The organism is Streptomyces sp. NPDC046985 (assembly GCF_040644415.1).
In the GTDB taxonomy this organism is placed as follows: Bacteria; Actinomycetota; Actinomycetes; order Streptomycetales; family Streptomycetaceae; genus Streptomyces.
Genome location: NZ_JBEYWK010000007.1, coordinates 274,055 through 321,426, shown reverse-complemented (window position 1 = coordinate 321,426; position 47,372 = coordinate 274,055). Strand labels below are relative to the sequence as shown.

The 47,372-nt window shown below is 72.6% G+C and carries 41 protein-coding genes and 3 pseudogenes (1 of these 44 cut by a window edge); 25 read left to right on the top strand and 19 right to left on the bottom strand.

Annotated elements, in window-relative coordinates; all coding sequences use genetic code 11:
* Positions 1–126: 126 nt before the first annotated feature.
* Positions 127–963 (bottom strand): undecaprenyl-diphosphate phosphatase, encoded by an 837-nt coding sequence (locus ABZ861_RS12195; protein ID WP_361627858.1) that lies wholly within the window; start codon positions 961–963, stop codon positions 127–129.
* A gap of 275 nt (positions 964–1,238) precedes the next feature.
* Here ABZ861_RS12195 and ABZ861_RS12190 point away from each other — a divergent pair.
* Together ABZ861_RS12190 and ABZ861_RS12185 are read left to right on the top strand one after the other, a co-directional pair.
* A pseudogene (locus tag ABZ861_RS12190) lies at positions 1,239–1,391 on the top strand (MarR family transcriptional regulator); the annotation flags it as partial.
* Between the two features lie 219 nt (positions 1,392–1,610).
* Positions 1,611–1,865, top strand: a pseudogene (locus ABZ861_RS12185) (MarR family transcriptional regulator); the annotation flags it as partial.
* Between the two features lie 43 nt (positions 1,866–1,908).
* On the opposite strand, the gene ABZ861_RS12180 reads toward ABZ861_RS12185, so the two are convergent.
* From ABZ861_RS12180 to ABZ861_RS12165, 4 genes are all read right to left on the bottom strand, one after another.
* The gene (locus ABZ861_RS12180; RefSeq protein ID WP_361627855.1) at positions 1,909–2,316 is read right to left on the bottom strand and encodes an SseB family protein; all 408 of its coding nucleotides are present in this window, start codon (positions 2,314–2,316) and stop codon (positions 1,909–1,911) included.
* Between the two features lie 134 nt (positions 2,317–2,450).
* Positions 2,451–3,551, bottom strand: a complete 1,101-nt coding sequence (locus ABZ861_RS12175) for a PP2C family protein-serine/threonine phosphatase (RefSeq protein WP_361627852.1) — start codon at positions 3,549–3,551, stop codon at positions 2,451–2,453.
* Between the two features lie 177 nt (positions 3,552–3,728).
* A complete protein-coding gene (gene glpK / locus ABZ861_RS12170) occupies positions 3,729–5,246 on the bottom strand; it encodes a glycerol kinase GlpK (RefSeq protein WP_361627849.1) in 1,518 nt (505 codons plus the stop codon).
* A gap of 66 nt (positions 5,247–5,312) precedes the next feature.
* Complete coding sequence (locus ABZ861_RS12165) at positions 5,313–6,080, bottom strand: IclR family transcriptional regulator (RefSeq protein ID WP_361627846.1); 768 nt, start codon at positions 6,078–6,080, stop codon at positions 5,313–5,315.
* Between the two features lie 162 nt (positions 6,081–6,242).
* Between ABZ861_RS12165 and ABZ861_RS12160 the strand changes: the two genes are divergently transcribed.
* Both ABZ861_RS12160 and ABZ861_RS12155 read left to right on the top strand, forming a co-directional pair.
* Positions 6,243–6,668: an ATP-binding protein gene (locus ABZ861_RS12160; protein WP_361627843.1), complete on the top strand. Its 426-nt coding sequence runs from the start codon at positions 6,243–6,245 to the stop codon at positions 6,666–6,668.
* A gap of 384 nt (positions 6,669–7,052) precedes the next feature.
* Positions 7,053–8,207: a Gfo/Idh/MocA family oxidoreductase gene (locus ABZ861_RS12155; RefSeq protein WP_361627840.1), complete on the top strand. Its 1,155-nt coding sequence runs from the start codon at positions 7,053–7,055 to the stop codon at positions 8,205–8,207.
* Positions 8,208–8,321: 114 nt separating this feature from the next.
* Here ABZ861_RS12155 and ABZ861_RS12150 read toward each other — a convergent pair whose 3' ends face one another.
* Positions 8,322–9,215, bottom strand: a complete 894-nt coding sequence (locus ABZ861_RS12150) for a TIGR03943 family protein (RefSeq protein ID WP_361627837.1) — start codon at positions 9,213–9,215, stop codon at positions 8,322–8,324.
* Entirely contained in the window at positions 9,212–10,258 is a 1,047-nt protein-coding gene (locus ABZ861_RS12145; RefSeq protein ID WP_361627834.1) for a permease, read from the bottom strand. The genes ABZ861_RS12150 and ABZ861_RS12145 overlap by 4 nt, the downstream gene beginning before the upstream one ends.
* A 277-nt stretch (positions 10,259–10,535) precedes the next feature.
* Between ABZ861_RS12145 and ABZ861_RS12140 the strand changes: the two genes are divergently transcribed.
* Entirely contained in the window at positions 10,536–11,561 is a 1,026-nt protein-coding gene (locus tag ABZ861_RS12140; RefSeq protein ID WP_361627831.1) for an alcohol dehydrogenase, read from the top strand.
* Between the two features lie 565 nt (positions 11,562–12,126).
* On the top strand, positions 12,127–13,551 hold the full coding sequence (locus ABZ861_RS12135) for a M1 family metallopeptidase (RefSeq protein ID WP_361627828.1): 1,425 nt from the start codon (positions 12,127–12,129) through the stop codon (positions 13,549–13,551).
* A gap of 124 nt (positions 13,552–13,675) precedes the next feature.
* On the opposite strand, the gene ABZ861_RS12130 is transcribed toward ABZ861_RS12135, so the two are convergent.
* Positions 13,676–14,623: an MIP family channel protein gene (locus ABZ861_RS12130; protein ID WP_361627825.1), complete on the bottom strand. Its 948-nt coding sequence runs from the start codon at positions 14,621–14,623 to the stop codon at positions 13,676–13,678.
* A gap of 461 nt (positions 14,624–15,084) precedes the next feature.
* Between ABZ861_RS12130 and ABZ861_RS12125 the strand changes: the two genes are divergently transcribed.
* The 7 genes from ABZ861_RS12125 to ABZ861_RS12095 all read left to right on the top strand — a co-directional run bounded on the left by ABZ861_RS12125 (position 15,085) and on the right by ABZ861_RS12095 (position 26,704).
* A complete protein-coding gene (locus ABZ861_RS12125) occupies positions 15,085–17,619 on the top strand; it encodes a Pls/PosA family non-ribosomal peptide synthetase (RefSeq protein ID WP_361627822.1) in 2,535 nt (844 codons plus the stop codon).
* Between the two features lie 14 nt (positions 17,620–17,633).
* Positions 17,634–20,939, top strand: a complete 3,306-nt coding sequence (locus ABZ861_RS12120; protein WP_361627819.1) for an amino acid adenylation domain-containing protein — start codon at positions 17,634–17,636, stop codon at positions 20,937–20,939.
* A 32-nt stretch (positions 20,940–20,971) separates the two neighbouring features.
* Entirely contained in the window at positions 20,972–21,976 is a 1,005-nt protein-coding gene (locus tag ABZ861_RS12115; protein WP_361627816.1) for a TauD/TfdA family dioxygenase, read from the top strand.
* A 5-nt stretch (positions 21,977–21,981) separates the two neighbouring features.
* Complete coding sequence (gene sbnB / locus ABZ861_RS12110; RefSeq protein WP_361627902.1) at positions 21,982–23,055, top strand: 2,3-diaminopropionate biosynthesis protein SbnB; 1,074 nt, start codon at positions 21,982–21,984, stop codon at positions 23,053–23,055.
* A gap of 54 nt (positions 23,056–23,109) precedes the next feature.
* A complete protein-coding gene (gene sbnA / locus ABZ861_RS12105; protein WP_361627813.1) occupies positions 23,110–24,153 on the top strand; it encodes a 2,3-diaminopropionate biosynthesis protein SbnA in 1,044 nt (347 codons plus the stop codon).
* 295 nt (positions 24,154–24,448) lie between these two features.
* Positions 24,449–25,483, top strand: coding sequence for a phosphotransferase family protein (locus ABZ861_RS12100; RefSeq protein WP_361627810.1), 1,035 nt, complete (start codon positions 24,449–24,451; stop codon positions 25,481–25,483).
* Positions 25,484–25,489: 6 nt separating this feature from the next.
* On the top strand, positions 25,490–26,704 hold the full coding sequence (locus ABZ861_RS12095; RefSeq protein WP_361627807.1) for an acyl-CoA dehydrogenase family protein: 1,215 nt from the start codon (positions 25,490–25,492) through the stop codon (positions 26,702–26,704).
* A 171-nt stretch (positions 26,705–26,875) separates the two neighbouring features.
* Here ABZ861_RS12095 and crcB (ABZ861_RS12090) read toward each other — a convergent pair whose 3' ends face one another.
* Genes crcB (ABZ861_RS12090) through crcB (ABZ861_RS12080) form a run of 3 tightly spaced genes read right to left on the bottom strand, consistent with a single transcriptional unit; the run spans position 26,876 to position 28,103 of the window.
* Positions 26,876–27,250: a fluoride efflux transporter CrcB gene (crcB, locus tag ABZ861_RS12090; protein WP_361627804.1), complete on the bottom strand. Its 375-nt coding sequence runs from the start codon at positions 27,248–27,250 to the stop codon at positions 26,876–26,878.
* A complete protein-coding gene (locus ABZ861_RS12085; RefSeq protein ID WP_361627801.1) occupies positions 27,247–27,621 on the bottom strand; it encodes a DUF190 domain-containing protein in 375 nt (124 codons plus the stop codon). Before ABZ861_RS12085 ends, crcB (ABZ861_RS12090) begins: the two co-directional genes overlap by 4 nt.
* A complete protein-coding gene (gene crcB / locus ABZ861_RS12080) occupies positions 27,618–28,103 on the bottom strand; it encodes a fluoride efflux transporter CrcB (protein ID WP_361627798.1) in 486 nt (161 codons plus the stop codon). The genes ABZ861_RS12085 and crcB (ABZ861_RS12080) overlap by 4 nt, the downstream gene beginning before the upstream one ends.
* 277 nt (positions 28,104–28,380) lie before the next feature.
* Here crcB (ABZ861_RS12080) and ABZ861_RS12075 point away from each other — a divergent pair, with 277 nt between their 5' ends.
* Together ABZ861_RS12075 and ABZ861_RS12070 are read left to right on the top strand one after the other, a co-directional pair.
* Complete coding sequence (locus tag ABZ861_RS12075; protein WP_361627795.1) at positions 28,381–29,148, top strand: hypothetical protein; 768 nt, start codon at positions 28,381–28,383, stop codon at positions 29,146–29,148.
* A 283-nt stretch (positions 29,149–29,431) separates the two neighbouring features.
* Positions 29,432–29,935, top strand: coding sequence for an inorganic diphosphatase (locus ABZ861_RS12070; protein WP_361627792.1), 504 nt, complete (start codon positions 29,432–29,434; stop codon positions 29,933–29,935).
* A 71-nt stretch (positions 29,936–30,006) separates the two neighbouring features.
* Here the strand turns inward: ABZ861_RS12070 and sufC are convergent, their stop codons facing one another.
* The 3 genes from sufC to ABZ861_RS12055 all read right to left on the bottom strand — a co-directional run bounded on the left by sufC (position 30,007) and on the right by ABZ861_RS12055 (position 32,939).
* A complete protein-coding gene (gene sufC, locus ABZ861_RS12065) occupies positions 30,007–30,768 on the bottom strand; it encodes a Fe-S cluster assembly ATPase SufC (RefSeq protein WP_361627789.1) in 762 nt (253 codons plus the stop codon).
* 92 nt (positions 30,769–30,860) lie between these two features.
* Positions 30,861–32,018: a HoxN/HupN/NixA family nickel/cobalt transporter gene (locus ABZ861_RS12060; protein WP_361627786.1), complete on the bottom strand. Its 1,158-nt coding sequence runs from the start codon at positions 32,016–32,018 to the stop codon at positions 30,861–30,863.
* A gap of 108 nt (positions 32,019–32,126) precedes the next feature.
* Positions 32,127–32,939, bottom strand: coding sequence for a TetR/AcrR family transcriptional regulator (locus tag ABZ861_RS12055; RefSeq protein ID WP_361627783.1), 813 nt, complete (start codon positions 32,937–32,939; stop codon positions 32,127–32,129).
* Between the two features lie 304 nt (positions 32,940–33,243).
* On the opposite strand from ABZ861_RS12055, the gene ABZ861_RS12050 reads away from it, so the two are divergent.
* Together ABZ861_RS12050 and ABZ861_RS12045 are read left to right on the top strand one after the other, a co-directional pair.
* Positions 33,244–34,959: an MFS transporter gene (locus ABZ861_RS12050; protein ID WP_361627780.1), complete on the top strand. Its 1,716-nt coding sequence runs from the start codon at positions 33,244–33,246 to the stop codon at positions 34,957–34,959.
* A 253-nt stretch (positions 34,960–35,212) separates the two neighbouring features.
* Positions 35,213–36,466: a hypothetical protein gene (locus ABZ861_RS12045; RefSeq protein ID WP_361627777.1), complete on the top strand. Its 1,254-nt coding sequence runs from the start codon at positions 35,213–35,215 to the stop codon at positions 36,464–36,466.
* A gap of 235 nt (positions 36,467–36,701) precedes the next feature.
* Here the strand turns inward: ABZ861_RS12045 and ABZ861_RS12040 are convergent, their stop codons facing one another.
* Positions 36,702–37,199: a hypothetical protein gene (locus ABZ861_RS12040; protein ID WP_361627774.1), complete on the bottom strand. Its 498-nt coding sequence runs from the start codon at positions 37,197–37,199 to the stop codon at positions 36,702–36,704.
* Positions 37,200–37,688: 489 nt separating this feature from the next.
* On the opposite strand from ABZ861_RS12040, the gene ABZ861_RS12035 reads away from it, so the two are divergent.
* Together ABZ861_RS12035 and ABZ861_RS12030 are read left to right on the top strand one after the other, a co-directional pair.
* Positions 37,689–37,958, top strand: a complete 270-nt coding sequence (locus tag ABZ861_RS12035) for a DUF3761 domain-containing protein (RefSeq protein WP_361627771.1) — start codon at positions 37,689–37,691, stop codon at positions 37,956–37,958.
* Between the two features lie 207 nt (positions 37,959–38,165).
* Complete coding sequence (locus ABZ861_RS12030) at positions 38,166–38,939, top strand: hypothetical protein (RefSeq protein ID WP_361627768.1); 774 nt, start codon at positions 38,166–38,168, stop codon at positions 38,937–38,939.
* Between the two features lie 64 nt (positions 38,940–39,003).
* Here ABZ861_RS12030 and ABZ861_RS12025 read toward each other — a convergent pair whose 3' ends face one another.
* On the bottom strand, positions 39,004–39,600 hold the full coding sequence (locus ABZ861_RS12025) for a TetR/AcrR family transcriptional regulator (protein WP_361627765.1): 597 nt from the start codon (positions 39,598–39,600) through the stop codon (positions 39,004–39,006).
* A 199-nt stretch (positions 39,601–39,799) separates the two neighbouring features.
* On the opposite strand from ABZ861_RS12025, the gene ABZ861_RS12020 reads away from it, so the two are divergent.
* The 4 genes from ABZ861_RS12020 (at position 39,800) to ABZ861_RS12005 (ending at position 43,379) form a co-directional block, all read left to right on the top strand.
* Positions 39,800–40,576, top strand: a complete 777-nt coding sequence (locus ABZ861_RS12020) for an SDR family oxidoreductase (protein WP_361627762.1) — start codon at positions 39,800–39,802, stop codon at positions 40,574–40,576.
* A 295-nt stretch (positions 40,577–40,871) separates the two neighbouring features.
* Positions 40,872–41,273, top strand: coding sequence for a BatC protein (locus tag ABZ861_RS12015; protein WP_361627759.1), 402 nt, complete (start codon positions 40,872–40,874; stop codon positions 41,271–41,273).
* Positions 41,270–42,475 (top strand): cupin domain-containing protein, encoded by a 1,206-nt coding sequence (locus ABZ861_RS12010; protein WP_361627756.1) that lies wholly within the window; start codon positions 41,270–41,272, stop codon positions 42,473–42,475. Before ABZ861_RS12015 ends, ABZ861_RS12010 begins: the two co-directional genes overlap by 4 nt.
* Before the next feature lie 7 nt (positions 42,476–42,482).
* Positions 42,483–43,379, top strand: a complete 897-nt coding sequence (locus ABZ861_RS12005) for a sucrase ferredoxin (RefSeq protein WP_361627753.1) — start codon at positions 42,483–42,485, stop codon at positions 43,377–43,379.
* A 308-nt stretch (positions 43,380–43,687) separates the two neighbouring features.
* On the opposite strand, the gene ABZ861_RS12000 is transcribed toward ABZ861_RS12005, so the two are convergent.
* A complete protein-coding gene (locus tag ABZ861_RS12000; RefSeq protein ID WP_361627750.1) occupies positions 43,688–44,698 on the bottom strand; it encodes an NADP-dependent oxidoreductase in 1,011 nt (336 codons plus the stop codon).
* A gap of 67 nt (positions 44,699–44,765) precedes the next feature.
* On the bottom strand, positions 44,766–45,350 hold the full coding sequence (locus ABZ861_RS11995; protein WP_361627747.1) for a hypothetical protein: 585 nt from the start codon (positions 45,348–45,350) through the stop codon (positions 44,766–44,768).
* A gap of 119 nt (positions 45,351–45,469) precedes the next feature.
* On the opposite strand from ABZ861_RS11995, the pseudogene ABZ861_RS11990 reads away from it, so the two are divergent.
* Positions 45,470–45,670: pseudogene (locus ABZ861_RS11990) on the top strand (MFS transporter); the annotation flags it as partial.
* Between the two features lie 22 nt (positions 45,671–45,692).
* Here ABZ861_RS11990 and ABZ861_RS11985 read toward each other — a convergent pair.
* On the bottom strand, positions 45,693–46,520 hold the full coding sequence (locus ABZ861_RS11985) for an SAM-dependent methyltransferase (protein ID WP_361627744.1): 828 nt from the start codon (positions 46,518–46,520) through the stop codon (positions 45,693–45,695).
* Between the two features lie 441 nt (positions 46,521–46,961).
* Between ABZ861_RS11985 and ABZ861_RS11980 the strand changes: the two genes are divergently transcribed.
* Positions 46,962–47,372 carry the 5' portion of a sigma factor-like helix-turn-helix DNA-binding protein gene (locus ABZ861_RS11980; protein ID WP_361627741.1) on the top strand. It continues 132 nt past the right edge of the window, so the window shows 411 of its 543 coding nt (coding positions 1–411); its start codon is at positions 46,962–46,964; its stop codon lies beyond the right edge, outside the window.

The following is a 47,372-nucleotide window of genomic DNA, read 5'->3' as shown; positions in this document are numbered from 1 at the left end:
GGCCGGATCTGGAAGCACCGTGAGGTGTGGAGGTGACCGGTACTAATAGGCCGAGGGCTTGTCCTCAGTTGGCCGGAGGTCCGGCCGCGCGCCCCGTGCTCGGGTCCGATCCCCGTGCGGCGGCTCTCAGGCCTGGAGCACGCCCGTGCCGAGCAGGCCGAACAGCAGCACGCCGATGACGATGCGGTAGAGCACGAAGGCGTTGAAGGAGTGCTTGGCGACGAACTTCAGCAGCCACGCGATGGAGGCGTAGGCGACGATGAAGGAGACGAGCGTGCCGACGGCGAGCGGGGCGGCGCCCACGCCCGCGCCGAGGGCGTCCTTCAGCTCGTACAGGCCGGCGCCGGTCAGGGCCGGGATGCCGAGGAAGAAGGACAGGCGGGTGGCCGCGACGCGGTCCAGGTCCAGGATGAGGGCGGTGGACATGGTGGCCCCGGAGCGGGAGAAGCCGGGGAAGAGCAGGGCGAGGATCTGCGAGCTGCCGACCAGCATCGCGTCCTTGAAGGACGTGTCGTCCTCTCCGCGCTTGTGCCGGCCCATCTGGTCCGCGCACCACATCACGACACTGCCGGCGATCAGCGAGCCCGCCACCACCCACAGCGAGCCGAGCGGCCCGTCGATCAGGCGCTTGGCGGCCAGGCCCACCACGACGATCGGGATCGTCGCGTAGATCACCCACCACGCGAACTTGTAGTCGTGGTGGTAGCGCTCCTCGCGGTGGGTCAGACCGCGGAACCAGGCGGACACGATCCGCACGATGTCCTTGAAGAAGTACACGAAGACGGCCGCGATGGCCCCGACCTGGATGACCGCGGAGAAGCCGACGACGCTGTTGTCGTTGACGGGGATGTCCATGAGCCCCTCAGCGATCTTGAGATGGCCGGTGGAGGAGACGGGGAGGAATTCGGTCACCCCCTCGACGACTCCGAGGACGACGGCCTGACCGACGGAGATGGCGCTCATGGGATCCAGTTCTGGGAGGGATTCGGGGCTGGGCTCGACGAGGGTCGACAGGACAGTCGACGGTTTTCCTTGCGGACACTACTTACTACGCCGGGGCGTCGTCGGGGCACCCCCCGCGGAGCGGGCGGCCGACTCGCGACGATTCCACAACGTACTCTTACCGCGCAGGCCGTTACCGGCCGTTCGGTCTGGCGCGGTCACCAGTGCCGCACCCGGCGCCGGACGCCGCTCTCCGGCGGGCGAACGTCTCCCGCCGCGGCACTAGCATGCGCGCTATGGAGGAGAACGCGACCGGCGCCCCGCTCGAGGAGCGGTGGCGGGCCATTCTGCGAGTGCACGCGCAGACGATGTGGGCGATCGACCGCGCGCTCCACCCCTACGGTCTGGGCGCGAGCGACTTCGAGGTGCTCGACGTCCTGGCGAGCGGGGCGTACGGGGCCGCGGGGGCGGTGGACGTGTGCGAGACGCCTGGGGCGGCGGGAGCGCCGGAGTTCTTCGGGGCGCGGAAGTCGGCGAGCTCGGCCGAGTACGCGCAGACGTCAGAGGGTGTGAGCCCGGATGTGTCGGCGCAGGCGCAGGCGCCCGAGACGCCGCATCCGGCCCCGTCTGCCGGGTCGCCGGAATCAGCCGGGGAGTGTGATCCGCGCCGGGTGCAGAGCCTCGTCGGCCGGCTGCACTTGAGTCAGAGCGCGTTGTCGCGCCTCATCGGCCGGCTGGAGAGGGAGGGGCTGGTCCGGCGGTCGGTGTGCGCCGAGGACCGGCGCGGAGTGCAGGTCGCGTTGACCCCGAAGGGCCGCGACCTGCACGCGCGCGTGCTCCCGCTGCAACGCGCCGTGCTGGCGCGGACGCTCGACGGTCGGCTCGCGCCGTGCGGGCCGCCGGGGCGGGTCACGGAGGCGTGACCCGCGGATCGGGTCAGCTCTGGGGACGGGCCAGCGGATCGGGTCAGCCCTGGGGGCGGGCCAGCAGCGTGCGCACGCCCTCCGAGGTGAGGGTCAGGCCGTGCGGCGAGCTGGCGTCTATGGTGAGCGACAGGTCCTCGGCGGGCCATTGGGAGGCCAGGGCGCCGAGGGGCACCAGCCGGTAGCGGGAGACGTAGGGCAGCAGCTCCGACATCTCCCCCTCGGAGGTGAAGACGGGCACCACCGGCACTCCGCCCGGTTGCTCCAGGACCGGCAGCGCGACAGCCGCCGGGTTGGTGGCGTCCTCCTCGCTCACGTCGTCGGGTACGGGGATCAGCACGTCGCTGCCGGCGAGCGTGTCCAGTGCCGCCGTGTCCTCAGCGTTGTCGGCAAGCACGTCGAGCGCCCGCTGGGCCGGCGTGGCGGTGTTGTCGTTCGCGGGTGTGTCCATGGCAGATTCCCTGGTCGCGGCGGTCGTGCGGTCCGTCCGGGGACTCCCCCGGCACAGTCCTGCTCGCGTACCCGACCACACGCGGCGCAACCGTCCCGACCGGGGCGAATCAGCGGTGGCCCGCCCGGTGGCGATCACGGGGCTCGGGTGACGGCGACGGCCGCGGCGTCGTCGGCGAGCCCGCCCCCGGTGTGGGCGATCAGGTCGCCGCGCAGCCGCCGCAGCAGGTGCTCGGGCGACACGCTGGGCCAGGCGGCGGCACGGGCGAGGAGCGGGAAGAAGGCGCCGTCCTGGTCGCGCGCCTCCATCACGCCGTCGGTGTAGAGCAGCAGCGCGTCGCCGTGCGCGAAGGGGAACGAGGCGACGTGGTAGGCGGCGAGGTCCGCGGTTCCCGGCAGGACGCCCAGTCCCAGCGGAGGCGCGACCGGCTCGCAGGCCAGCAGGCGGGCGCTGCCGCCGCCGAGGAGCACCGGGGGCGGATGGCCGCAGGTGACGAGGCGGAGGACGGGTTCGTCGTCGGGGATGTCCAGGATGAGCGCGGTGGCGAAGGCCTCCTGGATGTCGAGCGTGTCCTTGGCGTCCCACTGGAGCGAGTCCCATCGCAGGGCGCCGTCGAGGTGGGCGGCCAAGCGGGGCAGCGTGGGCCTGCGGTGCGAGGCGGCGCGGAACGCGCCGAGCAGCAGCGCCGCGTGACTGATCGCCGGCAGCCCCTTGCCCCGGACGTCCGCGATGAGCAGCCGGGTGCTGTGCCCGGTGCGGGCGGCGGCGTAGAGGTCGCCGCCCACGGTGGCCTCGTCCTGGGCGGCGACGTAGAGGCTGGCCATGCACAGGGGGCCGCTGCGCCGGGGCAGCGGGGGGAAGAGCACGTCCTGCACCGACTGGGCGACGGCCCGGCTCTGGCTGAGCTGGTGCTCGCGTCGGTCCCGGACCAGGCAGAACGCGGCGATGAGCGCGGAGACGACGATCAGCGACGCGATCTGGGCTTCCAGGTTGGCCGTGAGCAGTACCCCCCGGGCGATGCCGATGAACACCTGGGCGGCGACGGCGAGTCCGCCGATCAGGCCGGTGAGGCGAGGCCCGGCGAACGCCGCGGTGAGGGCGGGGGCCGCGACCAGCAGGGGTCCGAGATGGACGTCCGGCGGCGCCAGGACGTCCACCACGCACACCACGATGATCAGTCCCAGCGGGAGGAGCACCAGCGACCGCCCGGACCGAGCACGCGTCGAGACCCGCATCGGCACACGTCATGATCTCACCCCCGGCCCGGCGCCACCACCGGCGCCGCCGGGCCGGGAGAACGGAAGTGGGCCCTCCGCGCGACGTGACTGCGGAGAGCCCCGGGGCTCACTTCCGAACCCGCGTGATACGGGTAACCACCGCGTGCGGGCCGATGCCCCCTCCGTGCGGAGGTCTCAGTCCGGCCGTCCCGGCGGCGCCTCCCAGCCCAGGGAGCGCTCGACGGCGCGCTGCCATCGCGCGTACTCGCGTGCGCGGCGTCCGGGGTCCATGGCGGGCAGCCACTGGGCCGCCCGGTGCCAGTTGCGGCGCAGCACCTCCAGGTCCGCCCAGTACCCGGCGGCGAGTCCGGCGGCGTAGGCGGCGCCGAGCGAGACCGTCTCCGCGACCAGGGGGCGGACCACCGGCACGTCGAGCACGTCGGCCAGCATCTGCATGAGCAGGTTGTCGGAGGTCATGCCGCCGTCCACTTTGAGCTGCCGCAGGGCGAGCCCGGAGTCGGCGTTGACGGCGTCCACGACCTCCCGCGTCTGCCAGGCGGTGGCCTCCAGGACGGCGCGGGCCAGGTGGCCGCTGGTGATGTAGGAGGTGAGGCCGACGACGACGCCGCGGGCGTCGCTGCGCCAGTGCGGCGCGAACAGGCCGGAGAAGGCGGGGACGATGTAGCAGCCGCCGTTGTCGTCCACCGTGCGGGCCAGGGTCTCGATCTCGGGGGCGGTGCTGATCAGGCCCAGCCGGTCGCGGAACCACTGCACCAGCGAGCCGGTGACCGCCATCGGGCCTTCGAGCGCGTAGACGGTGGGCTGGCCCGCGATCTCGTAGGCGACCGTGGTGAGCAGTCCGTGCCGGGAGCGCACCAGGTCGCCGCCGGTGTTGATGAGCAGGAAGCTGCCGGTGCCGTAGGTGCACTTGGCCTCGCCGGGCGAGAAGCAGGTCTGGCCGAACAGGGCCGCCTGCTGGTCGCCGAGGGCGGCGGTGATGCGGACGCCCGGGAGCAGCGCGCAGGCCTCGCCGTAGCTCTCGGCGGAGGAGCGGATCTCCGGCAGCATGGCGCGCGGCACGCCGAAGAAGTCCAGCAGCTCCGCGTCCCAGGTGAGGGTCCGGACGTTGAGGAGCATGGTGCGGCCGGCGTTCGTCGGGTCGGTGATGTGCAGGCCGCCGTCCGCGCCGCCGGTGAGGTTCCAGATCAGCCAGCTCTCCATGGTGCCGAAGAGCACCTCGCCGTCCTCGGCGCGCTGTTCCAGGCCCTCCACGTGGTCGAAGAGCCAGCGGATCCGGGGGGCGGAGAAGTAGGTGGAGGGGGGCAGCCCGCAGCGGTCGAGGAAGTACTCGTCGCCGGGGCGGTCGCGGAGCGCGGCGACGAGCGCCGCGGTCCGGGTGTCCTGCCAGACGACGGCGCGGCCGACGGGCGCCCCCGTGCGCCGGTCCCACAGCACCGTCGTCTCCCGCTGGTTGGCGATGCCGATGGCGGCGACGCTCCCGGAGTCGAGCCCGGCGGACTCCAGCGCCTCGTGCACGATGCGCTGCACGTTGCGCCAGATCTCCAGGGCGTCGTGCTCGACCCAGCCGGGCTGGGGGAAGTACTGCCGGTGCTCCCGCTGGGAGACGGACACCAGCCGTCCGCGCTGGTCGAACAGCATGCACCGGGTGGACGTGGTGCCCTGGTCGATGGACATCACATACCGGTCAACCATGATCGGACCTGCCTTCCGACGCGTCGCGCGGGCTCCGGCGCCTGTCCGGGCGGAGGGAGCGGGGATCTACCAGCGGCCCGCTCCCAGGTCCCGGGAGATCGCACGGGCGGCCTCCCGGAGCAGTGCGACCAGCGTGGGCAGCGGGCGGCCCCGGGGGTCGCAGATCCGCTCGGCGGCGCCGGACAGGCCGATGGCGCCCACCACCAGGCCGCCCTGCGCGCGGATCGGGGCGGCGATCCCCGCCTCCCCCATGCTCATCTCCTGCACCTCCGCGCCCCAGCCCTGGTCGCGGATCTCCGCGAGCGCCCGGTCCAGCTCAGCCCGGGAGACCAGGGTGTGGCGGGTGTACGCGTCCGGCCAGTCCACGCCCGGCGGGTCGGAGACGGCGGCGCCGAAGGCGAGCAGGACCTTGCCCAGCGACGAGGCGTGCAGCGGCAGCAGCGCGCCCACGTCGAGGGTCTGGAGGGTGTCGTCGGGCCGGAAGACGTGGTGGACGATGAGGACTCTGCCCTCCAGGGACGTGCCCAGGCGGACGGCCTCCCCGCTGCGGGCGGCCAGCGCGTCGGCCCAGTTGATCGAGCGGGAGCGCAGCTCGTTGACGTCCAGGTAGCTGGTGCCCAGGTGGAGCAGGGCCGCCCCGAGCTGGTACTTGCCGGTGGCCTCGTCCTGCTCGACGAAGTCCACGTGCTGGAGGGTGCGCAGGATGCCATGGGCGGTCCCCTTGGCCAGACCGAGGGAGGAGGCCACCTCGCCGAGCCCCAGCCTGCGAGGACCTCCGGCCAGCAGGCGCAGGATCGCGGCCGCTCGTTCGATCGACTGGACGACTCCGGCCATGGGCCGATATTAGCCCGCTTCGCCCCGGTTGGGACTGTCGTTCGACTATGTCGACCGGTGCACGTTGACTGTCCGGGTTGCCGTTCTTTACCGTGCTTTGTCGCGCCCGGCTTTCCGGTCGGCAGCGTCGACCGGAAAGAGACCGGAGAAAGTGGGGACATCATGTCCGTCGCGCAGCTCGGCGCCGCGTCTGGGCGGGAGGAGAACCACGCCTTTCCGCTGTCGCACACGCCAGGGGCCGTCTCGGCCGTGCGCCACCGCGTCTGCGGGCTCCTCGACGCCTGGAACCTGCCGCCCGACGCCGTCGACGACGTGCTGCTGGTGGTCTCGGAACTGGTCACCAACGCGCTCGTGCACGCCCGGCCGCCCGCCACGCTGCGGCTGTGGCGCCTCCCGCTGGACGGCCGTCAGGCCGTGCACGTCGAGGTGACCGACCTGGGAGCGGCCGCGCCGCCCGGTCCGGCGACGGCGCCCGACCCGGACGAGCACGGCCGCGGCCTGGGCATCGTCACCGCGCTGTCGGCCCGGTGCGGGGTGCGCGCGGACGCCGGCGGGGCCAGCCGCTGGGCCGAGGTGGTCGCGAGCTGAGCGCTGCCGGCCCGGCGTCGCCCCAGCGCCCCGGACGTGACCGGCGGCGGGCGGCGACGCCTCAGCGCGGACTTGACCGGCGGCGCACGGAGGGTGACGGTGGCAGCGGCGACGTGTGACGGGGGTCACGGGCCAACAGGTGACGACGGTCACAGATTCAACGGTGACGTTGGTCACAGACCGACAGGGCCGCGTGTCCGGTCGACGGTCAACCAGCCGGGCCCGGTGGCTCGGTCCGGTCGAGCCCGGTGGATCGGTCCGGTCGGATCCAATGGCTCGGTCCGGTCGGGTCCGATGGATCGGTCGGTCGGATCCGGTGATCGGTCCGGTCAGGTCTTCGGAGGCGCGCAGGACGGCCGCGAGGCCCGGTGAGGGAGGGCTGTCATGGTCGGGACGCTCGGGGTCGCCGTCGTGGGGTTCGGCTGGATGGGACAGGTGCACACCCGGGCCTACGCCCGCGTGCACCACCACTTCCCCGGCCTGCGGTCGCGCCCGCGCCTGATCGCGGTGGCCGACGACGCGCCCGGCCGGGCGGCCCGCGCCGCCGAACAGTACGGCTTCGACTCCGCGACCGTGGACTGGCGGGAGATCGCCGCCGATCCGAGGGTGGACGCGGTCAGCGTCACCGCACCGAACTTCCTGCACCGCGAGATCGGCGTCGCCATGGCCGAGGCCGGCAAGCACCTCTGGATCGAGAAACCGGTCGGCCTCACCGCCGACGACGCCCGCGCGGTCGCCGGCGCCGCCGCGAGGGCCGGAGTGCGAGGCGCCGTCGGCTTCAACTACCGGAACGCTCCCGCTGTGGCCGCCGCCCGCGAGCTGGTCGCCGCCGGCGGGATCGGCGCGGTCACCCATGTCCGCATCCGGCTGTTCAGCGACTACGCCGCCCACCCCGAGACCGCGCTGACCTGGCGGTACGAGCGCGACCGCGGCGGCAGCGGCGTCCTCGGCGACCTGGCCTCGCACGGCGTCGACCTGGCCCGCCACCTGCTCGGCGAGATCGACTCGCTGTGCGCCGACACCGCGGTGTTCGTGCCGCACCGGGCCCGCCCCTCGGAGGCCGTGACCGGCCACGTGCACGCGGCGGGCGGCGCGCTCGGAGCCGTCGAGAACGACGACTACGTGAGCTGCCTGCTGCGCTTCGCCTCCGGCGCCCGCGGCGTGCTGGAGGCGTGCCGCGTCTCGGTCGGCGAGCAGAACGCCTACGGCTTCGAGATCCACGGCGCCACGGGCGCGCTCTTCTGGGACTTCCGCCGGATGGGCGAGCTGGGGGTCAGCCGGGGCGCCGCGTACCAGGACCAGCCGGTCAGCACCCTCTACGTCGGCCCGGGGCACGGCGACTACGCGGCGTTCCAGCCCGGGGCGGCCCACGCGATGGGCTACGACGACCTGAAGGTCGTCGAGGCGCACGAGTTCCTGCGCTCCGTCGCCGAGGGCGCCGACCGCGGCGCGACCCTCGCCGACGCGGTCGCCGCCGCCACCGCCCTGGACGCCATGGCGCGCTCCGCGCGGGAGCGCGCGTGGGTGAGCCTGGCCTGAGCGTTCCCCGGGCTCTGCCCTGACTGTCTCCCGGACCCTGGCCTGAGCGTCCCCCAGGCTCTGGCCCGAGCGTTCCCCGGGCCCCGGCCCGAGCGCTCCCCGGAAGGCGACCCGTCAGCCGGACGGGACGAGCGGGAGGTCGTCCGTGTAGGCGTTGATCGGCTTCGCGATCGGCTTGACGGTACGGGCGTCCAGCGCGGCTTGCGCGGAGGCGGTGCCCAGAGCGCCGCCGGGATGCCAGGCCCCCGTGACGGCGACCCAGGTGTCGGCGGGCAGGGCCGCGGTCCCGTAGATCCGTACCTTCACGGACTGGGCGTCCGCGGCGCAGCAGGAGAGGATGATCCGGGTGAGGTACCAGGTGCCGCGCCCCTTCTCGGGGGTGACGAAGCCGGTCAGCTCGACGGTGCGGCCCTGGACGGCGCGTCGGCGGTCCTGCTGCACCCGGCGGGTGAAGTCGGAGAGGGTCAGCGGGAGCGGCGAGGTCGCGGGCAGCGGGTCGAAGGCGCTCTGCCGGGCGACGGCCTTGGGCGCCTCGCGGGAGGCGGTGTAGGCGCCGAGGGCGGGCGGGGCGTAGAGGAGCAGGCTCAGCGCGGGCAAGAACAGCAGCCAGGCGACGCGGGGCACGGCGGAGTGATCGTGGCCGTGGCCGCCGTCGTCGCCGGGCGCGGGCTTGGCGAGGCGGTCGTGGCCGGGTGCGGGCACATGGGCCTCGGCGTGGTCGTGGCCGTGGCCCTGCGGGTGGACGTGACCGTTTGCCTTCCCGTGGCCGTCCCCGTGCCGGTGGCCGCCCCCGTGGCCGTTCCCTTCCCGGTGGCCGTCCGCGTCCCGGCGGCCGGCGGCCGACCACGCCTCCGCGACGCCGAGCAGGAGCAGCACCGCGCCGGAGGCGATCAGCAGCGGGCGCATCCCCTCCTTGACGTAGCGCAGGAAGAGGTCGGTGAAGAGCGAGGCGTGCAGCAGGCCGAGGCCGCTGAGCACGAGCAGGGTCACCTGGAGGGGACGTCTCACAGCAGGAATCCTCCGACGAGCACGCTGCACAGGACGGCGACGACCGCGGTCGCGGTGGAGAAGCGGGCCGCGAACGCCCGCCCGAAGGTGCCCGCCTGAAGGGCGATCAGCTTCAGGTCGACCATGGGGCCGACCACCATGAACGTCAGCCGGGCCAGCGGCGGGAATCCGGCGAGCGAGGCCGCGACGAACGCGTCGGCCTCCGAGCACACCGCGAGCAGGACGGCCAGCCCGGCCAGGAACGGCACCGCGAGCCAGGTCGAGCCCGTGAAGGCGTCGAGGAGGGTGCGCGGGACCGCCACGTTGAAGGTGGCGGCGGCCATCGCCCCGAGGACCAGGAAACCGCCCGCGTGCAGGAAGTCGTGCTGGAAACCCTGCCGGAACTCGGTCCAGCGGCTGTGTCCGGGCTGGTGGCCGGTGTGCCGCACGGCCGGTCGCAGCCACTCCTCGCGGCCGAACAGGAGCCAGAGCCAGCCCATGACGGCGGCGGTGGCCAGTGAGGCGAGCAGCCGGGCCAGCACCATGCCGGGGCTGGCGGGGAAGGCGATGGCGGTGGCGGTCAGCACGACCGGGTTCACGGCGGGCGCCGAGAGCAGGAAGGCGAACGCTGCGGCCGGGGCCACTCCCCGGTTGATCAGGCTGTTCGCCACCGGCACCGAGGCGCACTCGCAGCCGGGCAGGACGACGCCGGCGACTCCGGCGACCGGGACGGCGAGGACGGGGTTCTTGGGCAGTGCGCGGCTGAACACCCGCTCGGGCACGAAGGCGTTGATGGCGCCGGACAGGGCCGTGCCGAGCAACAGGAACGGCAGCGCCTGCACGGTGACGGCGAGACAGACGGTGCGCCACGCCTGGAGGGCCGGCGCGTCGCCCCATCTGCCGACGACGAAGACGAGCGTCCCGGGCACGACGGCCGCGCCGAGCAGCAGCAGCGGCCAGCGTCTGGGCCAGCCGCGCGCCGCGGCGCCGGGAGCCGCCGTCGCCGTCCCTGGGCTCGCCGGAGGCGCCGCCGCCTCCTCGGACCGTACGTCTGTCTGCTGCATGCCGGCTCCGAACGTCGCGTTCCTCGCACAGAACATAGCGGGCGCCTGTCCCGCCCCCGCGCCCGGGACGCGCCGTCACGCCGCCGTGCGGGCGGCCGGGCGGGGCCGGACCACCCGGATGCCCGCGACCGTTTGACACGCGCGGCGCCGCGGGCCGCCCCCTCCGCGTCCTGCGCGCTGCCCGGCCGCCCGGCCGCGGCTCAGCGCGCGCCATGGGCCCGGAACTGGTGTGCTGGAAGGCGGGGGCCGTCGCACCCGTCCGTGCCGGGAGGGCCAGATGAGTACGTACACAGTCGCGCAGGCGAACACCCGCGGCGGGCCGTTGGAGCTGGCCGAGCGCGAGGTCCGCGAGCCGGGTCCGTGCCATGTGCGCATCGCGGTGGAAGCCTGTGGGATCTGCCACAGCGACTCCTTTTTCGTGGACGGCGCCCTGCCCGGCGCCCGGTTCCCGGACGTTCCCGGGCACGAGGTCGCCGGGCGGATCGATGCGATCGGCGAGGGGCTCGACGACTGGCCGTGGCAGGTGGGCGACCGGGTGGCGGTGGGCTGGTTCGGCGGGAGCTGCGGTCACTGCACGGCCTGCCGGCAGGGCGACTTCGTGGTGTGCGAGAACCTGAAGGTCCCCGGCTGGACCTACGACGGCGGGTTCGCCGAGCGGATGATCGCGCCGGTCGACGCGCTGGCCCGCATCCCCGACGACCTGGCCGCGAACGAGGCCGGTCCGATGGCGTGCGCGGGCGTGACCGTGTTCAACGGACTGCGGCGCAGCTCCGCCCGGCCGGGCGACCTGGTCGCCGTGCTCGGCATCGGCGGCCTGGGGCATCTGGGGGTGCAGTACGCCGTGGCCATGGGCTTCGAGACGGCGGCCATCGCCCGGGGGCCTGAGAAGGCCGACTTCGCCCGGCGGCTCGGCGCGCACCACTACGTGAACAGCACGGCGGACACCCCCGTCGCGGAGGCGTTGCAGGCGCTGGGCGGCGCCAAAGCCGTGCTGGCGACCGCCGGAAGCTCCGACGCCATCGCGGGAACCGTGGACGGCCTGACGCACCGTGGGGAACTGGTCGTCATCGGCGTCGCGGCCGAGCCGCTGGGCATCAGCCCGATGCAGTTGATCACGGGCGGCAAGGTCGTGCGCGGCCATCCCTCCGGCACCGCGCAGGACGTGCAGGACACCCTGGCGTTCAGCGCCCTGCACGGGATCCGCCCGATGACGGAGACGGCGCCGCTGGCGGAGGCCGAAGAGGCGTACCAGCGGATGCTGTCGGGCCAGGCGCGCTTCCGGATGGTGCTCACCACCGGTTGAAGCGGCGCGGGCGGCCGGGCGGGCTCAGCGACGCTTGCGGGCCGGCAGGCAGGCGCGCCGCCGGGGTCAACCGCCCCTCGGGTCCCTGCACGACGCGTGCCGTGACCGGCGGTCCGGCTCTTTCCAGCAGCGCGGCGATCCGTTCCGCGGGCAGCAGGCGCCACTCGCAGGACACAGAGCGGCCGTACGCCTGGGCGGGCCGCAGATGTGCGCCGCCGACGTGGCAACCCCACAACAGGCCCCCGCCGGGGCGAGGGTCCGATGGAACTCCGCGAAGACGGCGGGCAGTTCGGACGGCGGCGTGGGGTGCGTGGAGTACCAGGCGAGGACGCCGCCGAGACAGCCGTCGGCTGAGGACCGGCCGCCCCACGGATCGCTCGCCGCGGCTGCCCCGCCTCCTCCCGCAGTTCGCGCGCCCTGCCGCCGCTCCGGGTCCAGGCCGCCCGGCCCGTCACCCTGCCCGTCACCCGGCGAAGAACAGTTCAAATACTCACAAATCACTGGAATGCGTACAAGTCACCCTAGGATGTGCGTCGACGATCACCGTCGACTCGGAGGAGCACCCGTGAGGCCACGCCTGCCGCAGGCCGCAAGACGCACCACCGTCCTTCGCCGGGAGGCCGTCGGCGCGGCGCTTCCCGTCGCTCTCGCCTCGCTGCTCGCCACGGCCGGACCGGCGACCGCGGGACCGATCGGCGCCTCCGGCCTCGGGGACCCCTACTTCCCGCTCGCGGGCAACGGCGGCTACGCCACGCGGCACTACGACCTGACGATCGGCTACGACCCGCGCACCCGCCACCTCGACGGGACGACCGTCGTCACCGCGCGCGCCACCCAGCGCCTGACCCGCTTCGACCTCGACCTGCGGGGGCTGAAGGTCACCGGCGTCGCCGTCGACCGCGCCAAGGCCGCCTTCCGCCGCCAGGGCCAGGAACTGATCGTCACCCCGCGCCGCGCGCTCGCCAAGGGCCAGGCGTTCAGCGTGCGCGTCGCCTACTCCGGCACGCCGGCGCCCATCGTCGACTCGGACGGCTCCCCCGACGGCTGGGTCCCCACGGACGACGGCGCGTTCGTGGCGGGCCAGCCGCAGGGCTCCATGACGTGGTTCCCCTGCGACAACCACCCCCTGGACAAGGCGTCGTACGATTTCACCGTCACCGTCCCCAAGGGGCTCACCGCCGTCGCCAACGGCGTGCTGCGCGACCAGCGCACCTCCGGGGGCAGGACGACGTTCCGCTGGCGGCAGTCCGAGCCGATGGCCTCCTACCTGGCGACCGCGAGCATCGGCAAGTTCCAGGTGCGGCGGTACACGACCGCCGACGGCCTGTGGGTCTACGACGCCGTCGACCCCCGCGAGGCGAAGGCCGCGGCGCCCGTCCTGAACAAGCTGCCGTCGGTGCTGGCCTGGGAGAGCAAGGTCTTCGGCCCCTACCCGTTCCGCGCCGCCGGGTCCATCGTGGACCGCGCGCCCAAGGTCGACTACGCGCTGGAGACCCAGACCCGGCCGGTCTACGACTCCGCGCCGGACCTGAGCACCCTGGTGCACGAGAGCGCCCACCAGTGGTTCGGCGACTCGGTCGCCCTCACCACCTGGAAGGACATCTGGCTCAACGAGGGCTTCGCGACCTACGCCGAATGGCTGTACGACGAGCAGCACGGCGGCAAGAGCGCGCAAGCCACCTTCGACGCGCTGTACAAGAGCCCGAAGGACGACGACGTCTGGGACTTCCCGCCCGGTGACCCCACCGACGGCGAGAGCCTGTTCGACGACCCCGTCTACGACCGGGGCGCGATGACCCTGCACGAGCTGCGCAAGGCCGTCGGCGACGCCGTCTTCTTCCGCATCCTGCGCACCTGGACCGCCCAGCACCGCCAAGGGCATGGCGCCACGGCGCAGTTCATCGACCTGAGCGAGCGGCTGTCCGGCAAGAACCTCAAGTCCTTGTTCCACGTCTGGCTGTACGCGGCAGGCAAGCCGAAGAAGGCCTGACCGGCCCCGGCGCGTTCCGGCGTCCGGGACCCCCGCGCGCCGGGTCCCGGACGCCGCGGGTCCCGGCGCGCGTCGGGCGGGGCGCGACCGCTGAGCCGCGTGGGTGGACCAGACGGACCGGACGCTACTCCTCGTCGTCGGTCCGGATCGGCTTGGCGCGTCCGATCGGGGCCGGTCCCGCCTGCTGGGCGCGGATGTGCAGCACGTCGCCGACGAACAGGTCGTAGACCAGGACCCCGACCAGGCCGCCGACGAGGGGCCCGACGATCGGGATCCACCAGTAGTGGCTGAACGACCCGGCCAGTGTGCCCGGCAGCGCCAGATCGCCCCATCCTTCGGCGAAGGTGAACAGCCGCGGGCCGAAGTCACGGGCGGGGTTGACGGCGTATCCGGCGTTCGCGCCGTAGGACATGCCGACGGCGGCGACGACGAAGCCGACCACCAGCGGCCCGAGGTTGGCCTTCACCGCGGTGTTGCGCATGTCCAGGACCGCGGCGATCAGCATCAGCAGGAACGCGGTGCCGACGATCTGGTCCACCAGAGGGCCCCAGACGCCGCCGTGGAAGTAGGGCGCCGGGAAGGTCGCGAAAATGGAGAACGAGGCCACCGTGTGCCCGTTCGTCTTCGGACCCTTCATGGCCTGGTCGAAGGTGTTGATCGCGTCGTGGTACACCGCGTACACCAGGGCCGCGCCGGCGAACGCGCCCACCACCTGGGAGATCCAGTAGGGCACGACCTTCCGCCAGGGGAACCGGCGGCGCGCGGCGAACGCGAGGGTCACCGCCGGGTTGAGGTGCGCGCCGCTGACGCCGCCGGCCACGTACACGCCGAAGGCGACCGCCATCGCCCAGCCCCAGGTGACCAGCAGCCAGTCGCCCGCGCCCAGGAAGAAGGTGGTGGGCCCCGCCGTGCGGCCCGAGCCGGGCAGCGCCGAGACCGCCATGGCGACCGCGCCGCATCCGAACGAGATGAGCACGAGGGTGCCGAGGAACTCGGCCAGGCATTCGCCCCACAGCCCTCCCCGACGTCTGAGGCGGGAGGGTGTGATCAGGGGCGGGATTTCTACGGCCATACAGGCCCCCTCACCGAACGATCCGGCCGCACGGCCGGCACAGTCCTGATCCCGGCGGGTCCGCGGCGCCGTGCGGCCGGGGGCCGCGCCTCACTGCTCAGTCTGCGCGTCCGCACGGGCAGCGGCTACTCGGCCGGGCGGGCCCCCCGGGACGCGCGCCGCCCAGGCCGCGCGCTCCGGGCGCCGCCCGTCGCCGGAGGGCGAGGCGGGCGGCGCGCCGGTGAGAACTCCATACGGGTGATCCCTTCGCCCGCTCCGGGCGCGTCGGAAACCGGCCAAAACGGCCCCGCACCTGGCGTTCCGTGCTTTCCGGCGCCCCTCCGTCCGGGGGAGGCACGAGTGGCAACCCGCCTGCGGCCGAACAAGACTGAGCCATGGTTTCGTGATCAGGCGAAAACGCACGGTCTCGGGGACCGGCCACCGCTGGCCGACGGTTTTCGACCTTTCCTCAGGGAGCTCACATGGTGGAGAAGTCTGCCGACATACTCATGCCTGGCCCGGACGAGACGGCCGGCGTCCCGCGCGAAGAGTCCAACCCGGCGGCAATGGACGCCGAACGAGAACTCGCCGTGATTCTGGCACAGGTCGTCAAGGCCGAGAACGTGCCGAGCGGCAGCCATTTCTTCATGGATCTGGGCGCCAACTCACTGGTCATGGCCCAGTTCTGCGCCCGGGTGCGGAAGAGGCCCGATCTGCCGTCCGTGTCGATGAAGGACATCTACCGGCACCCCACGATCCGCGACCTGGCGGCGGCGCTCGTGGTCGCCGCGCCCGCCGGGACCTCCCCGGACGCCGCGGCGCCGGCCGCGTCGGGACCCGCGGCGCCGACGGCCCCGGCGGTCCCCGCCGCCCCGCCCCGCACGGCCCCCTACTTCCTCTGCGGCGCCCTCCAGTCGCTGATCTTCCTGGGCTATTCGTTCCTCATGGGAATGGCGGCCGCCCGCGCCTACGAATGGATATCCACCGGATCGGGCTTCTTCGGCGTCTACGCGCGGTCGTTCGTGTGCGGCGGCGCCGCATTCATCGCGCTGTGCCTCGTCCCCGTAGCGGCCAAGTGGATTCTCGTCGGGCGCTGGAAGGCCCAGGAATTCCCGGTCTGGGGTCTTTCGTATCTGCGCCTCTGGTTCGTCAAGTCACTGTTGCACGCGAATCCCATGGTGCTCTTCGTCGGGAATCCGCTGTACGTGATGTACCTGCGGGCGCTCGGCGCGCGCATCGGAAAAGACGTCACGATCCTCTCGAAGTCCGTGCCGGTCTGCACCGACCTGCTCACCATCGGCTCGGGCACGGTGATCCGCAAGGACTCCTTCTTCCTCGGCTACCGGGCCCACGCCGGCCGGATCCAGACCGGCCGGATCACCCTCGGCCGGGACGTGTTCATCGGTGAGAAGACGGTGCTCGACATCGACACCGCGATGGGCGACGACTCCCAGCTCGGCCACTCCTCCGCCCTGTACCGGGGCCAGCGGATCCCGGCCGGCGAGCGGCGCCACGGCTCCCCCGCGCAGCCCACCGAGGTCGACTACGCACGGGTCCCGGCCGCCCGGTGCGGCACGCTGCGCCGGGCCTGCTTCGCGCTGAGCAGCCTGCTCCAGCTCTTCTTCGTCTACGCGCCGCTCGCGGTGGGCGGGACGTACCTGGTGTTCGCCGAGGTCCCCGCGCTCAGCGGCCGGCTGGACCCGCGGGCGAGGACCGGGACCGCCGTGGACTTCGTCGGCGACACACTGCTCCTGGGCACGGTGCTGTTCGCCGCCTCCCTCATGCTCGGCCTCTTCACCGTCTGCGTCGTGCCGCGCCTGCTGCGTCCGCTGCTGAAGCCGGACCGGGTCTACCCCCTCTACGGCCTCCACTACGCCGCGCACCGGATGACGGCCGCCCTGACCAACTCGGTCTTCTTCACCTGGCTCTTCGGCGACAGCTCCTACATCGTCCCGTATCTGCGCGCCATCGGCTACGACCTGTCGGAGGTGGAGCAGACCGGCTCGAACTTCGGCACCGAGGTGCACCACGAGAACCCGTTCCTGGTGACCGTCGGCACCGGCACGATGGTGGCCGACGGACTGTCCGTCCTGAACGCGGAGTTCTCCAGCACGTCCTTCCGCACCTCCCGGGCGTCGATCGGGGCCGGGAACTTCATAGGCAACAACATCGCCTACCCGGTGGGCGCCAGGACCGGCGACGACTGCCTGCTGGCGACGAAGGTGATGGTCCCCCTCGACGGCGAGATCCGCCAGGGCGTCGGACTGCTGGGTTCGCCCTGCTTCGAGATCCCCCGTTCGGTGGAGCGCGACACCAGCTTCGACCACATGCGCACCGGCGAGGAACTGCGCCGCAACCTCGCCGCGAAGAACCGCAGCAACCTGCGCACGATCGCGCTGCACGTGGGGCTGCGCTGGATGAACTCGCTGCTGCTCACCGCCGTCGGCCTGGCCTCGGTGGCGCTGTACGGCACGCTGGGCCACGTGGTGATCGCCGGCTACCTGGCGCTCACCCTGGCCCTCAACGCGCTGTTCTTCGTGCTGGTGGAGCGGGCCCTCGGGTCCTTCCGGCGGCTGAGCCCCCGGCTGTGCTCGATCTACGACCCGTACTTCTGGTGGCACGAGCGGCTGTGGAAGGTGCCGGACCGGTACCTGGAGGTCTTCAACGGGACCCCGTACAAGAGCCTGATCTGGCGGCTGCTGGGGGTGCGCATCGGCCGCAGGGTCTTCGACGACGGCTGCTACATCTCCGAGCGGACGCTCACCGAGATCGGCGACGACTGCACGCTGAACGCGGCCAGCAAGATCCAGTGCCACTCGCAGGAGGACGGCACCTTCAAGTCCGACCGCACCACGCTGGGCGCCGACGTCACGCTCGGAGTCGGCTCGCACGTCCACTACGGCGTGACGATCGGCGACCGCGCGGTGCTGGCGCCCGACTCCTTCCTGATGAAGGGCGAGGAAGTCCCCGCGAACGCGGAATGGGGAGGAAACCCCGCCGCCCCGACGGCGAACTGAGAAAGGGTCATTCGATGGGAGCGCACGTGGCAGCGGACAGGGACTTCTGGGCCGAGGTGCTGACCGCCGGTGGATTCACCCCGGTCCCCCGGTGGACGCGCCGCCCCGTGCCGGGCGTGGCCGGGCACGAGGAGCCGGTGCCGGACGGTGTGATGACGGCGGTGCGCGACCTGGCGGCGGAGCTGGGAGTGCCGTCCGGAGCGGTGCTGCTGGCCGCGCACGCCAAGGTGCTGGCCGCGCTCTGCGGCGAGCAGGACGTAGTGACGGGCTACGCGACGGGCGCCGAGGGCGGCCCGCTGCCCTGCCGGCTGACGGCCGCGCCGACGACCTGGCGCGGTCTGGTGCGCGCCGCCCGCCGCGTGGAGGCGGACCTGCTCGGTCACCGCCATTTCCCCGTCGAGGGACTGCGCCGGGAACTGGGCCTGGAGCAGCCGTCGTTCGAGGTGGTCTTCGCTCCCCCGTCCCCCGACACCGGCGGCGCCGGGGACCTGGGGGGCGACGGCGGCGCGCTGCCCGGGGACGCGGTGCTGGGCGTGGCCTGGAGCTGCGAGAACGGGCGCACCGTGCTGCGGCTGCGCTACCGCACGGACGTGCTGGACGCCGGGGCGGCGAGCCGGATCGGCGGCTACCACCTGGCCGCGCTGCGGCTGATGACGGCCGACGCGGACGCCGAGCACGCCCGGCGGAGCCTGCTGGCCGAGAAGGAGGTCCGCGCCCAACTGGAGGACTTCGCCGGGCCGTCCCGCGAACTGCCCCGGGCGCGGGCGCACGAGCTGTTCGAACGGCGGGTGCGCGAGCACCCGGACGCCGTGGCCGCGGTGCACGGCGACCGCTCCTGGACCTACGCGCAGCTCAACGCCCGCGCGAACCGGCTGGCCCGAGCGCTGCTGACGCGCGGTCTGGGCCGGGAGGACGTGGTGGCGGTCGTCACCGAGCGCAACCTCGACTGGCTGGCCGCGGTGCTGGCGGTGTTCAAGGCCGGCGGCGCCTACCTGCCCGTGGAGCCGCACTTCCCCGCCGGCCGGATCGCCGCGGCCCTGTCCCGCTCGGGATGCCGCCTGGTCCTCACCGAGCCGGGCAGCACCGGCGCCCTGGACCAGGCGCTGGCCACGCTCGCCCCGAACGTCGAGAAGCTGCTGGTGGGGACCGCCTACGGCGAGGAGCACGCCGAGGACGACCTGGGCGTGGAGGTGGCGCCCGGCGACTTGGCGTACATCTACTTCACCTCCGGTTCGACGGGCGAGCCCAAGGGCGCGATGTGCGAGCACGCGGGCATGCTCAACCACCTGTACGCCAAGATCGACGACCTGGGCGTCGGCCCCGGCGGGGTGGTGGCGCAGACGGCCCCGCAGTGCTTCGACATCTCGCTGTGGCAGTTGCTGGCGGCGCTGCTGGCCGGCGGGCGGACGCTGATCGTGGAGCAGGACGCGATCGTGGACGTGGAGCGGTTCGTGGACACCCTCGTCCGGGAGCGGGTTCAGGTGGTGCAGGTGGTGCCCTCCTACCTGGAGGTGGTGGTGTCCTACCTGGAGCGGCATCCGCGGGAACTGCCCGGTCTGACCGGTGTGTCGGTGACCGGGGAGGCGTTGAAGCGGGAGCTGGTGCAGCGCTGGTTCGCCGTCCAGCCGGGCGTCCGGCTGGTCAACGCCTACGGGCTGACCGAGACGTCGGACGACACCAACCACGAGGTCATGGAGGAGGCGCCGGACCGGGTGCTGCTGGGCCGCCCGGTCGGCAACGTCCGGGTGATGGTCGTCGACGAGGAGCTGTCGCCGGTGCCGATGGGCGCGCCCGGCCTGATCGCGTTCGCCGGGGTGTGCGTGGGGCGCGGCTACGTCAACGACCCCGAGCGCACCCGCGAGGCGTACCGGCGCGATCCGTACCGTCCGGGAGAGCGGCTGTACCTGGGCGGCGACTGGGGGCGCTGGCACCCCGACGGCAAGCTGGAGTTCCTGGGCCGCCGGGACAGCCAGGTCAAGATCCGCGGGTTCCGCATCGAGATCGGCGAGATCGAGAACACGCTGCTGAAGGCGCCGGGCGTGCGGGACGGCGCGGTGGTCGTCGCCGAGCAGGCCGCGGGCGGTGCGCACCTGGTCGCCTTCCACAGCGGGCGGCGGCTGGCGCCGCAGGAGCTGCGCCGGGCGCTGGCGGCGGCGCTGCCCGCCTACATGGTGCCCTCCGCCTTCCACTGGCAGGAGTCGCTGCCGCTGACCGGCAACGGCAAGATCGACCGCAAGGCGCTGACGGCGCTGGCCGAGCGGTCGCTGCGGGAGGGCGCGGACGCGGACGGCGCCGGCCGGGAGCAGGGCGACGCGCCCGGCACGGCGGCCGAGACGCGGCTGGCGGACGCCTGGTCCGAGCTGCTGGGACTCCCCCGCGAGCGGATCGGCCGCGGCTCCCACTTCTTCGACTCCGGAGGCACCTCGCTGTCGGCGGTGAAGCTCACCATCGCCCTCAACCGGGCGGTGTCCCTGAAGGACATCACCCGTCACCCGGTCCTCTCCGACCTCGCCGCGCTCCTCGACGGCTCGGCCAGGCAGCGCCAGGAGCTGCTTCAGCCGCTCTCGGCGCCCGCGGGCGCGGCCGACTGCGCCCTGGTGTGCTTCCCGTACGCGGGCGGCAACGCGGTGAACTTCCAGCCGCTGGCGAGCGCCCTGGCGGGCAGCTCCCTGGCGGTGTACGCCGTCGACCTGCCCGGTCACGACCTGGCCGCGGCCGAGGAGGCGTTCGCGCCGCTGGAGCGGGTGGTGGAGCGGGTGGTCGCCGAGATCGCCGGGCGCGGGATCGGCCGGGTCATGCTGTGGGGGCACTCCTCCGGCGCCGCGCTCGCCGTGGAGACGGCGCGCAGGCTGCCGGCGGCCGGGATCGAGGCGGTGCGGGTCTTCGTGGGCGCGCAGTTGCCCGGCGCCGCCGCCGAACGCCGCCGCGCCGCCGACGAGCTGGCGCGGCGCGGCGACGCGGAGATCGCCGCCGCGCTGGCCGCGGACAGCGGCTACAGCGAGCTGGGCGAGCTGAACGCGCAGCACGCCGAGCACATCGGCGCCGCCTACCGGCACGACTGCGTCGCGGCGCACCGCTACTTCGCCGACGCGCTCCAGGCGCCGGACGCGCGTCGGCTGACCGCGCCGGTCACCGTGGTCCTGGCCGCCGACGATCCGCACACCGCGGGCGGCCGGGAACGCCATCTCGCGTGGCGGTTCCTGACCGACCACGTGGACCTGTGCGAACTCCCCGACGGCGGCCACTACTTCCCCCGCACCCGGCCGTCCGAGGCGGCACAGGCCGTGCTGGGCGCCGACGAGTTGCTGGCCTCCTCCTGAAGGCCACTTCCGCCGAACGAAAGGAAACCGACATGTCGTTCTCGTCCCCAGCGTCACTGCTGGAGGTGGAGCTGCGGCCGGACGGACCCCCCGTCCTGCGGATGGAGTCACCGGTCGATGCGGCCGGTTGGGCGGCCGAGTACGGCGAGGCGCTGCGCGCCCAGGTCACCGAGCACGGCGCACTGCTGGTGCGCGGACTGCGACTGCGCGAACCGGACCAGGTGCGCGCGGTGTTCACGGGCCTCGCCGGCGAGTTGATACCCGAGCGGGAGGCGTTCGCCCCGCGCAAGCCGTACGGCGCGGGGCTGTACTCCTCCACCGCGTGGCCGGACAACCAGCCGATGTGCATGCACCACGAGCTGAGTTACGCCCTGCGGGTGCCGGGCCTGATGCTGTTCGCGTGCCTGACCGCACCGGCCGAGGGCGGCGCGACCGCCGTGGCGGACGCGGAGCAGGTGCTGAACGCGCTGCCCGAGGAGCTGGTGGAGCGGTTCGAGCGGGAGGGCTGGCAGCTCACCCGCAGCTACAACGACGAGATCGGGGCCTCCCTGTCCGAGGCGTTCGGCACCGAGGACCGCGAGACGGTGGAGAACTACTGCCGCGCCCACGCGATCGACTTCTTCTGGCAGCCGGACGGCGCGCTGCGCACCGTGCAGCGCCGCCCGGCCGTCGTCCGGCACCCGGTCACCGGCCGCCGCTGCTGGTTCAACCAGATCGCCTTCCTCAACGAGTGGACGCTGGCCGAGGAGGTGCGCGAGTACCTGGTCGACGAGTACGGCCAGGACGGGCTGCCCTTCAACACCCGTTACGGGGACGGCTCCCCGATCGGCGAGGACGTCGTGCGGCTGCTGAACGCGACTTACGAGCAGCACACCCGGCGCGAGCCCTGGCAGTCCGGGGACCTGCTGCTCGTGGACAACATCCGCACCGCGCACAGCAGGGAGCCGTTCAGCGGCGCCCGCGAGGTGCTGGTGTCCATGGCCCAGCCCCGGCTTCTGGCCGAGGCCCGCACGACCCCGGAGAGGAACCGGCGATGACCTCGATGACGTCCCCCGCCGCCGACGGCGCCGCCGTGCGGCCGGGCCCCGTGCCGGGCTTCGCGGTGATCTCCGGAGCGCAGGTCCAGCAGGCGCTCCAGGGCCGCGAGAAGGAGATCGTCGACCTGGTGGAGGCCACCTACCGGCTGCACGGCGGCGGCCGGACGGTGAACCCGCCCTCGTACTTCCTGCGCTTCCCCGACCGGCCCGCGTCCCGGATCATCGCGCTGCCGGCCTCCGTCGGCGGAGCGGACGCCGTGGACGGGCTGAAGTGGATCTCCAGCTTCCCGGACAACGTCGCGGCCGGGATCCCCCGGGCGTCGGCGGTCCTGATCCTTAACGACCACGACACCGGCTACCCGTTCGCCTGCCTGGAGAGCTCCATCATCAGCGCCACCAGGACGGCGGCGTCCGCCGCGCTGGCCGCGGACCGGCTCACCCGCAACCGGCCCCGTCCGACGCGGGTCGGCTTCTTCGGCACCGGTCTGATCGCCCGGTACATCCACACGTTCCTCGCCGGCACCGGCTGGGACTTCGACGCGGTGGGCGTGTACGACGTGTCCGCCGACAGCGCGGCCGGCTTCTGCGGCTACCTGCGGCAGGCCGACGCCGAGAACGGCGGCGCCGCGGAGATCACCGTCCACGACAGCCCTGAGCAGCTGATCCGCTCCAGCGATCTGGTGGTCTTCGCGACGGTAGCGGGCAGCCCGCACGTCACCGATCCGACCTGGTTCGACCACCACCCGGTCGTCCTGCACGTGTCGCTGCGCGATCTCGATCCGCGCATCCTGCTCTCCTCGGCGAACTTCGTCGACGACGTCGAGCACTGCCTGAAGGCCGAGACCTCCCCGCACCTGGCCGAACAGGCCACCGGCGGCCGGGACTTCCTCGACGGCACGCTGGACGACGTCCTGACGGGCCGGGTGGAGCCACCGGCCGGACGGACCGTGATCTTCTCACCCTTCGGCCTCGGCGTCCTCGACCTAGCCGTCGGAAGATACGTCCACGACGAGGTGGCCCGCTCCGGGCAGCTCCGCGTCGTCGACGACTTCTTCCACGAGCTGCGCCGTTACGGCTGATCGTCCTCTCGGCTGATCGTCCCTTCCCTCGGCCCAAGGCATCAGGAGGCCAGCGTGCCCGTCATATCCGCTCCCTACGCCTTCAACGAAGGCCAGCTCTTCGTCGACCTCGAGCCGATCTTCGGGCACTCCCTGTACCTGAAGTGCGAAGGGTTCAACTTCGCGGGCTCGATCAAGCTGAAGGCCGCCGTGGAGATGGTGGAGACCGCCGAGCGCGAAGGGTTGCTGACCGAGGACTCCATCCTGATCGAGTCCTCGTCCGGCAACCTCGGCGTCGCGCTCAGCATGATCGCGGCCAGCAAGGGCTACCGGTTCCTGTGCGTCACGGACTCCCGCTGCAACCTGTCGACCCGGCTGCTGATGGAAGCGCTGGGCAGCGAAGTCCACGTCATCGCGGACGTCGACTCCAACGGCGGCTTCCTCGGCGCCCGGATCGACTACGTCCGCGAGCTGTGCGCATCGGACGACCGGTACGTCTGGCTCAGTCAGTACACCAACCCCGGCAACTGGCGGGCGCACCACCGCAGGACCGCGCCGGAGATCGCCCGCCAGTTCCCGAACCTGGACGTGCTGTTCGTGGGCGCCGGCACCACCGGCACGCTCATGGGCTGCGCGCGCTACTTCCGCGAGCAGCGACGGCCGGTCAGGATCGTCGCGGTGGACACCGTCGGCTCGGTGGCCTTCGGCGGCGCTCCGGGCCGGAGGATGATCCCCGGCCTGGGCATGAGCATGCGCCCGCCGCTGCTGGACGAGTCCTACGTCGACGAGGTGATCCAGGTGGAGGAGGCGGACACCATCCGCGCCTGCCACCGGCTGGCCCGGCGCGGGTTCCTGTTCGGCGGCTCCACCGGGACCGTGGTCAGCGGCGCGATGGGCTGGCTGGCGCGCAACGGCGGCAGCGACCTCACCGCGGTGGCCATCGCCCCGGACCTCGGCGAGCGCTATCTCGACACCATCTACCAGCGGACCTGGCTGGAGGACCTGTACGGCGCCCATGTCCTGGACGGCGTCCACGACCTCGACGCGCGGGAGGTGATCATGGGTTCGTCCGGCGCGGACACGATGTCCCCCGCCGTGGACCGCAGCGGCACGTCCTAGAGAGCGTCCGCCGACGGGACGCGCGGGCGCGGCGGCGCCTGGCGCGCCCCATCGGCGCGCCGGGCCCGGAACCGGTTCCGCATGCCGTCCGGTTGACGCGCCGTCGCGGGCGCGGCGTGCACGGGTGGGCGCGGTGAGGTGCGGGTGGGCGCGGCGTGGTGCGGGTGGGCGTACGCGGTGCAGCGCGGTGCGGGCGGAGACGCGGATCACTTCGGCGTCCGCGCCTCTGGACGACATACCGACTAGTCAGGATGATGGTCGGGTCCCGCTGTCGTCTCGTTCCCAGGAGCGCCGCATGAGCCCCGACCACCCGCCCGGCCTCGATCTCGACCGGCTGCGCGGCCTGCTCGACCGCGAGCGGCCCGGTCTGGCGAGCGGGCCCCTGACGGGCCGGCTGATCGAGGGCGGCCGGTCGAACCTGACCTACGCCGTCGAGGACGGCGCCTCCCGGTGGGTCGTACGGCGGCCTCCGCTCGGCCACGTGCTGGCCACCGCGCACGACATGAAGCGCGAGCACCGGGTGATCAGCGCGCTGCACCCGACGAGCGTGCCGGTGCCGCGCCCGGTGCTGCTCTGCGAGGACGAGGACGTGCTGGGCGCCCCCTTCTACGTCATGGAGTTCGTCGAGGGCACCCCGTACCGCACCGCCGACCAGCTCGCCCCGCTGGGCGCCCAGCGCACCCGCGACGTGGTGCTGTCGCTGGTCGACACCCTCGTCGAGCTGCACGCGGTGGAGCCCGCCGCCGCGGGACTGGGCGACTTCGGCCGCCCCGACGGCTTCCTGGACCGGCAGGTGCGCCGCTGGGGCAAGCAACTGGACGCCTCCCGCAACCGCGAGCTGCCCGGCATCGACGAACTGCACGCCGCTCTCGGGCGCCGGCTGCCGGCCTCCCCCGCGCCCGCCGTGGTGCACGGCGACTACCGCCTGGACAACGTGCTGATCGCCGACGGCGACCGGATCGCGGCGATCCTGGACTGGGAGATGTCCACGCTCGGCGACCCGCTCACCGACCTGGGCCTGCTGGCGATGTACTGCACCCCGCTGGGCACGGCCGCCTCGCCGGTGTCCACGACCGCCGAGGCCCCCGGGCACCCCTCCCCCGCCGAGCTGGTGGAGCGCTACGCCGCCCGCTCCGGGCGGGACGTCTCCGCGCTGCCCTGGTACACCGCCTTCGCCTGGTTCAAGCTCGCCGTGATCCTGGAGGGCATCCACTACCGCTACACGCTCGGCCAGACGGTCGGGCACGGTTTCGACCGCATCGGGGACCTCGTCCCCGTCTTCATCCAGCACGGGTTGACCACGCTCCACGAGGGCCTCCAGGAGGGCTGAACCGTCATGGACTTCGCATTCGACGCGCGCACCGAGGAGCTGCGCGCCAGGCTGCTCGCCTTCATGGACGCGCACGTGTACCCGGCCGAGGAGGTCGCGCACGAGCAGCGCGCGCGCCTCGCCTCGCCGTGGGACGTCCCGCCGGTCGTCGAGGAGCTGAAGGCCGAGGCCCGCCGGCAGGGCCTGTGGAACCTGTTCCTCCCCGACGCCGAGTACGGCGCCGGGCTGACCAACCTCCAGTACGCCCCGCTCGCGGAGATCACCGGCCGCTCCCCGCAGCTCGCGCCCACCGCCACCAACTGCGCGGCGCCCGACACCGGCAACATGGAGGTGCTGGCGCAGTTCGGGGACGAGCGGCAGCGCAAGCAGTGGCTGGAGCCGCTGCTCGCGGGCGAGATCCGGTCGGCGTTCGCGATGACCGAGCCGGAGGTGGCCTCCTCGGACGCCACCAACATCACCACGCGCATCGTCCGGGACGGCGACGAGTACGTCGTCACCGGCCGCAAGTGGTACATCTCCGGGGCGATGCACCCGGACTGCAAGATCTTCATCGTGATGGGCAAGACCGACCCCGACGGCCCGGACCTCCGGCGCCAGCAGTCCATGGTGCTCGTGCCGCGCGACACCCCCGGCGTCACCGTGCAGCGGGCGATGCAGGTGTTCGGGTACGAGGACCACTCCCACGGCGGCCACGCGGAGGTCGTCTTCGACCAGGCCCGCGTACCGGTGTCGCACCTGATCGGCGAGGAGGGCGGCGGCTTCGCCATCGCCCAGGCCCGCCTGGGTCCGGGCCGCATCCACCACTGCATGCGGCTGATCGGCATGGCCGAGCGGGCGATCGAGCTGATGTGCCGCAGGGCCGCCTCGCGCACCGCCTTCGGCAAGACGCTGGCGCAGCAGGGCGTGGTGCAGAACTGGATCGCGGACGCCCGGGTCACCGTGGAGCAACTGCGGCTGCTGGTGCTGAAGACGGCCTGGCTGATGGACACCGTCGGCAACCGGGGCGCGCACACCGAGATCCAGGCCATCAAGATCGCCACCCCGCGGGCGGTCGTGGGCATCCTGGACCGGGCGATCCAGTTGCACGGCGCGGGCGGCGTCAGCCAGGACTACCCGCTGGCCGAGCTGTACGCCAGCGCGCGGACGCTGATGCTCGCGGACGGCCCGGACGAGGTGCACCAGCGCTCGCTGGCCCGCTGGGAGCTGAAGAAGTACCGGTGAGCGGCGCGCCGGTGAGGCGCCGTCTCCGCGACGGCCGGTGGGGGCCTCTTGGCGGCGCCCCACCGGCCGTCGCGGCGTCACGGCCGTCTCGGCGTCACGGCCGTCTCGGCGCCCGGGGTGTCGCCGGTGGCGCCCGGCGTAGTGCCGCCCGTCCGTCGGGCAGCGGCGGTCTCAGGCCCAGATCGCCTGGGCGAGCGCGGCCCCGGTGAAGGCCGCGCCCAGCCCGGCGACGATGCTGGCCACCACATTGGCCGCGGCGAAGAAGCGGGCGCCTTCCTCGGCGAGCCGCAGCGTCTCGTAGGACAGGGTGGAGTAGGTGGTCAGCGCGCCGCACAGGCCCGTGCCGATCAGCACCTGGAAGTCGGAGGACATGCCGCCCGCGGCCACCGCCCCGGTGATCAGGCCGAGGGTGAGGCAGCCGACCACGTTGACCGTGAAGGTGCCCCACGGGAAGACGGTGTCGTGCCGCGACTGCACGGTGCGGTCCGTCAGGTAGCGCAGCGGCGCCCCGACGACCGCGCCCGCGATGACGAGCAGCCAGTTCACGCGCCCTCCTTCGTGCCGTGCCCGGCGCTCGCGTCGTTCCCGCCCCCGTACCGGATGACCTCGCAGTCGTCGAGGACGACCAGGCCCTGGCCGACCAGCTCGTCCAGCTCCGGCAGGAAGGCCCGGACCCGCTCCTCGGTGTCGACGATGACGATCGCCACCGGCAGGTCCTCGCTCAGCGACAGCAGCCGGCTGGTGTGGATGCGCGAGGTGGCGCCGAAGCCCTCGACGCCGCGGAACACGCTCGCCCCGGCCAGTCCGGCGGCGTGCGCGCGGTGCACGATCTCCGAGAACAGGGGCTTGTGGCGCCAGGTGTCGTTCTCGCCGATGAAGACCGTGACCCGCACGGCACGGCCGGTCAGCCTCGTCATGACTGCCTCCACTCGATCACGCGCCGGGTGAGGTTCGCCGACGCCCACACGGCCGCGAGCGCCGCGACCATGGTGGCCGCCAGGTACAGCAGACCGGTGGCGGCGCGGCCGCGCTCGACCAGGCGCTCGATGTCGACGGCGTAGGTGGAGAACGTGGTGAAGCCCCCCAGCACCCCGGTGCCGAAGAAGGGACGCACCAGGCGGTGAGCCGCCCATACGTCGGTGATGACGGCCATGAAGACGCCGATGACGGCGCAGCCGATGACGTTCACCCAGAACGTGGTCCAGGGGAACGCCCCGGCCCCGGTGGGCCACAGCAGGGCGGCGCCGTAGCGGGCGCAGGCGCCGACGGCGCCGCCCGCGGCCACCGCCGCGATGATCGGCCACTGTCCCCGCCGCAGTTCACGCCGTTGCGCACGGACGTGCAGATCGACGTCGGGGTCAGTGGGTTCGTGGAGCACTCGGGATTCGGCCTCTCCCACGCGGGTCTCCTACTCGCACAGCGCCCCTCCGGTTTCAGGGCGCACTCCGTCGCAAGCAGGGACCGTTGGCGGCGTCGCCGCGGTTGGGTACGGCGGGCCCCACCGCCGTGCGGCCGCTCGGGCCGCTGATCTCCAGGGTAGCGTGACCCGTCCGCGGCCTCCGAGCGCCCTCGTGCGGGCCGTCGCGCGAGCGGGCTGCCAGCGCCCCCTCAGCGGGCCGCCGCGCGCCGTCGCGGACCGGCTGCCCGGAACGGGCGCCGGGCGTAGAGTCGTGATCATGGTGCTTCTTCGGGACGGGCTGACCGGCCGTCCGTACGAACTCCCCACCGCTCAGCGGCGCGGGCTGCTCAGGCTGCGCGTCCACCTGGCGCCCGGCGGCCGGGGCGTGGACGCGGCCGACGTGCGGGCGCTGCTGGTGGCGGACGTGCTGCTGCGCGCGCTGGAGGCGCAGGGGGTCCAGGTGCTGCACGCGCTGGCCGGGGCGGGGCTGTCAGCCGACCGCGCCCGCACGCTGCGCGACGCGATGGCCGGTCTCAACATCCGGCCGCCCGACGGGGACGGCGGCGCCGACATCGCCCCGGCGGACGCCCACGTGTCCGCCGGACCGGCGTCCGAGGACGCGCCGGGAGCGTGGATCACCGTGGGCGCCGTCACCCAGGACACCCCGCCCGTGTGGCGCGCGGACGGAGTCCCAGGCGGCGACGGCACGGACCCGCTCGCCCTCCGCCTCGCCCTGCTCGCCGCTCCCTACCGCACGCCGGTCGCTCTCGGGCCGGATGCGCTCCGCGACGCGGGCCGCACCCTCGCGGCCTGGCGCCGGGCGGTGGCCCGATGGGCCGACTCGCCTTCCCGGCCGGTCCCCGCCGCCGTCGCCGCAAGCGCCGACGCCGCGCTCGCCGACGACCTGGGGACTCCCGGCGTGCTCGACGTGCTGCGCGAGGTGGAGGCCGACGACGCGATCCCGGACGGCGCCCGGTTCGAGACCTTCGCGCTCCTGGACCGCGTGCTCGGCCTGGAGCTGAGCCGGGACGTCGGCCGGGCGTAGGGCCGCGCGTCCGCGCACCGGTCCGCCGCGGCGGCCGGCGAGGGACGTCCCTGGTGCGGACGACGGCAGAATGAGAGGAAATGTAAGGGAAGGGGCGAGGGGACTCGCCGCGACCGCTCGACGGTACGACCGTCCCGCCGCGACCGCATGACCGGCGGAACGGTCCCTGCCACGGCCGTACTGCCGCACGACCGCACCGGTACGGCGGACCATGCCGATGGCCTCTAGGTGGACCGCGACCCGCGGACCAGGACTCGCGGCCTGTGCACAGGAGGTGCCCGCGATGGAGTGGACGATCGCGGTTCGCGCGCTGGCCGGTTCGCCGTTCGCCCCGAGCGACGGATCGGACGGGTACGACCTGCTGAGCGCGGGATCGACCCGGGTGACCGGCTACCCGGTCGGCACGGGCCCGGTCTCCGGCACCCGCGCCGAGGACGGCGCCCCTGTCGCCGCCCTGTTGCTGATGGAGGAGCGCGCGCGGGCCGGGCAGTGCGTCTCCGCCCGCCCGGTGGCCCTGCTGCACACCGTGGCCGACGGGCGCCCCCGGTCGCAGGTGCTGTGCGTGCCCACGCACGACGCGAACTTCGCGGCGCTGCGCGACGTGGACGCGCTGCGCGCCTGGCATGCCGACGACGACGCCCTGGCGACGGTCCTGCGCCGGCTCGACCCCGCTCACCGCTGGCGGGTCACCGGCTGCGAGGGCGCCGCGGCCGCCGCCGCGTACCTGTCGGCGGCGGCGGCCGACGACGACAGCGACAGCGACAGGCGGGAAACCGGAAAGGTCTAGCGGGGCCCCGCGGTCCCTGGTCTGGATCGTGCCCGGCTCGGGACCTGACCCGAACGGGAGGCCGGAAGACCTTAGTGCTGGGCCCGCTTCACGTACGACTCGTAGCCCTCGTCCTCCAGCCGGTCGGCGAGTTCAGGGCCGCCGGAGTCCACCACGCGGCCGTCGGCGAAGACGTGCACGTGGTCGGGGCGGACGTACCGCAAGATGCGCGTGTAGTGCGTGATGAGCAGGGTGGCGGCCCGCCCGGTGGCGCGCACCCGGTTGACGCCCTCGGAGACGACGCGCAGCGCGTCGACGTCCAGGCCCGAGTCGGTCTCGTCCAGGATGGCGATCCTGGGCTGAAGCAGTTCGAGCTGAAGGATCTCGTGGCGCTTCTTCTCGCCGCCGGAGAACCCCTCGTTGACGTTGCGTTCGGCGAATTCGGGATCGATGTGCAGCCGTTCCATGGCCGCCCGGACCTCCTTCACCCAGGTGCGCAGCCTGGGCGCCTCGCCGCGTACCGCGGTGACGGCGGCGCGCAGGAAGTTGGACATCGAGACGCCCGGGACCTCCACCGGGTACTGCATGGCCAGGAAGATCCCGGCCCGTGCGCGCTCGTCGGCCTTCATGGCGAGCACGTCCTCACCGCCCAGGGTCACCGTGCCCGAGGTGATCAGGTACTTCGGGTGGCCGGCGAGCGCGTAGGCGAGGGTGGTCTTGCCGGAGCCGTTGGGCCCCATGAGGGCGTGCGTCTCACCCTGCCGCACGCACAGGTCGACGCCGTGCAGGATCTCGCGCGGACCGGCTTCAGTGAGGACCGAGCAGCGCAGTCCGCGGATGTCGAGGACAGCCATGGGCGTTCCCCTCTCCCCCGGTACTCCCCGCTTCTTCCTTTCCCTCCTTTTTGTTCGCATTCCCCCTTTTTCTTATCGTTTCTTCTCGCACCCTACTCTGCGACCGGCGGCTCGGCGGTCGCGGCCAGCCCCGCCGTCCACTTCTCCTCGATCCGGCCGACCTTCCACACGACCAGAGCGACCGCCCAGGTGGCGAAGAACAGGCCGACGATGACGAAGCCGAGGACGTTGAGGTCGAGGCCGCCGATCCAGTCCCAGAAGGCGCCGTGCAGGTCGAGCTTGTCCGCGAGCAGCCCGAGCAGCTCGACGGTGCCGATGATCAGGGCGACGGCGACGGAGAGCCCGGTGATCGTGAGGTTGTAGTAGACCTTGCGAACCGGCTTGGAGAACGCCCAGCCGTAGGCGAAGTTCATGAAGGAGCCGTCGACGGTGTCCAGCAGCGACATGCCGGCCGCGAACAACACCGGCAGACAGAGGATCGCGTACCAGGGCAGGCCGGAGGCCGCGCCCGAGCCGGCGAGCACCAGCAGCGCGATCTCCGTCGCGGTGTCGAAGCCCAGGCCGAACAGCAGCCCCAGCGGATACATCTGCCACGGCTTCGTGATCGACTTCATGAAGCGGCCCAGGAGCCGGTTCATGAGGCCGCGGTTGTTCAACTGCTCCTCCAGCGCCGCCTCGTCGAAGCGGCCCGAGCGCATGTCGCGGAACACCGTCCAGATCCCCGCGAGGATCACCAGGTTGATCGCGGCGATGACGTAGAGGAACGCTCCGGAGACGGTGGTGCCGATGAGGCCCGTGACCCGATGCAGCCGGGAGTCGTCGTCCTGGACCGGGCCGGCGAGGGCCCGGACGCCCAGGGACAGCAGGAAGGCCAGACCGAAGACGACGCTGGAGTGGCCGAGGGAGAACCAGAACCCCACCGACAGCGGGCGCCGTCCCTCGTTCATCAGTTTGCGCGTCGTGTTGTCGATGGCCGCGATGTGGTCGGCGTCGAACGCGTGCCGCATCCCGAGCGTGTACGCGGTGACGCCGATGCCGATGCCGAACGACCTCGCGCCGATGCTGTAGTGCTCGGGCGCCACCAGGGCGACCAGCGTGACCCAGCCGACGACGTGCAGCGCCAGGATGAACGCGGCCATGCCGCCGGCCCTGATCCACTCCTCACGGCTCATGGACGTGCGGACACGGCGCCACCGTGAGGCGTCGCGGACGGCGGCCTCGGCGACCGTGGGACCAGGGGCGGTGTTCATCCGGAAGGCTCCTTCGGGGGCTGCGTGCCCCAAGGGGGACGGCGCACCCCATCTTCCTGCCCTCCTGGCGCACCTGCAATCCATGTGCAGTAAAGCTTGCGGTGACGTTCAGGCGGCGTCCGGGCCCTGACCGCCCTGCACACGCGCGCCGTCGGCCGAGTCCGGCAGATAACTCGCCAGGCCCCGCAGGATGATCTCCAGACCGACGTCGAACCTCTCGTCGGAGGAGTCCGTCACCATCAGCCCGGACAGAGCCCGCAGGTGGGGGAAGTCCTCCTCGGGCAGGGACGCGAAGTAGGTCTGCATCTCGTCGGCCATCTCGCGCCAGTCGGGGCTGGCCAGGGAGGCGCCGCCGCTGTCGTGCCGCGCCGCCCGGTCGCGCCACATGCCCTCCTCCAGCGCGAATCCGTCGATGTAGGTGGAGAGGAGGTCGCCGGCCTCCGCCGCGATGCGGTCGGGCAGCCCGGCCGCGCGGAAGATCGCCAGCAGCGCCTCGACGTACGGCAGGAGTTCGGCGGTGAAGGGGACGTGGGCCATGGCGATCCGGGCCATGTCCCGGTGGGACAGCAGGCGCCGCCGCGCGGCGCGGGCGTAGTCGCGGAGCTGTTCCCGCCACCGCTCCGGGTCGGGCGCGGGCATCTCGAAGCCGTCGAAGAGCCGGGTGTACATCAGCTCCAGGAGATCGTCCTTGGAGCTGACGTGGGCGTAGAGAGCGGAGACCGTGACGCCCAGCTCGGCGGCGACCTGCCGCATCGACATCCCGTCGAGCCCCTGGCGGTCCAGCACCTTGAGGGCGGCCTCGGCCACCCGCTCGCGGGACAGCGGGAGGCGCGCGGGCGCGGCATGGGCGCGCGCGGGGTGCCCGCGATCCCACGGGGACGGCGGAGGGGATGCGGGGGTGCCGGGGGCCGCGTCGGTCATGGGGACAGTCTAGGCACGGGGAGAGAACAGTGTTCTCCCGCGTCTAGCTGCGAACGGGCGAAGAAACGCGATATATCTTGTGCGAGGCCCCACGCTTGCGCTATATCTTGATGAACACCGTTCTTTCCTTGGTGAGCACTGTTCTGCTAATCTGAACATCGTTCTTTCCGGGGCGTGTGCTCATCCACGCCCTCGCTGGACTCAGTCCCGCCGATCCGTTCGGCGCGCTGTGCCGTCACACCCGTCCGTCCGCCCCTGCCCGCGGGATCGCCCCGCGGCCGCGACCCTTCCGCGAGGAGTCCCGATGTCCACCACCACCGGTGCCGCGTCCGTTGAGACGCCCACCGACGCACCAGCGCCCTACCGGTGGCGCTGGGCTGCGCTCTTCGTGATCCTCGCGGCCGAGGTGATGGACCTCCTCGACGCCGTGGTCACGAACATCGCCGGCCCCTCCATGCGGGCCGACCTCGGCGGCGGCGCCTCCACGCTGCAGTGGCTCGCCGCCGCGTACACGCTCTCGATGGCCGTCGGCCTCGTCACCGGCGGGCGGCTCGGGGACATCCACGGACGCCGCCGGATGTTCCTGGTGGGGGCCGCCGGCTTCACCGTCGGCTCACTGCTGTGCGCGGTGTCCGTGTCACCCGAGATGCTGATCGCCTCGCGCGTCGTGCAGGGACTGTTCGGCGCGGTGATGCTGCCGCAGGGCCTCGGCATGATCAAGGAGATGTTCCCCCCGAAGGAGTCGCAGAAGGCCTTCGGCATGTTCGGCCCCGTCATGGGACTGTCCGCGGTGTGCGGGCCGATCCTGGCGGGCTGGCTCGTGGACGCCGACTACTTCGACACCGGCTGGCGCATGATCTTCCTGGTCAACCTGCCGCTCGGGGTCGCGGCCTTCCTCGGCGCCCTGCGCTTCCTGCCCAGGCGCCAGTCCGGCGGCAAGCCCGGCCTGGACATCCCCGGCATGCTCCTGGTCTCGGTGGCCGCGCTGCTCATCATCTTCCCGCTGGTCCAGGGCCGTGAGTACGACTGGCCCGTGTGGACGTTCCTGATGATGGCCGCCTCCGCCGCCGTCTTCGCCCTGTTCGCCGCGTACGAGTCGCGCCGCAGCAGGAGCGGAAAGGACCCGCTGGTCGTCCCGAGCCTCTTCCGCAAGCGCGGCTTCAGCGGCGGCATGATCCTCGGCCTGGTCTTCTTCTCGACCATGCAGGGCTTCATGCTCGTCTTCAACCTCTACACCCAGATCGGCCTCGGTTACTCGCCGTTGAAGGCGGGTCTGGTGATGGTCCCCTGGTCGGGCGGCATGATCGCGGGCTTCGGGATCGCCCAGGGCGTCGCCCGGTTCGGACGCGCCGTCCTCCAGGCGGGCGCCGTGGTCATGGCGTTCGGCGTGTTCGGCGTGTGGCTGACGCTGGACAGCGTGGGCGCCGGTGTGGGCCCCTGGCAGCTCCTGCCGTCGCTGCTCGTCACGGGCATCGGCATGGGCCTGCTCATGGCGCCGTTCTTCGACATCGTGCTCGCCAGCGTCGAGCAGCACGAGACGGGCTCGGCGTCCGGCACGATGACCGCGGTGCAGCAGCTCGGCGGCGCGTTCGGCGTGGCCCTCCTCGGCACCGTGTTCTTCGGTCTGCTGGGCGGCGGCATCGCCACCGCCGTCGACCACCACGCGGGCGGCCTGCGGGCGCAGCTCGCTGCCGCGCACGTCGCGCCCGCCGCTCAGGACCGCGTCGTGGCGGACCTGCGCACGTGCGCCTCCGACCGGGCCGTGGCCAAGGACCCCGCCGCGACCCCGGCGTCCTGCGCACGCCAGGAGAAGGACGCCCGGTCCGCCGTGACGTCGCCCGAGGCGGGCGCCCGGATTCCGGAGGCGCTGAAGGCCACCGCCTCGTCGGCCTTCGAGACCGGATTCGGCACCGTCATGAAGACGGTGCTGTGGATCGTCGACGGCATGCTCGTGCTCACCTTCCTGCTCGCGTTCCTCCTGCCGCGCCACGCCCGCCCCGAGGGCTCGGCGGGACACTGAGCCTCCCGGCCGCCGCACCGTCGGCGGCGACGAGCGGAACGGCCGGGCGCCCCAGACGCGGGGCGCCCGGCCGTCCGCCTCTCCGCCCGCGCGAGGCGGGCGAGGCGGGCGAGGCGGGCTGGTCGCGGACGGCTGATCTGGCGTGAAAGTTGTACGCGGACGGGCGGATTGACCCCAAGCGCCCGGTCGCGTTTGTATCCCTGGGCGCCCTCGGCGTGGGGCCCGGGGGAAGACGGTTTCTCGGGAGGGGAACATGTCCAGAGCTGCCAGAGCCGTGCGCGCGGCGGGTGGGACCGCGCTGGTCACGCTGCTCGCCTTACTGACCGTGCCCGGGGCCGCGCCGCCGGCCTCCGCCGCCGGGCGCGGCCCGCGAGTCGAACGCGTCAGCGTCTCCGCCCACGGCGCGCAGGGCGACGGCGACTCCCTGGCCCCGTCGATCAGCGCCGACGGGCGCTACGTGGCCTTCGAGTCCGACGCCACCGACCTCGTGCCCGGGGACGCCGACGGCCAACGGGACGTCTTCGTCAAAGACGTGCGCACCGGTCGTCTCGTGCGGGTCACCGCACAGGGCGCGGGCGCGCCCGCCGGCGCCGAGGCCTACCAGCCCTCGCTCAGCGCCGACGGCCGCTACGTCGCGTTCACCTCGGAGTGGACCTACCCCGTTCCGATGGGGCCGCCCGGACGGCAGTCCGACGTCTACGTCCGCGATCTGCGCACCGGCAGCACCACGAAGGTCGACCGTGGCCTCGACGAGGGGTACGGCGTCGTCTCCCGCGACCCGTCGATCAGCGCCGACGGACGGTACGTGGCGTTCGTGGCCGGCGCGGCGCCGTGGTACCCGCTGGGCCTGCACGGTGAGGTGCGCGTCTACGTGCGCGACCTGTGGACCGGCGCCACACGACGGGTGAGCGCCGCGCCGGGCCCGCAGGGAGACCGCGAGGCGAAGGCGCCGCACATCACCCCGGACGGAGGCGCCGTCGCCTACTCCACGGACCAGCCCCACGTGTCCGGGCCGCCTGTGGGATACCTGTACGCGTGGCGCCGCGCCACCGGACGCGCCGAGCGCGTGGACGTCACGTACGACGGCAGCGACACCACCCCCAAGCCCTCGCGGTTCACCGGGATCAGCGCGGACGGCAGGTACGTCCTGTTCGACTCCGAATCGGACAAGATGGTCCCCGGGGCGCGCCACACCGGGGGCTGCCTCCGGGACCTCGTCACGCACCGCACGCGCACGGTGGACGCGCCCGGCGACCCGGCGGCCTACACAAGCGCCGGCCCCTTCCTCGGCGCCTCCCACGACTACGTCGTCTCAGTGGACGGCCACGAGTACGTCCGCGATGTCCGGACGGCCCACGCTCGATCGCTGCTGCACGACGACACCGCCATGGACGCCCTCGTGTACGACGCGGACACGCGGGTGGCGGCGTTCCAGTCGTGGAAGAAGGACTGGGTGCCGGGAGACACCAACGTCCTGGGAGACGTGTTCCTCGTACGGCTGCGATGACGCCGCGCCGAGTCACAGGGTCCCGGCCTCGCCGCCCCGCCCCTCGGACGTGAGCCGCCCCCGCTCCGGTGCCCTCGGCCTCTTCAACCGCCGTCGGCCCCCTGACGGCCACTGGAACGTCCAGCGGGGACCCAGACGGTAAGCACGCCGCTGGCACGCGCGTCCTCCACTCCGACGGCGTGCCCGACGCACACCCGCCGCAGGAATGCCGGGACGTGCGGGTCCGATCAGCGGCTCAGTGGTACGCCTTGGCGGCGTACAAGTCGATCCACCACGTGTCGTTCTCGCGTGCGAGTTCGACTGTCATGCGCTGGCCTGTGCCGGTGAACTCCAGGTAGCCGCCTCGGCTGTCCTTGGGATCTTCGTCGCTGATGTGCGCCACGACGTTGCCGTGTGCGGCCTTGCCGTAGGTCTTGATGACCCGGTCCGCTTCCGTGGCGGCGTCCGCCTCGGAGGCCGGGGCGAGCTGAGCCAGGCCGGCCCGGTCACGGGCTTCGGTCCGCTGGAGGAAGCAGCGGATCAGCAGGCGCACCTGCTCGGGCGGCGGGGGGTCGCTGAGCACCGGGGAGCGGCCGAAGACGACCCGCACGACGGGCGTCTGCGCTTTCGCGTACATCGGATGGGGCTTTCCCCCCGCCGTGCAACTGGACGCCGCCAACGCCGTGGTGATCAGCAGGAGGCTCCTGGCGATGCGCAGGGCGCCTGCCGGGCGGGCGAGCCGGGGGCGATCCACATAGGGGCACTGTGGTGCCCGCATCGTGCGACGGCCTGGCTGTCGTTGCGACATGCTCGCGGCCGCGCAGGCCGCCCAGGCGCTTCGCCGCGGCCTCCCAGACAGCGGCCAGCGCCTTTCCATACGCTTCATTTCTCCCCTTACCGTGAGTTTGTTCGAAGGACTGGGACATTAACTCACCGGAGAGTGCTGCTTCTCGGCGCGACAGAGAGCGAACTGGCTGCCGCCCAGTGGAGCGGAGACCGCGGGGGCGAAAGGGGCCGAGCGCTGTCGGCGCGGCAGGCGCCTCGCAGGCCAGGGCGTCCGCACGTCACGTTCGGCGTCCCGCGGATACGCAACCCAGTCCTCGTCGGACAGGCGGCCGCGCCGCACGGTCGTCGAGCCCGTGCGAGGCGACAAATGGACCATCTACGGGACGCCACCTAGGCAGTTGAAAATCATATAGAGTCCCGGTCTGCATTTGTTTCGCTTCAAAAAAGGGGGGGCCCTTTGCGTGCTCGTTTTGCCGCCTCGGCCGTGGCCGTCGCCGTGGCCGGCGTCTTCTTCAGCGCGACGACCGCGTCCGCGGCGACGTTGCCGTCTGCCAACAGCGCCCATCACTGCATCCACCACACCACGGGCCAGTGCGGCTGGACGCACCACCAGAAGCCCAAGGACAAGTACGAGACCGCGAAGTGCCAGGACGCCACGCTGTCCTACTCGCACCACTCCCAGGGCACCTGCTCGCACCACCACGGCGTCCGCTACTGGTTCAAGTAGGCCGTAGCACACCGCGGGTGGCTGCTCGCGCAGCACGCGAGCGGCCACCCGCGCGCCGTTGCTCGCCGACGTCGGCGGAGCAGCGGGCAATGAGCATTGGGTGAGCCTTCCCGGCCGCAGTCTTATATTGGCCCGGGAAACGTCGGTGCGTGCCGGGGGGATTGAGCGCTGTTGCGACGAACAGGAGAAACGCGTGGAGCGGCCGCCATGCTCTGTGCTGTCGCCGTGCTGCTCCTCGGCGCGTGCGGGACACAGGTGGCCGGTCGGGAGGGCGAGAAGTCACCCTCGTCGACGGCAACCGTGCCGATCCCGTGGCCCACGATGGAGCCTTCCGCGGTCACCGGAGTCCGTCTCGGCGGGGACCGGCGCACGCTGCTCCTCGACACGCGGGTGCCCGGTGGCGGTGACGCGTGCGTGCGCACGCTCAAGGCAGTGCTCACCGACCCGATGACGGACGTCGTGTGGGTGCAGGTCACCTTCACCTCGCCGTCCGGGGACAAGGCTTCCGGGTGCACCAGTGAGAGCACGGCCACGGCGAAGGTCAGACTGCCCGAGCCGCTGGGCGACCGGGACGTGATCGTCGACCACTACACGCGCTTCACCGCCGACGGCGCCAAGCCGCCCGCGCTGCGGTTGTGCGGAAAGCTGGGCTGCACGCCGCCGGCCACCGGCTGCACCGCCGCTTCCTACGATCAGGCGTTGACGGCGGTCGACGCGCCCGAGCACACGTATCGGGACTCGGAGAAGTGCGACGGGAGGTGGCTGGTGCTGGACTTCTCCTGGCGCACGGGCCCGGCCTGCGGTGACACGACGGGTCCCGCCTGCTCCTCCCGGCTACGCGACCGCTGGTTCTTCCGGGCGAAGAAAACGGGCTGGGCGCCGATCATGCGGACCTCGGCCGGAGGCTGCCAGGACGTGCAGCGCTACGAGCCCGCCTTCCCGTCCTCGCTGTGCGAGTCACTGGCTCCGCTGTCCCCCTAGCTGCACCCGAGCTGTCCCCCGCGGCCCTCCTCCCCCACACCCGGCGCGCGTTCCACGTCGGCGCCTACCCGCCCGCTCGCAGACCGTCCAGAAGAACGGTCAGCACGGACTGGTGACCGCGTGCGGGATCAGCCTCAAGTCCCAGCACGCATCCCTGCACCGCCACGGCCCCCGTCAGTCGCAGCACGTCCTGCCAGGCGAGATCCCGGCGGAGGCGCCCATGGCTCTGGGCGCGCTCGATGACCTTGCGGACGAGGTCGAGGAGCTGGCGGCGCTGCTCGGCGACGGCGGGCCCGCCGTGCTGGTCCAGAGAGCCGGACAGGCCCGTGTTCTGCGCGGTGCGCAAGACCAGGCCGGTGAACAGCAGCGAGAAGCCCTCCCAGGCGTCGTCGGAGTCCAGAGCCTGGTTCGCGGTGTCGATCAGTTCGGTGAGGACGTCGCCCAGCACGGCCGCCATGAGCTGGTCACGCTCGGGATAGCGCCGGTAGACGGTGCCCACACCGACGCCGGCCTCCCGTGCGATCTCGTGATAGCTGACGTCCAGCCCGTGGTGCGCCACGGCGCGGCGCGCCGCCGCCAGAACACGCGCGGCATTGCGCTGCGCATCGACGCGTAGCGGCGTCGCTGTCTCCTGAGCCGCTGCCGGCTGATCCGTATGCACACCCCTCACCCTACCTGCAATTGGACAACTTCTGTCCGTTTCCCTACGCTGAGAGAAGCGGACAGAATGCGTCCGTTTGAGACGTCCGACAGACGCGGCTCACGGTCACTCGCGTATCGCCGGTCACCGGCGCGTCTCGAAGGTCTACGCCGCTTCGCGACCCCGAGCGCGTCCATCGATCACCCCGAGGGATCCCGACATGCACGAGCACCGCACCACCGCTCCCCTCGCCGTCGTCACCGGCGGCAGCGAGGGCCTCGGCCTGGCCATCGCCGACGCTCTCGCCGCCGACGGGGCGAACCTGGTCATCGTCGCCCGCGACCGCGACAAGCTCCGGGCCGCTGCCGAGGAACTGGGACGGCACGGCACCACCGTGCACACCGTGTCCGCGGAGCTCTCGGCGCTGGACGCCCCCGCTCAGATCGCCGCGCAGGTCGCGGACCTGACCGACCGGGTCGACACCCTCGTCAACAGCGTCGGCGCCGCCCACTTCTCCTCCCTGGCCGACACCACCGTCGACGCGATGCACACGATGTGGCACCTGAACGTCCAGGTGCCCCTGCTGCTGAGCCGGCACCTGCTGCCCGCCCTCCTGAACGCCCGCGGCAGCATCATCAACATCAGCAGCTACTGGGCGCACAAGATGGTCGCCGGCCGCCCTTCGGCCGCCTACTCCGCCACCCGCGGCGCACTCAACTCCATGACCCTGGCGCTGGCCAACGAACTCGGCCCCCAGGGAGTCCGCGTCAACGCCATCGCCCCCGGCGCGGTCCACACCCCCACCTACGAACGCTCCCACCTCGCCCCCATGACCGTGGAGCAGCGCACCGCACACGACCAGCGGATCGAGCAGTCGTACCCCTTGGGACGCCTGGGCACCGCCCACGACGTCGCCGCCGCGGCCGCCTACCTGGCCTCGGCCCAGTGGACGACCGGCGCCGTCCTCGCCGTCGACGGCGGCCTCACCGTCCGCTGATCCCCCGGAAAAGCGAATCCTGACGGCCCGGCGCACGGGTCGCCGTGGAGCTGACGGCCGCCCGGCCGGGACCTCTCGTCCCCGCGCCCATGGCCGACTGGGCGCCGCGCCGGCTCGCCCGTCCGCACACCGGCGCGGCCCCTCCGAAGTCCTGCCGCCGCGGGCCTCCCCACCGGATGCACCCGGCCGTTTTCTGGGCGACTGTGGTCGCAGTGCCTTCGACTCGCCGGAGAGCCGTGACCGACCTGATCAACCAGGCCGACAGGGCACGTCACGTCGAGGCCGAGGAGGAAAAGTGACACATCCCGATCAGGAACCGAACCAGCACGAAGGCCCTGCGGACGGCGGCGCCGCCGGCGAGCCCGGCGTCCACGACGGCGGTGCGGACGGCAGCGCCGAAGGTCCCGCGGACGGCGGTGCGGCCGGGGTGCCGGGCGTGCACGACGGCGGCGCCGACGGCGAGGCCGAGGGTCCGGCCGACGGTGGCGCCGCCGGAGTGCCCGGCGTGCATGACGGCGGTGCCGACGGAGGCGCGGAAGGTCCCGCCGACGGCGGTGCGGCCGGAGTGCCGGGCGTCCACGACGGCGGCGCTGACGGAGGCGCCGAGGGTCCGGCCGACGGCGGCGCCGCCGGTGAGCCCGGCGTCCACGACGGCGGCGCCGACGGCAGCGCCGAAGGGTCCGGTACCGGGTCTTGAGCGGCCCGGGGACCCATGTCCACGATCCCGGCGCCCCGGCGGGCGCCGGGATCCTGGAGACGCGCCTGACCCGCCTCGGGCGTGAGGACTTCGCGCGGAACGTCTGGTCGCGGACCGCGCTGCTCACCCGTCGCGCGAGCGACTTCTCCGACGTGTTCGGCGCCGACGCCGTCGACGAACTCGTCTCGCGACGCGGACTGCGTACGCCCTTCCTCCGCGTCGCCAAGGACGGCGCCGTGCTCCCCGAGTCGTCCTACACCTCGTCCGGCGGCGTCGGCGCCACCATCGCCGACCAGCTCGACGACACCGCGCTGTGGCGCTGCTTCGCGGGCGGCGCCACCCTCGTCCTCCAGGCCCTTCACCGCACCTGGGCGCCCGTCGCGGACCTGTGCGCCCGGCTGAGCGCGGAACTGGGGCACCCGGTGCAGGCCAACGCCTACGTCACCCCGCCGCAGAACCGGGGCTTCGACGACCACTACGACGTCCACGACGTGTTCGTCGTCCAGATCGACGGCGGCAAGCGCTGGCTCGTCCACGAGCCCGTGCACCCCGACCCGTTGCGCGACCAGCCCTGGACCGATCACCGCGTCGCCGTCGCCGAGGCCGCGAAGGGGCCCGCGTACATCGACGCCGTACTGGCGCCGGGAGACGTCCTGTACCTGCCGCGCGGCTGGCTGCACGCCGCCGAGGCGAAGGGCGAGACGTCGGTCCACCTGACCCTGGGCGTCCACGTCTGGACGCGGTACGCGCTGGCCGAACAGCTCGCCGAGGCCGCGCTGGCGGCACTGCGCGACGACCCCGCGATGCGCGCCTCCCTGCCTCTCGGAGTCGAGGGGACGGCGCGGGAGGCCGACGGCGTCCGCGAGCGCCTCACCGCGGCCGTCGCCGAGGCCGAGTCCGAGCCGTCGTTCCAGCGGGGCCGGCGGGGCCAGGGACGTCCGGCGCCCCTGGGGCCCCTGGCCCAGCTCGCCGCCGTGGACGGCCTCGGACCGCACTCGCCGGTGCGGCTGCGCGGAGCGCTGGAAGCCCGGCTGGAGGGGGTGCGTCTGCGGACGCGGGTGGGCTGGCTCGACTTCCCCGAGACCGACCTGCCCTCCGTGACCCGTCTGCTCGACGGCGAGGTCCGCACGGCCGGTGAAGTCGGCCCTGACCTGGCGCTCCGACTGCTGCGCGCGGGTGTCCTGGTGCCCGCCGCACCGTAGCGGCCCGGTGACCACGACCGGCCGCTTCTTCTGCGCCGACGCCGCCCGGATGCGCGGCGACCCGATCGCGGGGACGGCGCCGCGCGGCCTCGTCTGGGTGCTCATCGAGTACCGGAGCGGCTGGCCGGTCAACGGCTTCGACGGCATCGACCTCGCACCCGAGGTCAAGACCCACGTCTGGTCCGCGGCCCACGCCGTCCGCGCCCGCGTGCTCCTGGTCAGGCGGCTCGCCCGTCCCCGACCCGAAGGCCCCGGCCGGTGGGCCGTCCTGCACTACGAGCCGTCCGGCGCCTACCGCCAGCGCTGGGGCACATGGACCCGCGACGAGGACCTGGTGGAGATCGCCGACGCCCTGCGCTCCCCCGGCCCGACCGACCACCCGCCCGTCGTCCTGGTCTGCGTCCACGGTCAGCACGACGTCTGCTGCGCCGTACGCGGACGCCCGGTCGCGCGAGCGCTCAGCGAGCGGTGGCCGAACCTCGTCTGGGAGTCCACGCATGTAGGCGGCGACCGGTTCGCCGCGAACGTGGTCGTCGTGCCCGACGGCGTGTACTACGGCCGCCTCGACGCCGCCGCGTCCGTGGCGGTGGTCGAGGAGCATCTGGCCGGACGGGTCCACGCCGACCACCTGCGCGGCTACACGGACCTCGGCCCGCCGCAGCAGGTCGCCGTCGCCGCCCTGCTCGGCCGCTTCGGCCCGGCCGGCCGGCACGACTACGCGGTCACCGGCACGGCCCGCGAAGGCGACGACTGGCGCGTCCGCGTCGAACTCCGCGCGCCCGTGCCGACGGCCTTCGACGTCGACCTGCGCGCCCACCGCGCACCCCCGTACCGCCTGACCTGCCGCGGCCCGGCGCCCAGCGCGGCGATCGTCTACGAGGTGAGCGCGATCCACTCCGCGTGATCCGGGGTCGGCGGGTTCGGTGACCTGGCGAGTGACCAGGCGGAACCCCGGCGGAGCGACAGCCGCTGTCGCGACCGGCGCCACGAAGACGACGCGGGGACGGCCGGCCCGTACGCCGTGCGCCATTGTCGTCCCCCGTGCGCCGTCCGCCGTGTGCCGTGTGCCGTGTGCCGTGTGCCGTGCTGCCAGGATGGCGGCACGGAACGAGTATTAGGGCATCGGCGGAATCCCCCTGCGGGCGACCGATCCGGCGGCACTGGGCGCGTGATATCCCGCGAGTGCCTCGGTCTCGACGCCGACGAGGACGGCTAGGCGACGGTGAGAATGATCTTGCCCTGGATATGCCCTCGGGCGGCGCGTTCGTGGGCCAGCCGGGCATCCGCGAGCGCGAACGTGCTGTCGATCGCCACGCGTACCGTGCCCGCGTCCAGCAGGCGTCCCAGTTCGGCGAGCTGCGCGCCGTTCGAGCGGACCTGGGTGGTCGAGATCGTGACGCCCAGTCGCGCGGCCTCCTCCTCGTCGAAGTCGCCGAAGAACACGGGAGACAGTGAGCCGCCTCGCTTGAGCGTGCGCAGGAAGCGCTTGCTGTGGGGTCCGCCGACGGTGTCGAGGACGAGGTCGAGGCCGTGGGCGAGTTCGTCGGGACGACTCACGGTGTAGTCGATGAACTCGTCGGCGCCGAGTTCGCGCAGGAACGCCTCGTGCGTGCCCGACGCCACCGCGATGACCCGTGCGTCCTTCCACTTCGCGAGCTGGAGGGCGATGTGCCCCACGCCGCCCGCGGCGCCGTTGACGAGCATCGTCGTGTCGGCGTCGAGCGGCGCCGGACGGTGCTTCGCCGCCTGGAAGGGCGACGGGTGATCGTGTCCGAGGTCGATCAGGAACTGCCATGCGGTGAGCCCCGCCATGGGCGCCCCGGCGGCGTGCGCGTGATCGACACCGGCCGGCTTGTGCGCGAGGTCCGACACGGGGGCGGTCACATACTCGGCGTACGCCCTGCCGTCGAAGCTGGGAAAGCGAAGGAGGCCGAAGACCTCGTCGCCGACGGAGAAGCCTTCCGCGTCCGCGCCGACGGCTTCCACGACGCCCGACACGTCCGTCCCCGGGATCAGGGGCAGTTCGTAATTCAGCTTCGCGTTCCCAGGCCGCTTGGACAGCCCTTGGCGCAGGTACCAGTCCGGCGGATTGACGCCGACCGCGTGCACGCGCACGAGCACCTCGCCGGGCTGCGGTTCGGGGATCGGCACCTCGTCGTAGCGCAGGACCTCCGGGCCGCCGTGTTCATGGATCCGGACGGCTCTCATGGTGTCTGTCGGCATCGTCTTCTTCCCTGTCGCGTCTGTCGCTGTCCCGTCTGTCCCTGTCCCGTCTGCCCATGTCCCGCCGTCACGTGGGCCACTTGTAACCTAGCGAGAAGTCGACCGTGACGGCGAACGTCAGGTACATGCACCAGATCCCCGTCAGGAGTCGGATCAGGCCCATCACCCGTTCCACACCCGGGAACCCCACGAAGGTCACGAACTTCGCCGCGTAGACCGCGAACAGGCCGACGAAGAGCACCCCGACCGGCCAGGAGTGCGCCGTGAAGAACACCAGGCTGCCGAGCGCCCCGAGCACCATGAACGACAGGGAGAACCCCACGTTCACGCGTGGGTCGTTGCCCCGGTAGCGGTCCCAGCCGAGCGCGAACCAGTGGATGCCGTACGCGGAGAAGGCGAGCGCGGCCGTGTACAGGGGCGGCTCCTTGAACACTTCGAACCAGGTCAGGCCGATCAGAAGGATCAGGCCGGTGACGAACTGGCAGAAGCCCGGGAGCCAGATGCCCCAGGTGCCGAGCGCCCGGTCCACGGCCTCGCCCCGCGGCGGCCACCGCAGGAACTCCTGGATGCCCCAGATCAGATAGCCGGTGCCCAGTCCGAAGAAGCCGAGTGCGAGCGGCGGATACGCCGACGTGGTGAAAGTCACGTCCATGTGTCTCAGTGTCCCGGCGGCCGCGACTCTCTGCATCTCCGGCCCGCACTCCGCATCTCCGGCCGCGCGCTCCGTCTGCCCGCCGCCGCAGGCGCTTTTCAGGTGTCGCGCTGTGTCCGGTTTCAGGTGTCGCGCTACGTCCGGCGGTCGGGAACATCGCCTCCCTCGCCGTGGAGACCGTCCTCGCCCTCTTCGCACCCGACCGGCTCGGCATCGGCGCCGCGCTGACCTGCACGGCCGCAGTCGAGGGGCTCGCCATCCTGAGCCTTGCTGTCGCGCCGACCCCGTACGTCGCCGGCCTCGCGCTCGCCGTCCGCGGAGAGAGGGCGCGGGCGGCAGGAGTCACGGGCAGACAGCCACGGCCCCGTAGCAGGATGCTTCGGGATCGGTGAGGGGCTCATCAGCGGAACTGTCGTATTCGGGGCGCCATCGGGGAGTGGAGACGATGCCGGGATCGACCAGGTTCCAGCCGTCGAAGAACCGGGCGAACTCGTCACGGTCGCGGGCCCTGGTCGGGGTGCCGGCCGCGGTGTAGACCTGGGCGAGACGGGACGTTTCGTCGGGAGCGAATTCCGGCGTGAGATGACTGACGGCCAGCGCGCTGCCGCTGGGAAGAGCCGCCTTGAGCACACCGGTGATCTTGTGGGCGCCCTCCGGCACGAAGTGCAGCACGGCGTTCAGGCTGAGTGCGATCGGCGCCGAGAAGTCCAACGTACGGCTCGCCGCTTCGATGATGGTCTCAGGCTGATTCACGTCGGCTTGCACGTAGGCCGTGACGCCCCCTGGGGACCCTCTCAGCAGAGCTTCGGCGTGGATCAGGACGATCGGGTCGTTGTCGGCGTACACCACCCGCGCCTGAGGAGTCACCCGCTGGGCGATCTCATGGAGATTGGGCGACGTGGGAATTCCGGTGCCGATGTCGAGGAACTGCCGGATGCCCGACTCGGCCAGGTAGCGGACCGAGCGCCGCATGAAGCCCCGGTTGGCACGAGCGGCCGTCCGCGCGTACGGGAACACCGCCATCGCGCGTCCGGCGGCCTCTCTGTCGGCCGGGAAGTTCGTCGTGCCGCCCAGGTAGTAGTCGTACATCCGCGCCGAATGCGGCACATGGATGTCGAGGTTGACTGCCTGGTCTTGACCCGCGTCGTCACGGGCGGTCTCTTCGGTCATACGCTCCCCCTGGGGCCTAGGCTGTCTCGATCCCACGGCCGCGCGACGGCCCAACCCCCTCCACCCCGGCGGCGTTGACCCGACGGAGCCTCGCGAGCCCTGGCGCGGCCTCAGTCACTATGCCCGCCGCCTCTGGTGGAAAATCGCTTCCGTCGGCGCAGCCGCCGGAACGGCGATTGACTATGACCGAATAGCGCCGCTCAGAGAGTTCTAGTGGTCGGATCGTACAAGATTACTGATCTATTATCAGCCTATGGCGATCGTTTCCGGTCATCCCTCGTGATCGTCACCGCTGGGGACCTGTTTCCGCTCCAATGTGCCTGCGGGGGACGCCAGTTCCCCTCATGGGCTGCTGTTCCGTCCCGCCCGGAGCTCTGGGCGGCGCGGACGGCTTTCGCCGGGCATCGCCCCCAGTGGGCACCGCCGGGAAGGATTGGGAACGTGGCTGAGAGCGAGTGGGCGGTGCGGCCGAACGGCCTTCGCCTGACGTTCGACGCGTTCTGCGAGACGCACGAGCGAGCGTGGTTCGGGATCGCCCGAGCGCGCCTCTGCGACGACGACGCGGCACGGGACGTGGTCAAGAGGATGAAGGACCGCCTCTGGCAGCAGTGGCCGCCCGTGCTCCGTTCGCAGGTCCCGGCGTTCCGTGCCTGGGCTCTCGTCAAGGAGGAGATCGGCGCCGCCTTGGCGGAGAAGATGATGAAGGCCGACGACCACTTGCCCGTGCCGGACTGGGTGACGGTCGTGCGCGAGGTGCTCGAACTCGCCGAGGACCGCGCCGAGGACCAGGGGGTCGACGAAGCGCTGTACGCCGCGATCAGGGGCCTGTCGGAGCGGCGTCATGACGTCGTG

What these genes read in the sequence shown, in the direction of transcription:
- ABZ861_RS12195 (WP_361627858.1), bottom strand. Translation starts at nt 963, where the DNA reads ATGAGCGCCATCTCCGTCGGTCAGGCCGTCGTCCTCGGAGTCGTCGAG.
- ABZ861_RS12180 (WP_361627855.1), bottom strand. Translation starts at nt 2,316, where the DNA reads ATGGACACACCCGCGAACGACAACACCGCCACGCCGGCCCAGCGGGCG.
- ABZ861_RS12175 (WP_361627852.1), bottom strand. Translation starts at nt 3,551, where the DNA reads ATGCGGGTCTCGACGCGTGCTCGGTCCGGGCGGTCGCTGGTGCTCCTC.
- glpK (WP_361627849.1), bottom strand. Translation starts at nt 5,246, where the DNA reads ATGGTTGACCGGTATGTGATGTCCATCGACCAGGGCACCACGTCCACC.
- ABZ861_RS12165 (WP_361627846.1), bottom strand. Translation starts at nt 6,080, where the DNA reads ATGGCCGGAGTCGTCCAGTCGATCGAACGAGCGGCCGCGATCCTGCGC.
- ABZ861_RS12160 (WP_361627843.1), top strand. Translation starts at nt 6,243, where the DNA reads ATGTCCGTCGCGCAGCTCGGCGCCGCGTCTGGGCGGGAGGAGAACCAC.
- ABZ861_RS12155 (WP_361627840.1), top strand. Translation starts at nt 7,053, where the DNA reads ATGGTCGGGACGCTCGGGGTCGCCGTCGTGGGGTTCGGCTGGATGGGA.
- ABZ861_RS12145 (WP_361627834.1), bottom strand. Translation starts at nt 10,258, where the DNA reads ATGCAGCAGACAGACGTACGGTCCGAGGAGGCGGCGGCGCCTCCGGCG.
- ABZ861_RS12140 (WP_361627831.1), top strand. Translation starts at nt 10,536, where the DNA reads ATGAGTACGTACACAGTCGCGCAGGCGAACACCCGCGGCGGGCCGTTG.
- ABZ861_RS12130 (WP_361627825.1), bottom strand. Translation starts at nt 14,623, where the DNA reads ATGGCCGTAGAAATCCCGCCCCTGATCACACCCTCCCGCCTCAGACGT.
- ABZ861_RS12125 (WP_361627822.1), top strand. Translation starts at nt 15,085, where the DNA reads ATGGTGGAGAAGTCTGCCGACATACTCATGCCTGGCCCGGACGAGACG.
- ABZ861_RS12120 (WP_361627819.1), top strand. Translation starts at nt 17,634, where the DNA reads ATGGGAGCGCACGTGGCAGCGGACAGGGACTTCTGGGCCGAGGTGCTG.
- ABZ861_RS12115 (WP_361627816.1), top strand. Translation starts at nt 20,972, where the DNA reads ATGTCGTTCTCGTCCCCAGCGTCACTGCTGGAGGTGGAGCTGCGGCCG.
- sbnB (WP_361627902.1), top strand. Translation starts at nt 21,982, where the DNA reads ATGACGTCCCCCGCCGCCGACGGCGCCGCCGTGCGGCCGGGCCCCGTG.
- ABZ861_RS12100 (WP_361627810.1), top strand. Translation starts at nt 24,449, where the DNA reads ATGAGCCCCGACCACCCGCCCGGCCTCGATCTCGACCGGCTGCGCGGC.
- ABZ861_RS12095 (WP_361627807.1), top strand. Translation starts at nt 25,490, where the DNA reads ATGGACTTCGCATTCGACGCGCGCACCGAGGAGCTGCGCGCCAGGCTG.
- ABZ861_RS12085 (WP_361627801.1), bottom strand. Translation starts at nt 27,621, where the DNA reads ATGACGAGGCTGACCGGCCGTGCCGTGCGGGTCACGGTCTTCATCGGC.
- ABZ861_RS12075 (WP_361627795.1), top strand. Translation starts at nt 28,381, where the DNA reads ATGGTGCTTCTTCGGGACGGGCTGACCGGCCGTCCGTACGAACTCCCC.
- ABZ861_RS12070 (WP_361627792.1), top strand. Translation starts at nt 29,432, where the DNA reads ATGGAGTGGACGATCGCGGTTCGCGCGCTGGCCGGTTCGCCGTTCGCC.
- sufC (WP_361627789.1), bottom strand. Translation starts at nt 30,768, where the DNA reads ATGGCTGTCCTCGACATCCGCGGACTGCGCTGCTCGGTCCTCACTGAA.
- ABZ861_RS12060 (WP_361627786.1), bottom strand. Translation starts at nt 32,018, where the DNA reads ATGAACACCGCCCCTGGTCCCACGGTCGCCGAGGCCGCCGTCCGCGAC.
- ABZ861_RS12055 (WP_361627783.1), bottom strand. Translation starts at nt 32,939, where the DNA reads ATGACCGACGCGGCCCCCGGCACCCCCGCATCCCCTCCGCCGTCCCCG.
- ABZ861_RS12050 (WP_361627780.1), top strand. Translation starts at nt 33,244, where the DNA reads ATGTCCACCACCACCGGTGCCGCGTCCGTTGAGACGCCCACCGACGCA.
- ABZ861_RS12045 (WP_361627777.1), top strand. Translation starts at nt 35,213, where the DNA reads ATGTCCAGAGCTGCCAGAGCCGTGCGCGCGGCGGGTGGGACCGCGCTG.
- ABZ861_RS12030 (WP_361627768.1), top strand. Translation starts at nt 38,166, where the DNA reads ATGCTCTGTGCTGTCGCCGTGCTGCTCCTCGGCGCGTGCGGGACACAG.
- ABZ861_RS12020 (WP_361627762.1), top strand. Translation starts at nt 39,800, where the DNA reads ATGCACGAGCACCGCACCACCGCTCCCCTCGCCGTCGTCACCGGCGGC.
- ABZ861_RS12000 (WP_361627750.1), bottom strand. Translation starts at nt 44,698, where the DNA reads ATGCCGACAGACACCATGAGAGCCGTCCGGATCCATGAACACGGCGGC.
- ABZ861_RS11995 (WP_361627747.1), bottom strand. Translation starts at nt 45,350, where the DNA reads ATGGACGTGACTTTCACCACGTCGGCGTATCCGCCGCTCGCACTCGGC.
- ABZ861_RS11985 (WP_361627744.1), bottom strand. Translation starts at nt 46,520, where the DNA reads ATGACCGAAGAGACCGCCCGTGACGACGCGGGTCAAGACCAGGCAGTC.